Source organism: Ruegeria sp. CDSB113 (assembly GCF_059611045.1).
This window is the reverse complement of the sequence record NZ_JBXWOU010000006.1, coordinates 115,343-173,013: the sequence shown is the minus strand read 5'-3', so window position 1 is coordinate 173,013 and position 57,671 is coordinate 115,343. Positions and strand designations below refer to the sequence as shown.

Below are 57,671 nucleotides of genomic sequence, written 5' to 3'. Positions count from 1 at the left end.
AAGATAAGGAAGTTCCAGAAGCAGTGGGCACGGGTGCTGTCGAGGCCGGTTCGGCGTTTCTTGGCCGGTTTACCGGGGCGGTCCCGGCAGTAGACGTTGTGAACCTGCCCTTCTTTTTCCGTGACGAAGACCATCTGCGGGCGGCCGTAGCCACTGGATCACCAATGCGCAACATACTGGATGCCGCTGTGCTTGAGGAAACGGGGGCCAAGGTTCTGTGGTGGCAGGCGTTTGGGCGTAATGTCTATTTGTCGAACGGGTCTGCCATCCGAACGCCCGCCGACCTCAAGGACCAAAAAGTCCGGACCTACGGCAAGGTGATCGGTTGGACCGTCGAGGCGCTTGGTGGCGCACCCACGCTGATGTCGGGGTCCAAACAGTTTCTGGCCTATCAGCAGGGTGCTGTCGATGTGGGCATGACAGGTGCCTCTGCCGTGAAGTCGCGAAAACTGCACGAAGTGATGGATCACATGACATTGTCATATGACAGCGCCATCGAATTTGTCGCCGTCATGAACAACGACTTTTTCGAAAGCCTTTCGCCTGAGCATCAGCAGATCATTCTGGAAGCCGCCGCTGAGGTCGAACAGCAATTGCGTGACGCGATCTACGCAGAAGAAGATGCAACGATCGACGAAATGCGCGGCCTGATGACCGTGGTCGACCTGACCGATGAAGAGCGTCAGCAATGGATTGAGGCGACCTCGAGCGTTTCTCAGCGTTTTGTTGATGACGCAGGCGATACAGCCGCCGAAGTGATTTCAACCGTGTCCGGAATGTAAACCCTTCTTCATATTGTCAAAGCAAGCGGACACCGCTGGTTCGGTTGCTTCTTCTCTTGGCGAGGCGCCCCGAATGCTGCAAGCCCTGACCAGAACCGTCGATTGGCTGTCTGAATTCTTCGGTATTGTAGCCGGATGGATGTTCTTCGCCATAGGCATATTTGTGGCTTACGAGGTTTTCATGCGCTACGCGCTGACCAGCCCGACGGTCTGGGTGGATGAGGTCGCAAGGATCTTTCAGGTGTGGGCTACCTTTGGCGCGACAGCCTATGTTCTAAAGCACCGCCAGCACATCGTCATTGATTTGGCGTTCCGGGATGCGAACACACTGGGGCGGCGGATTGTCGAGACGTTTTCGTTGCTTGTTATCGTGTTTTTCGGATGTGTCGCCGCACGATATGGCTGGGACATCTGGCTGAAATCCACGCTCGCCGGGCACACGACAGACAGCTACCTTGCTGTACCCAAGGCCTATACTCAATCGGCGATCTGGGTCGGGTTTGGTTTGCTGTCGCTTCAGGCTTTGGTGGAAATCTACCGGGTGTGGACGGGTCAGGCGAACCTGCAAAGCCATGAACTTGGGGGTCACTGACCCTTGGAAACCATTCTGATCATCGGGGCCCTGCTGGGTTTGCTGCTTTTGCGCGTGCCCGTCGCCTTTGCCATGGGCGCCCTTGGGGTTGTGCTGCTATGGCTGAAAGAGCTCCCGCTGATTGCCGTACCTCAGCGCCTGTTCGGGACGATGGACAGTTTTGAACTTTTGGCCGTGCCTTTGTTCCTGCTCATGTCAAACGTGCTGTTGAAAGGCGGCGTCGGACGGGATCTCTTTGCCAGCGTTCAAGCATGGGTCGGGCATTGGCCCGGAGGATTGGGTGTCGCTACGATCAAAAGCTGCACGCTTTTTTCTGCAATTTCGGGATCCTCGGTGGCAACAGCGGCCACAATTGGCACCGTCGCCATCCCCGAGATGGAAAAGCGCGGCTATGACCGCCCGTTCATCTTGGGACAACTCGCCGCCGGAGGAACCCTGGGCATTCTGATCCCCCCATCGATCCCGCTGATCATCTACGGCGTCATTACCGAGACTTCGATTCCAACGCTTTTCCTTGCCGGAATTGGACCGGGTTTGTTCCTTGCCACGCTCTTTATCATCTACGCCATGCTGTATGCGCGCGGCAAAGAGAGCTTAAAAGTCGAGCGCATGCCAATGAAACAACGGTTTCTGGTGACGCTAAGTGCGCTTCCGACTGTCGTCTTGGCCATAGCAATCATTGGATCGATCTATGCAGGAATAGCCACGCCATCAGAAAGCGCGGGCATCGGGTTCGTGATTGCGATGATCATGACGTTCGCGATGGGAAGAATGACCTTCGCAAAACTGCAAGAAGCCGTGCACGATTCACTGATAACCACTGTGATGATTTTCATCATCGTCGCAGGGGCCAAGGTCTTTTCCTATGCCATTACTCTTTATCTGATCCCGCAATCGATCAGCAGCCTTCTCACTGAAAACATCTCAAACCTGACGATATTCATCTTCGCGGTCGGGCTCGTGTTGCTGATTATCGGCTTTTTCCTCGAAGCGCTGTCCATGATGTTGATTATGGTTCCGGTGCTCTTCCCTGCGCTTGAAGTCATGGGAATTGATCCGATCTGGTTCGGCATCTTTTTCGTCGTCCTGATCGAGACAGCGCTAATCACTCCGCCGGTCGGATTGAACCTGTTTGTCCTTCAAGCTGTCGGAAAGGCGCGCCTTGAAGAGGTTATTCAAGGCGCCATCCCTTTTGCGTTCATCATGTTAGCGACGGCCGTGCTGTTGTGGTTCTGGCAGGATTTGGCGCTTTGGATTCCTTACAAGCTGTTCTGACGGAACAAGCGGCGCACTCAATTGGTTCTTCCAAGCAGCCATAGCCGGCAACCTCCAGGTCGAAACGGTGCCATCCTCCGGTGAACGTTCCGTCTGGGGTTTCGTATACGGCCTCGGATCGCCGAAGTTACTCGAACTGAATTATGACGGCTTCAAAATCCTGATCGCTTGTGACCCTGGTGTGGTGACCCTTTCCCACCTTGTCTTCCATATGCCATACGTCGCCGGGGCCGATGTCACGATAGTTTCCATCACTTGCAGTGACGCGGATTGTGCCTGCAAGGCATATCAGCCTTTGCGCCACCGGGGTCGGATGGATCGGCTCGTTCCAACCGGATCGAAGCCGCAGAAACATTGTCTGTTTGACGCGTTCTGGCTCGGATACCTCGATGGCTTGCGCGGGCGGGGCGAAACTCCGTTCCTCGAGGTTGACGTCAATGTCATCCCAATGGCTTTCGCCAGCAGCATCGGCATAAAGCTTGCAATACTTCACGGTGAACGTCCTTTCAGCTTTTTGCAGCGGTAAACCTAAGAGTGATCGGTCGCGTTAGTAGCTACTTGCGGGCCTAAAGCTGTGATCCGATCGGCAAAATACCCAGAAAACCAGAGACGATGTGATCCCAGACCGACCCTGTGGGCTCGGAATCGTATTCCAGTATTTCCCCGTCCGCTCCTCGTGTTCTCCATTTAAGCTGGCCTGCGCGTTCCAACGTCACCTGGTAGGTGTAGGCGGGCAGGGCCGCGTCCAATGCACCCATCGTTTGAACGGCCATCGCGGGAGAGTCGATCAGAATGCCCATTTCGGTATTGATGTTCACAGACCGCGGGTCCCAATTGAATGAGCCAACAAAGAGGTAACGGTCATCGATGGCAAAAGCCTTGGAATGCAGACCGGATCGGGATTGTGCCCAGTTGATACCGCGACGCTGAACCTGATAGGCGTCTGGCCGCAATTCATAAAGCTCAACACCACCGCGCAGCAACGCTCTGCGTTTCTTGGCGTAATGGGCATAGACCGGCACGACGTCGTTCGACCCTAAGGAATTGGTCACGACTTTGACGTCCACACCGCGATTTTCCAACTCGGTCATCCATCGGACGCCATTGTTGCGCGGCACGAAATAGGCAGAGATGATATTTACCTCGCTGCTGGCAATTTCAAAATACGGCAGCAATTGCAATGCAAGAATGGGGTCGGACGTTTCAACGCCCGCAGCTTTTGAAGGCGGGTCCGCATACAAACGCGCGGGGACCCAATTCAGCCGCAGCGCGCCGTCGGCAAAATTCTCTTGCGCAGATTTCCTCAGCGCGGCACCGTATTGGGTCTGTTTTGCCTCCTCCACCAACTCATTCAGCCTTGTGCGCGCATCGTTCAGGTCAAACGATTCCGGTTGTCCAACTACCACGCGGGCGGGAACGGCAAACTCACTGTTCCAATAGGCGTCAAAGCTCTGGGAAACTTCAGTCACGACTGGGCCTGCCGCCAGCACGTCCAGATCGGCATAGTTCATTTCTTCCCACGCCAGGAAATACTCGGCCCCAATGTTGCGCCCACCAACAATCGTGAACATGTTGTCTGCGGTCATGGATTTGTTGTGCATCCGGCGATTGATGCGTTTGAAATCCGTCAGTCCCGCAATCAGCAGGCTTTGATCCCGCCAAAAGGGGTTGAACAGCCGAATCTCGATATTCTCGTGATAGTCCAGCGCTGCGGTCATAGCGTCGTAGCTAGACGTGTCCATGTCATCCAAAAGCAGCCGGACACGAACGCCCCTGTCTGCCGCCTGCAAAAGGCTGGCCGCAAACAGGTGGCCCGTGGGGTCATTGTGCAAAAGGTAGTACTGCGCGTCGATGGTACGCTCAGCTGCAGCGGCCAGCAAAAGCCTTGAAACCAGCGCTTGTTCCCCATCACTAATCAGTTTTACCCCGGACCGCCCGTCCTTGGGATCGCCAAGCCGGTTGGCCGCGCGCACTAGGGCGCTGTTTGCGGGGGCCGCAAAGGACGACGAAACGGTCTTTTCGTAACTTCGCGTTTTGGGGGCGCAAGCGGCAATGGCCAGCGTACCGCACAGACAAACCACGACGGCCCATGGCTTCATCGACATTCTCCCCCCCCCGTTCCATCTCAGGTGACTACGCTTGTGGGGGTGATTGCAAGTTTGTTTCCGGATTCGCCGGGTCGTTTCCTAAGCCTGTGTCGTTTGGGCGAAACCCCAGAAGGCCTGCGCAGGGGTGTTCCCTGATCTCGTCGTTTTCAATTGAAGACGGAGTCTCGGATACCGAAGTTGAAGGGTTGTTGCCGGGTTTTGCAAGTCCGATAGGCCCCAATGTTGATCATAAAGCACCTAACTGTGTCATGGCAACGTCCCACAGATGGGCGACGAACATCAGGTTCGGGGTTTGCGGCTCAGCAACCCGTATTTCATGGCCCAGGATCGGAATGAACGACGTTTGCGTTTTTCTGATTTCACTGCGCGCGTGGACTGTGCGCCGCCTTGTCGGTTGAATTCAAAAACATCAATCACTCTCTCGGCACAGCCGCAGGCTTCACCCATGCCAACTTTGGCAAAGTAGAACTTCTCGAAACTTTCCGGGTTTTTCATGACAAATCTCCTGACACGATTGAACCCGTTTCGGGGGAAAATACCAAATCACATTCGGGATGGTCGCTGAAAACGTCATCGCGACCGAGTGTTTCCAAAATACAAGTCCTCAGAATTCGTGGCCGCGAAATCGTTGTTTTAGTTTTTCGTAAACAAAGACTGGGTTACGATCTGTCAAACGCATTGCGCGTCAATAACGATGCGCTTGGCAGTCGAAAAAACCGACAGGCGAACCCGCGATTGAAAAGACTTGTTGCGTACACATCGTTTTTGATCTGGAGTTTCGCCCAGCCTGCCACCGCGCAAAACCTTGATCCAGACGCCTCTGAAGCCGCCGCCCGCGCCGCGCTTGCGGTGCTGAGCGTCGCGGCCACACCGAACGAAACACTATCGTCCCTGTCCTTTCTGAGCGCATCTGGTGACGCGAGAAATCTGCGGTCCACGCAGCTGCGCGGCGGATTCAAACCGTTGGGCAATGGCCTTTATCTGGAAGGACAGTTTGCCTATCAGAACTATAACCCGCTGGTGATTTTTCCCGAGATTGGGTCTGATACCGAGCTGGATGTTACATGGTCAAGCATCGCCGCGACCCTTGGCGTCGGGTGGGAGCTTCCGCTTACCAATAACTGGTACATCCGGCCAGTTGCGCATCTGTCGCTTGGCCATGTCACCACGGATGCGGTGTTTTCCAATTTTCCGCTGTTTCCGTCCCGTTCGAACGGGGCAGGCGCAGTGGACGGTAACCTTAACGCCTTTGGTGTCGGGGCGTCCCTGAGCGTCTTTCGCGAGGCACAATTCGGCCGTTGGGAGGCCGAGTACAGGTTACGTCAGACGTTTTTAGAGTTCTATCCGATAAACGAACCGCAAGCTGGGGATGCCCGCGCAAATTCGAACCAGACGACGTTGTTTTCGCGCTACCGTTATCCACTTGATAAGGTCAAGCTGCTGGGCCGTCCGTCCAAGTTGGTTTTGGATGGGGGCGTTGTGCTTTACCACGGCGACAGCGCGATGGTGTTGGATACGGATTGGCTGGCGACGGTCGGTGTCGGAATTGAGGTCGATACCACAAAGATTGGGCTGCCCGCCGTCGAGGGCGCGCGCGTCATGCTGAACGGCGTTATCGCCGATTCATTTTCCGGGTTTTCAGTTGGGTTTGGGGTGCGGTTCTGAACCAGCCACCAAAGGAAAAGGGCGCAGGAAACCTGCGCCCTTCATACTGCTCTGGTTTTTTGCCCGGATTATTTCCAGCCGGCTTCGTTAAAGATCTTTTGTGCTGTCGGCAGGTTTTCGGCGACGTCGGACAGGACGACCTCATCCGCTTTGAACTCACCCAGCGATTTCACCGAGTCCGCCAGTGCGACGCCTTCAACCGCGGGGAATTCGTCATTCCCGGCCGAGAAATATTGCTGGGCGCTGTCGCTTGCCAAATATTCGAGGAAGAGAACCGCATTCTCTTTGTTCGGTGCATTTGCGGCAACACCTGCACCGGACAGGTTCATATGCGCGCCATAGCTGTCCTGGTTCGGGAAGACCCAACCGATTGCGTCGATATCGGCCGAAACACCTTTGACATCTTTGCGGATTGCACGGGCAAAGTAATAGGTGTTTGAAACCGCGATGTCGCATTCGCCGGATACGATACCCCGCAGCTGATCGGTGTCACCGCCCTGTGGTTCACGGGCCATATTGGCCACGATGCCTTCGGCCCATGCCTTGGCGGCCTCGGGACCTTCATGGGTGACGATCGAAGCCAACAAGGTCTGGTTATACGTATTGCTGGACGACCGAATGCAGATCTGACCTTTGTATTCGGGCTTGGCAAGATCGGCATATGTCGCCGGCGGGTTGGCGACGTTTTCCTTGTCGAAGAAAATAATGCGGCCACGCTGCGAGAAGCCGAACCATTCATTGTCGCTATCCTGAAGGTTGTTCGGGATGCGCTCTTCCAGAACGGCGCTTTCGATCGGTTGCAAAATGCCTGCATTCTTGGCCCGTGAAAGGCGCGAGGTGTCGACGGTCAGCAGAATATCCGCGGGCGAGTTCGCACCTTCGGCTTCCATCCGCGCGATCAGCTCGTCGGCTTTGCCTTCGATCCGGTTGATGGTGATGCCGGTGGCCTTTTCGAAATCACTGTACAGGTTTTCGTCGGTGTCATAGTGGCGCGAGGAATAAAGGTTCAACTCACCCTCAGCAGCGGCAGAAGTGGCAATCAGGGCCGACAATGCGGCGGCGAAGCAGGTAGAGGATTTGAGCATCATAACTCCCAACATTGAAATGTGCGGCGTAGTAATCCGACTGAAATTGTCAATTAAACGATTCCCAAGAGGATGCAAGGAAATCCGACAAAATTAGTTGGTCAAATGGTCGCTATTGTCCGGTGGAGGAAAAGTGCAGAAAGTACGATGCCGACAATGGCGGTGGGTAGGATTGTTAAGAGCCCAAAGCAGTCGTTACAAAATTGGCTTTGAGCAAAGGACTTCATCTGGAACTCAGTCCAGCGTGTTCTTGTAGACTTTGCCGTCTTTCATGATCAGATCGAAATTCTCATGCGGGTCTGCGATCAGGTCGATATCTTGCAGCGGATTGCCGTCCACCAGGATTAAGTCGGCATAAGCGCCCTTTGCGATCACACCCAAGTCACCTTGTTGATAAGGGTGGCGCGGGCCTGAGAGTTTGAGCAGTTCAGCATTGGTTGAAGTCGCCATTTTCAGCACCTCGTATGGCGTGTACCAGCGCTGCAATTTGGCAAGGAACGCACCCTGACGTTCGGCCAGTTTGGGATCGAACAGGATATCGGTGCCAAATGCGACTTTCACACCAACATCTTTCGCAGTTTTATAGGTGAAATCTGTGCCGTTGGTGACGTCGATCCATTTCTGCTGGCTGACAGGGTCGTCGAAAGAAAAGCCATCCTCGTCATCCAGAAGAGGCTGCACAGACAACCACACGTCGTTGTCGCGCATCAGTTCCATCGTTTCGCGGCTCATCAAAAAACCATGCTCGATGGACTTAACGCCAGCGGCAACGGCAATTTCCACAGCCTCGTCCGTGAAGACATGAGATGCAACATAAGTGTTGTAGGTGTCGGCCACCTCTACAAAAGCCTCGATTTCGGCCTTGGTGTATTGGCGTACATCCAGAGGATCATAGGTGGATGACACGCCGCCACCGGTGGAAATCTTAAGTTGGGTTGCACCCATGCGCATGATCTCACGCGCGCGTTTGACCACTTCCGGAACACCATCAGCTTGCGCCATCAAACCAACGCTGTACCAGTACCATTGCGAATCCGCGCCGTTCGTCGGAACCGCTTGGTAGGGGCGATAGTCAAAGTGGCCGCCGGTTTGTGTCACGGGTGGGCCGGACGGCAGGATACGGGGGCCTTCGATCTCGCCTGCGTCAATCATCCGTTTTATGGCAAATGAATTGCCGCCAACGTCGCGCACCGTTGTAAAGCCGCGCATTAACGTGCCTTCGGACCCGATGGCACCCCGCACCGCGACCTCAAGAATATCGCCGGTCACAACCACACTCTGCGGATTGCAACAGTAAAGCGTGTGCCAGTGTACGTCGATCAGGCCCGGCATCAACGTGCGCCCGCCGCCATCGATGACGATACCATTGGCGACGGCGAGGGGTTCTGAGGACACATCTGTGATCAGATTGTCGGTTACAACAACATAGGCATTTGTAATCATTTCCTCATTCACACCATCAAACACGTTGACGTTTGTGAACAGTATCGGCCCCCCATCCTGGGAGAGCGCTTGCGAACTGGCTATAGTGAGAAAAATCGACGAAACCGCCGCAAGTTTGGGAAAATGCATTCTAAATTCCTCAGAAAATTCTGTCGGAGAAACCATCCCAGCGGAAGCAAGCTTTTTCAAGGATTCCCTCACTTTTCTGCAAGGTCGGCTTTGTCCGCAATGCAGTCGTTCACGTCGAGTGCAGCGAAGGTCTGCTTCAGAGCCCAGAGCCGACATTGACCGATGTTTTTTACTTGGCTCGTGCAGCACGTCGCGAACAACACAAACTGGACATTGGACATATTGAAGAAAAAAGGCGAGTTAGCGGGCGGAGAGGAAATTTGTCGTAGCACCGAGATCTGACGCGCCGAAAGTATGGACACTCCGCGTGTCTGGATGTAGCGCCAGACAAATCTTTGCCCGGAACCAAAATGACGGAAACGACATATCCAAGCCCTGTCCAATCGCATCGCCATGCCGACATTGCCGTCCATGCGATCGGATTGGTAGCGATCCTGACGGCCGGCGGACTACTTCTTTATAAATCAATCCTCGGCCTTGAACCGAAACTGGTTCTCGCGGTCGCGGTTTACGTACTTTGTACGCTGTCCTCCAACCTAGCATCCGTCGCCTATCACTTTTCCACGTGGCACCACGGGCGCAGACTAATGCGACGCATTGATCACGCCGCGATCTACCCCAGCATTTCGGGTACCTTCACACCCTTTTTCGTCTTGGCAGGCACGAAATGGACGATGGCCTTGCTGTGGATTTGTTGGGTGCTGACAGCCGTGGCCGTCTGGAACAAGATCACGAACGAAACGGTCAAGTCACGATGGTCAACTGCATCCTACCTGGGACTGGGCGCAATTGGGTTGAGTGCCCTTCCTGATCTCACGAATGTACCCATCACGACATTGTGGTGCATCTTGGCTGGGTCCGCCGCCTACGTCATTGGAACGGTGTTTTACGCTCAAAAAACTATGCCTTACCGGTATGCTGTTTGGCACACATGGGTGAATATTGGTGGAGCGCTGATGTTTGCGGGGATATGGATAGCCCTATCCACTCAATGGTAGATTTTGTAGAGGCAGGGAATAACTGCTTCGCAATCGGTATGTTGGATACTGCAGTGGAATAATAGGTCTACTTTGGGCTCATAGGACCTATTATGTCTCACCGCTGAGAACGGCTGCATTAGAGCCCCAAGCTGCCGTTGATCCCCTTTCCGCCTTTCGCACATGCAGCGGACCGCAAACGCGCGTCAAAGCGGACGTTCAAAATCAAGTATCTGATGGTTGGTGAGCGGACAGACCAGCCATCTGCTGTCGCAGTGTTTGCTTGCGCAGAAATTCTTCGCTGTTGCAGCGGGAAACTCTCGGCGTACGGCGGAAATCACCGCATCGATCACCCATTATGCCAAACCAGCTGCTTGGTAATATCGATGGATGCAGCGCTGCACGTGATATGCGATCAAAGCTTGAGGATTAGATGAGATCTCACCAAACTCTAAGCCATTCAAATATTGGGATACGACGGTTTCGGACGCCGGTGTATCGTTGAGATTGGCGATTAATCGGTCCAGAGCCAATGACACTTCAAGGTCCGCCCAGTAATATCTGACGCGGTCGCTGTAACTGAACGTACGCAAAAGAGCGATTTCTTCCTCTGTACCGTGATAATAGTCCCGCCAATGTTCGTCGTTTTCAGTCATCCGCTTGGCGATGGTTTCTTTCAAGCAAGAGGGCGTGTCGGGTGCGATGTGTGCTTCGACTCCGGCGAGAGCAAAGACGGCTTCGCGGAAACGGAATGTCAACTCAGGCCCGACTTTCAGGAAGAAGAAGTGGTTTTGCACCAATGCTGCCAATGCATCTGTGGGTTGGTAGTCAGTAGAATGCGCCTCAAAACTCAGGCCCGGTTCTGCATGAATAGCATCTGCAAGCGGTTTGGCCGCCGCTGGATCAAACGTAAAGACCGACGTATGGCTGAAATCGACGCCGGGCTGTGTCACCACAGAGACAATTCGTTCCCAGGCCGCATCTAGTCCGCGTTTGGAAAACGCCGCGCGGTGCGTGGCGATTGTGTCGTTGAACCGTGGTACGGACGTGACATCGAGGGCATCGGGTTCTTCGGTCTCGCCACCTGGGATCGGGACTTCGGTGCCTATGATATAAACCAACTGCTCGGGGTCCGGCGCATGTTTCTCTGCCTCGACACACAGGTCGGCGGCGCGTTCCGCGATCTGCGCAAACGTGGGAGGCGGTTCATCCCCCAACTGCATTGAGGCATCGAGGTGGATCTTGCGAAATCCCGCCGACACATAAAGCCGTACAAGCTCGCGTGCTTTTTCCATCGCCGCTTCTACCGGTTCTTTGCGCCACGGATTTGGGCCAAGATGGTCACTGCCAAGGACTAATTGGTCCATCGGAACGCTGGCCTCTTTCGCCATCTTGGAAATCCACGCCATGTAGTCAGCGGGCGTCATGCCGGTATATCCACCGTCCTGATTGACTTGATTGCACGTGGCCTCAATGACTGCTGGAAGTCCGGTGCGGGCAGCATAGGCAAGCACGGCACGGATAACGTGCTCATTGGCTGTACAGAAACAAGGAAGGCCTTTGGCATCGCCCGACCGATTGGCTGCAATTAAAGATTTGATATCATTCATAATTGATCTCCGGTGGGGCGCTGGTTCTGAGCGGAAAGAAATGCGGTAATCTCGTCTGGTGATGAGTTGCCTTCCATCGGGCCGCGACGGGTCACGGCAATCGCCCCAGCGGCGTTGGCGCGATGTCCAGCCTCTTTCAAACCAACCCCCTGGGTTACGAGGGCAACGAATGTGCCACAAAAGCAATCTCCTGCACCAGTCGGGTCGAGTTCTTCCACAGCATATCCGACAAAGTCGTGATGTTCGTCCTGACTGGCCACGGTCGCACCCTGCGCTCCACGCTTGATGACAACGATGTCTGCCGTAGAGGCCAGTAAGCGTTCTACCGCAGTGTCCTCGCTCAGGTCAGGAAACAATAGATGCAGGTCGCTGATGCTGGGCATGAGGATATGGCTTTGATCGACAACTTCCCAAACCGCCGCCCGCGCGTCAGCATCTTTCATCAGTTCAGGGCGGGCGTTGGGATCGCAGCTGATCTTTCCGCCTGCATCCTTCACCTGACGGACCGCCTGCATGATTTTCTTGCGCATGAGGGCATTGCCAAGAGACGAGGCAGAGACGTGCAGGGTGACCGGGTGGCTCAACACACTATCCGCGCGGATCGTAAAACCATCGGCGGCGGTATCCGTCAGGTGGAAAATGAAGTCCCGTGATCCGTCCTCGTAGTAGGACACAAAGGCAGTGCCTGTGCTGCGATCATCCAAAACTGAAACACCGCTTGTTCCAACGCCATCGTCGTGTAGCCGCTTGAGCACAGACTGTCCAAAACCGTCATTGCCCACGCCGCCGAACATTTCTGTCGTTGCGCCCATGCGGGCTGCCTGGTCCAAAAAAATGGCAGGGGCACCGCTTGGGTAGGGACCGGAGTAGTCGCCGATCCGCCCAAGCGCGCATCCCTTCGTATGGGATACGAATTCGACCAAAATCTCTCCGATTGTCGCAATGATCTGTGACATTATGTTCTTTCCGGTGATCTGAGAGGGGTTGTCGCCGCGGTTGGCCCTCGCGATCAGATGGATTGATCGCGAGGACGGCTTTTTAACCTGCAATCATCAATTCGACGACTTCGGCGTGGGTGGTTTCAGGAATCTTGCGTTCGCCCGCCAGACGTCCACGCCGCATGACGACAATGCGATCCGACACCTCGAAAATATCCTGGAGGTTATGCGAGATGAAGATAATCGAATGGCCCTGGGACTTAAGGTTTTGGATCAGTTCAAGCACTTTCTTTTGCTCTGGGACGCCTAGGGCAGCTGTCGGTTCATCCATAATGAGTACAGATGCATCCCAATAAACGGCCCGACCGATTGCCACTGTTTGCCTCTGACCACCCGAAAAACCTGCAACCGCTGAATCGAGGCGATCTGTATGAAAATCGAGAGTCTTCATCGTTTTTATGGCAGCATCGGCCATCTGTTTGCGATCGAGGATCGGCAGGAACCCCCACTTCTTGGTTTTCGGTTCCCTACCCAGAAAGATATTCTCTCCAATGGTCAGGTTATCTGCGAGGGCTAGATCCTGATAGATTGTCTCAATTCCGGCCTCGCGCGCGTTTTGCGGGGTCTTGAAGGCCGTCGGTTCTCCGCGAAGGAGCACCTCGCCCCCAGTAGCTGCGTGGACACCCGAGATAACCTTGATGAGCGTGGTTTTTCCCGCTCCATTATCCCCAGCTAGCGCAACACATTCACCGGCATTCAGAGTCAATGAGATGCCATTGAGCGCTTTGACTGGCCCAAAGTGCTTGGTGACGTCTTTAATTTCCAGAACTGGCGTTGCCATTAGCTTGCCCCCCACATTTTACTTTGGAACTGATCGACAAAGACCGAAATTATGATGACGACACCGACGGCAATGAACTGCCAGAAAGGTTCGATGTTGACGTAAACCAGACCGTACTGAATGACCGAGATGACCAGAGCGCCAGCGATAGTACCAGAAATAGTGCCGCTGCCACCGAACAGGCTCGCACCACCAATCACGACGATAGCGATAGAGATCAGCAGCAGAGGTTCACCGGCTTGTGGCGCACCCGCGGAAAAACGGGCTGTGTAGAGCGCCCCAGCGATACCGGCGAACAATCCTGCCAGAGCATAGATCTTGATCGTCAGTTTGCGTGTATTGATCCCCGCGCGGTCTGCTGCAGCTTTGTTGGCCCCCATAGCATAGGTGTGCTGGCCAAATTTGGTCTGGCTCAGAACGTAATGCGCGACCAAACACAACCCACCGACAATGAATACCAGTACGGGTATTCCCATTAGAGAGCCGTTGCCCAAGAACTTCATCGTCTCGTTCGAAACAGCGACGGTCATGCCGCCTGCGAATAAGAAGGCGGCACCGCGTGTCACGCCATACATTCCCAAGGTCCCGATAAAGGGCGGAATGCCAAGTGCCGCAACAAGCCAACCGTTTACAATACCCGGTATGACGGCAACCAAACTGGCAAATCCAATGCCTAAAATTGCCGCGAGACCGTGTGGCATTCCGATTTCGCCGAAGTAACCCACTGCATGCGCTGAAACGACTGCCGCGAGTCCCATGATAAAGCCAACCGACAGATCAATTCCCGCTGAAATGATGACGAAGGTTTGACCCAGTGCGAGAAGCAAGGGCACCGCCGCAAAAACTGCTAGAGAACGCAAGTTGTAGGAGTTCGCCATAAAGCTTCGGCCATAGGCAGTCTGAGACCACACTTCAAAAACAATGATGAGAAAGATCAGAAAAACCCAAGCACGTAGCTTGGTCAGTAGTTGCAAGGTTGTGGTGTTGGACATGACTGCACCCTTGAGTCAAAGATTGCGTGATCGATTAAACAAGAATTCATCGATGTGAGATTTGGGTGCCCGGCCTAGGGAGGACACGGGCACCCAGATGACCCGTTATTCGCTATAAAGGTAGCGGTTAACTTCTGGGTCATCGATATTGTCACCGGTCATAACGGTGAAGCCGGTGCCGATAGCAGTTGGTGTGGGATTACCCGTCACGACCGCATAGGCCGCCATCACACCGAAATAGCCTATCTCGGCAGGGTGTTGTGCAATTGTCATTTCCAAAGTGCCGTCCTTCAATTGGTCGACAATGGACTCAGGGGCATCAAAACCTGCGATCTTGACTTCACCTGCAACGCCAGCCTGCTCAGCACCGTTGGCCGCACCTACGGCCGAGAACAGGTTTGCGCCGAACACTCCGGCCAGATCAGGCTGGCGACCAAGGACTGCCTGAAACTGAGCTGCGGCCTTGTTTGGGTCTTGGTCGTTATACTGGGTCTCGAGAACCGTGATGTTTGGATAGTTCGCGATTTCCATGCGGAAACCTTCTTCGCGCTGGTCCAACGTCGATACGCCAGGCTTCAGGCTTGCGACATAGACAGATCCGGTCTCATTAATTGCAGCAGCCAAGGCGCGTGCGGCCATCTGACCACCCAGCAAGTTGTCGGATGCAACATAGGACATTGGGAAATCTGCATCGCCCGCTCCGGTCTGATAGATCCCGTCACCAATGAAAGTGTCGACCGTGATTACCGCAATTCCGGCTTCTTCGGCCCGACGCAGCGGTTCAATCAGCTGATCCTTGTCGTTAGGCGCAATCAGGATAGCATCTGGCTGGCGCGCGATAATGGCATCCAGTACCGGTACCTGCAAGCCGACGTTCCATTCTGCAGCGCCTTGATAGATGAGTTCCGCACCTACGGCTTCTGCTGCAGCTTCGGCACCTTTGCGCATCGTGATGTAGAACGCATCTGCGGTCAGGCCGGGGATAAGTGCAATGGTCACGTCTTCTTGGGCTTGAGCGGCGGACGTCAGTGCGATGAGGCTGATGGCACCAGCACCGAGTGCTGCACGCGCTTTGCGTAGGATATTCATTGGTTTCCTCCCAATTGAATGTTTGAACCGAGGGGATCTCGGGTACGTCAGCCTAACCTTGAAACGATACGCATGTCTAGTTTTAATAAGTCTTAAGTATCCGCACAATATTCCTTTACATGTCGCAGGCGAAATAGCATATTTTTCAGGTACTTGTTGAGTTAACAGGTCAAATCCAGGTCTGCTCTACAATACAGAGCAACCGCTATTTTTCGTGAAGTGTCCCGTTAACTAACGCCTCAAGTCAAACGAGGCCTGGGAAATTCTATTCGCAGAATCGGCAATTTTCTCGCCCGCGCAGCGCATGAGTCAGTGGTTTCACCCGCCGCCCCCTTTACCTTAGGCACCAAGCTGCCGTGGCAATGTGTCAGGCAGAATCCCGCAAGACCAGAAGCGCTTTCAGAAGGGTTGACCCACCGTCTTCAGTAACTGAATCAGGCATGAGAGCACGTTTCATAACCAGCTCAAATGCTGTCTTCCCCATGAGTTCTGCATCCTGTGCAACTGTCGTCAGTGCCGGCCACAGGTATTGGCTCAAAGGGTGATCGTCGTGTCCGGCAATTCGAAACGTTGGCATCTTGTCATATTCGGCAGTGAATAGCCCGGCTTCGTTCGCCGCGCGCATTCCACCCATCGCTAAGCGATCGTTGGCGCATAGGATAGATGCATCACGATATCTGCTTTCCGCAAACTCTTTCTTCATTCTCGCATAGGCATATGCCTCGAAGTCCCATCGGGAAATATCATCTGGCTTGGAAATTATTTTGGGGCAGTGACCCAGTTCAGTCATGCGCTGCGCATAGACTCTCGCACGTTGTGACGCGTTCTGGTTGGAAATAGGCATGTCAAGAAAGACCGGTGGCGTTCCTGTACGACACAAATAGTCCACAAGCAGGCCAATGCTTTGAAAATTGTCTGTGCCGACAAAGGGGATATCTGAGCTTTTTCCAGTCAAGTCTGAGTCCACAAACACAAGGGGAAGCTCTTGATTGACGCGGTTAATCATCTCCACATCGCTATTGGAACCGATGGGGGCAATGATGACCCCCGCAGCATTCATCGATTTCAACGTTTCCAGCGATTTGGTCTCATCGCGACGGCTGCTGTTCGAAATCTGAACAATGACATTGTAGTCTTGTTGTCGCGCGGCATTTTCGATCACTTCGACAAGACTCATGTAATACACATCCGAAAAGTGCGGTATGATGACACCGATCAATTTTGTTCTTTGGCGGTTCAAGTTGCGCGCGAAGAAGTTTGGGACGTAGTCGACCGCTTCAAGCGCGTCCTCAATCCTCTTCTTGGTCGAGTGGCGAACGCTATTCGGATCTTGAAAGTATTTGGACACCGTCGCTCTCGACATGCCAAGTGCCTTTGAAAGATCCGCCATAGTTCTTATTTTCTTGTTCTCTTCCATGGCATTCCGCTTTCATAAAGTGCACGCGACTAGATTGATTAACGCTAATGCAGAGAAGGTACGCTCCGAATGAATAAAAAGACAAGACTTGCGTCTAATTTAGAGATCGCAATATCTTGATAGGCCCCCTAGGAGACGTAAGCTGCAAACAACTCACTGATCCTCCAGTGAGGACTCATAGAACAGCGCAGCTTACGCATCCTGCTTCGGTCCCATCATCGCTCAATCTCCCACTCAATGAGGTAATTGAATCTGGGAATACGCACCCGCTCATGGAAGACTTTCGATACTATCTCCGCGAACAGATGTGAATTCGACACGTGATCCATGCTGCGAGTCGCACGAATAGTCGGTTTTCACGCTGCGCAGCGGCACAGAATTTCTCGCTCGTGCCGCATTTCCCACGCTACGAGTACGCGCAGCAAGATTTGGACACTTCTGCTCTGGGCTCGAACCGAACCACAGCTGCGGGGCGAATGTAGGTCCGGATCGGATTGGCGAACGGCATGTGTCGCTCGCCAACAATGTTCAAATGTCGATTTGCTCAGCGATGCTCAAAGCATCTTCAAGTTCGACGCCGAGGTATCTGACAGTGCTGTCAACCTTGGTATGTCCGAGCAGAAGTTGAACCGCTCTGAGATTTCCGGTTTTGCGGTATATCTCCGCTGCTTTGGTCCGGCGCAGCGAATGGGTGCCGTATCCGCTGGGCTCCAGCCCGATCGCCGCCACCCAATCCCGCACAAGCCGGCCATATTGGCGCGTTGAGATATGCGGGCGGTCGTGAAACCGGCTGGGAAACATGAAGCGGCAGCCGAACATTTCCGGCGATTTGACCCACGCGGCAATGGTGTCCCGTGTGTTTTCAGAGAGTTCAAACTGGACGGGCCGTTGGGTTTTGCTCTGAATCACGGAGACCCTTTCGCGGACGTGATCATCCCTCACCAGATCAGAAACGGCCAGCTTTACCAAATCGCAACCGCGAAGCTTGCTATCAATTGCTACGTTGAACAGCGCAAGATCGCGCAGATTGCGTGCCAGTTCGAGCCGCGCACGGATCGCCCAGACCTGTTTTGGCAACAGAGGCCTTTTCTGGCCAATGATCCGTCCTTTGTTCCAGGCTCTGCGTTTTGGGGTGATGGCGGGTAGTTGGACTCTCGGCATAATATGCCCTCCAATCCTCCCTCCAGGCCCAGACTTCAACACTGCGTTGACGGCTGGTTCTACCATCTTTGTGAACGGCAGGTCGCAGGAAGCCGTCGATCAGCAAATTGCTGCACGGGCAGTCGGCGGCGAAGAGCCCTTTTACCAGATACTGCATCGCACACGAACGTCAGCTGTCGGCTTCTTCGGCCAACCGTCTGACCAACACCAAGGTCAGTATCATTGCAGTGAAAAGAAACACCGCGCCAACAATCCATGCGGCAGGTGTAGAGTAAATTTCAGCGACAGTTCCGGCCAAAACCAGACCCAATGCGGCCCCCAACTGTTGTATCAGTGATCTCAGAGATAACATGGTCGACCGCTGACAATCTTCTACACAGCGATGCAGAATGCTGCTGGCCGGCGTTTCGCTGACACCAAGGATTACTGAATACAGGACGAATACTGTCACAAAGCCGATGATACCGCCCTGCAACGCCAATGCGATTTGAACGCCTGCCAAGCAAGCAAAGGTCGCGGCCAGCGTCATGGCGTGCCGCCGCTTGAAGATCCGGCTGATGTGAGGCGACAGAGATGCGCCGGAAGCGATAGCGAAGAAATAGGTCGCAGTGACGACACCGATGACGGTGTTTGCGTAGCCCTCATCTAACATGGGTTTTGCATGGGTCGGCCAGATCACCTCGACTGGGTTGGTTGCCATCAGAAAGAACGCCAACGCTGCCAGAAGTATCGACAGGGCGGGATGTTTAAGAGCCAAAAGGCCCGCGTCCTTTATCACCGATGGGACATTAGCGAAGCCGTGCATGAGAGCCGTGACGTTCATCGCGCGCGGTTTTTCGACAATGGCTAACATCGTGAAAACAAACACGCCCAACATCACACCGAAGCTTGCCAGGTAGGACACATCATAGATGCTGAACCCAAGGTTTTCTGCGACCTCACCCAAAATATCGGGCAGAAGCCCCCCCAAGACGGCGCCAAAGGCCAACCCTACAGCGTTAGCCCATTGCGCTTTGGCCAGTGCGGGCTGGACATCCACATTAGGCGCGGTGGCCTTGAAAGTTTCGACGAACCACGCATCAAGCGTGCCCGATCGAAGCGCGCGTCCAAAACCGATGAATGCAAATGAAAGCGCCAGAACATAGAAATCACTCGTCGAGAGAAAAAGCACGAGCGAAATCAAACTGGCGACGACGGCCGTCAAAAAGACCGGCTTACGGCCAATGCTGTCTGCGAGGCCACCGAACGGCAGCTCCATCGCCATCGTCGTCAGAGAGTAGACTCCGAAGAGAAGCGAGATCTGAAAGAGGTCCATGCCACGGTCGGTCAATGCAAGTGCAACAACGGCGACTGTCAGTCCCATCGCAAAACGGTCAAGGAACTGCTGTATCTGATACACGCGAATGTGCCGTCGCGCTGACTCATTCAGTGCTGCAAAAGAGAACTCTATTTCGGTCGCCATTTTTGCAGCATCCTCGTTGCTGTCGATATGTACAATACTTCAGGCGAGCCGGAACCTACTTCACACAACAAAGCTGCAGTTCGAACAGGCACAACGAACGGTCGCAATGTCCGCAATCTGTAAATTCGACCACCGATCCTCGCTGCAGCCTGCATGAACGACCGGTTTTCCCGTTGCGCGGCGGCATCGGGTTTTACGCCCACGCAGCATTTCTTGCGCTGCGAGCGCACGCAGCGAGAAATTGACACTTCCGCAATGGGCTCGCAACCGTCGTTCTCTGCGGATTTCATCGATTGGTGATAAGAGCCCGAAGCGGACGTCTTCAGCACGCTTTCTTTGCTAAGATTTGACGTCGAAAACGATGGGTTAGCGCTGTTCGAAACTGGACTCTATCACACCATCATTGCCAATGCAGCTTCTGGTTCATCACTTGACCGCATGGGTAAGAAAGGGTTCGATTCAGAGAACAACCACTTGGGGAATTTTATTAAAAAGCATTTATTTTTGAGTGAACCACGCAGGAAAGTTGACGCTAGGTAAGACTTTGTAATTCTTAAGCAATTCATGCATTTTTAGCTTCAAAAACAAATACTTCAGAAACGAACGGCAAAGGCCTAAGCCAACTAGAGCAGTTTAATTCCGCGCCAAGACGTCCAAATAGCCACCAGCCCTTGAACTTCAACCGTGTCTGCGCGGGCGTGAGTTTCGCCCGTGAGGCCCCTATTCAAACAGGATGGTCCCCATGAATTTTCTTCTGCGTGGTAGCCTGGTTACTCAAATCACCATCGGTCTTGTCGCCGGCGTTCTGCTTGCCACCCTTTGGCCTACTGCCGGGTCAGCGGTCGGCCTGCTTGGCGACTTCTTCGTCGATGCATTGAAAGCTGTTGCACCAGTTCTGGTGCTGATCCTGGTTTGCGCTGCGATCACAAACCACAAAAAAGGCAGCGAGGCGCGTATGGGCCCCGTGGTGCTTTTGTATATAGTCGGAACCTTCGCAGCTGCACTGGTTGCGGTTTCAGCCAGCTACATGTTTCCGGTTACTCTGCATTTGACAGGTACGCCCGAGCTTTTGGATGCTCCGGACGGTTTAGCTGAGGTTGTCAAAAATATCCTGCTGAAAATCGTGGACAATCCGGTGAATGCTTTGGCAACCGCTAACTATATCGGCATTCTAGCTTGGGCCGTAGGTCTGGGACTTGTTTTCCGTCACGCCAGCGACACGACCAAGACCTTGATGTCGGATCTGGACGGCGCGATTACCAAGATCGTCGCAGCGATAATCCGGGTGGCTCCAATCGGCATCTTTGGTATCGTGGCTTCGACGATTGCTGAGACCGGCATTGAAACACTTGCAAGCTATGGCCAACTGCTGGCGTTATTGCTTGGCTGCATGATTTTCATGGCGTTGGTTGTGAATCCGCTGATCGTGTTTCTGCGCATTCGCAAGAATCCATATCCGTTGGTTTTCACGTGCCTGAAAGAGTCCGGTATTACCGCTTTCTTCATGCGCAGCTCGGCCGCCAATATTCCGGTAAACATGGAACTTTGCCGCCGTATGGATTTGGATGAAGAGACTTACTCAGTCACTATCCCAATCGGTGCTACGATCAACATGGCCGGTGCTGCGATAACCATCACAGTCATGACGCTGGCAACCGTTCATACGATGGGAATTCAGGTTGATTTCGTCTCGGCTGTTTTCCTGAGCATCATTGCTTCGATCGCTGCCACTGGCGCTTCGGGCGTAGCAGGTGGTTCACTGTTGCTGATCCCAATGGCCGCCAGCTTGTTTGGCATCGACAATGCAACGGCTATGCAAGTGGTGAGCATCGGCTTCATAATCGGCGTGCTGCAAGATTCTGCAGAAACCGGTTTGAACTCATCGACTGACGTTTTGTTCACCGCGGCGGGATCGTTTCAACAAGGTGACCCTTACCCACGCAAATTGCCTGTGGCACAGCCCGCCGCTTAGCCACTACGTAAATCACTTCAACCGCTGGCACTAGTCATCGGTTGAAGGACAGATTGGTTCCGCGATCTGTGAGTTCGTAACCATGTTAATTTGCAGTAACAGCGAAGGTCCGCAAAGTGGGCTGCGACCGCAGCATGGAGGTTGGCTGCTGGATGTCGGCTATGGGCCGGGAATACGGGGCAGGGGCTTATGCTGGACTGCTCCGAAGTCGGTTTGAGCCCCTAGGCTGCCGTTACCCCCTTCCGCCTTTCGCACATGCAGAGAACCGCAAACGCGCGAAAGCGGACGTTCAAAATCAAGTATCTGAAGGTTGGTGAGCGGACTTTGCAGCCGATGTCGCCAGACCGGTCATTGAAGGCCAGCGTGAGAGTTTGAATTCAGACCGACCTTTCGCTGCAACAAGGACCGACCGTCAAGGAGCGGAAATAGCCGTCATTGCTCTCTTGCGCTGCGGCCAAAAGTGTCTCACTATCTCGATTATGTTGATCGAACGCGCGAACCCTACGAGCTATTACCTCCGTTATTGAACGGAGCGGTCAGTTTATTCAGACAGATGATGCCGCCACAGAGCGGCATTTTTCATTTTGCCTCTGTGGTAATAACGGGAGACTAAAATGGAAAAATCAACCCCCAACCATACCGTAAGGATACGTGATGCAAACCAGGCCAACTTGCCCAATCTCAAGAGAATGGTGGAAGCATTGGCCAAACATCATGATGATGTTCCTCAGATCACTATTGAAACTTTAGAAAGGGACATTTTCGACGTTTTTCCCTGGATTTACGTTATTGTTGCAGAGGTCAATGGGAGGGCCGTTGGATATGCAGCACTTTGTCCACTCATAAAGCTGCAAGTGGGTGTCAGGGGCATTGATATGCACCATCTATTTGTTGAGGCTGATTTTCGTGGATGCGGTATTGGAAAACAACTCATTGAAGGCGCAATGCAAAAGGCGCGAGAGCTTTCCTGCGCGCAAATGTCTATTGGCACCCATCCGGACAATTTGAATGCCCAAGCCGCCTACTTAGCTTGTGGGTTTGAGCGGCGAGACAGCTCAAATCCAAAGTTTTACATCGCGCTATGAGCCTGAATGCTGCGCCGCAGTAGCTGTCAATAATGGCACTGTCCGTCGTCGGAGTTTTTGGAACCAAGAGCGGCGTAAACTAAGAGAGTGTTCGGCTCATCTGGTTTGTGTGATTATGCTGCGCGCTGGCTGTGATGCAAGCGTCGCGCTTCGAACGTCTTCTGTTTGATCCTTTCTCGTTGTTCCAGAATGGCTTGGTCACGCCCGAAGTAGACATCGGCGGGTGTGACGTTATTTAGGCTCTCGTGATATCGCTGATGGTTGTAGTGATCGACGAAGGCTTCGATCTGGGCCTCGAGATCACCTGGCAGGAAGTAGTTTTCCAATAAGATGCGGTTCTTCAAGGTTTGATGCCATCGTTCGATTTTACCTTGGGTCTGCGGATGATACGGCGCACCACGACTGTGTTTCATGCCTTTGTCCTTCAACCATTCAGCCAAATCGCCAGAGACATAACTTGAGCCGTTGTCACTGAGCAGTCTTGGTTTGTGGACGACATGGACCTGATCACAGCCGGAGGCCTGCAAGGCTAAATCGAGGGTGTCTGTCACATCCTCAGCCCGCATGTTCGTGCAGAGTTTCCATGAGATGATGTAGCGGCTGTAATCGTCCAGAATTGTGCTGAGATAAAACCAGCCCCAACCCAGAACCTTGAGATAGGTAAAGTCGGTCTGCCCGCTGCCCGGCAGTCGCCGCTTGCGGCGATGAGAGGGGGAGCTGGTTGATGGCTGTTGTCTTATGCTCAAACTCATTCGCGGCTTTCAGCACGATGAAGGCAGGGCTGGTGATCAGGTCATGCGCCTTGAGCGTGCGATACACCGTAGATTCCGACACAAAGTAGCGCTCTTGATCGGTGAACGTGACGGCCAGCTCGCGCGGCGACAGCTCCGTCTCTTTCAGAGCGAGATCCACAACCTTGCGCTTCACTTCGGTGGGCACCCGGTTCCAGACATGAATTGGCTTTGGTGATTGATCATGCAAACCAGCCTCACCGCGCTGCAGATACCGATCATACCAGCGGTAGAATGTGGTACGGGGGATACCCAGCTTGGCCAATGTCCGGCGTGCCGAAAGATGGCTCTCTTCGACCAACCGAATGATCTCTAGCTTCTCAGATGCGGGGTATCTCATTTGTCGTCGCCCCCATCCCCGACCATGCTATTTTTGAGCAGCCGAAGTTCAAGCGTTTGCTCTGCCACAACCTCCTTCAGGTCACGAGCCTCGCGGCGTAGGTCTTTGACTTCGTCAGTCGTCGCAGCACGGGCCGTGTCACCCGCCAGGCGCCGTTTGCCAGCTTCCATGAAGTCCTTGGACCACTTGTAGTAGACGCCTTGCGAAATCCCTTCACGGCGGCATAGCTCAGCAATGCTGTACTCGCCACGCAGCCCGTCCAGCACGATCCTGATCTTCTCTTCGGACGAATACTGTTTGCGCGTGGCACGCTTGATGTCTTTGACGACCTTCTCGCCAGGGCTCTTCGTTTTCTTCCTCATGTCCCACTCCTCAGTGGTTACGATGAGCCAGAAACTCTCCCATATCAAATGCAGCTATTTGGACCCATAGGTGCTGACGTCAGACAATGCCTTTACGCCTGAACAATCTGACTTGCCAAGACAAAGGTAGACCAGATGGATACATTTGAATTTTTTGCATTTCTGATCGCGGCCATTGCGCTTTTGGGTTCACCCGGCCCTGCCATTGCGGCTCTTCTTGCAGTGGGTCGAGCGCATGGATGGCGCAAAAGCCTTGGGTTCTTTTGGGGGCTGCAATTTGGTTTGGCCAGCGCGGCTGGCCTGACCATCCTGGGTCTCTTTACATTGATCAGCGCATTTCCGTGGGCATTGACTGCGATGTCAGTCGCAGCAACAACTTATCTACTCTACTTGGCTTTCAAAATCGCAACTTCTCCGGTTGGCGACGCAGGGCATGAAATCAAACTATCACCTACACCTTTCGCTGGCGGCTTGCTTGGAGTGTCAAGCCCCAAAGCATATGCAGCTTTCGCATCCTTGTTCGCGTCTTTTCAGATCTTTGAGAGCAATCAGAATTGGGATGGCATGGTCAAATGGCTGGGCGTGTTTGCGGTAATGGGCGTCATGGACGCTATATGGCTACTTGCCGGGCATAAAATAGGACAACTGAACCTGTCAGTCAGGTCAGAAAAAGTGATGAACTACGTCCTCGCTGGAGCCATTGTGCTGACTGCTATTCTCGCTCTCATCTAGCGATCGCAGTCATGGCGTCTGACGCGCATCTTCTGCGGATCGCGCCCGCTTGCACCGGGAAACCATGATGGTTGATCGCTGGCTTCAGAATTTCATCACGCAGGACTCAGAGCTGTTTGTTAAGGACCACCTGGGCGAACCTGCGTTTTCGGTCGTCGATTGGCGCTTGGAAATCTCCGGGCTAGTTACAACGGCGCACAGCTTTTCGCTGCTTGGCCTGAGGGGCCTTCCCCAAACAGAGTTAGTCGGATTTCACAAATGCGCAGGCAGCCCCATCAACCCAGATAGGCCGACACCGCATGAAATTGGCAATGTCGTCGGGAAAGGTGTCACTTTGAGGCATCTGATTGATCTATGCCAAATGGAACAAGGGGCTTCGCATGTCTGGATGACTGGCGCCGATCATGGGTCATACCGCGGCTCATCTCCTCAATATTATTCGAAAGACTTACCCCTATCCAAAGCGGTGTCTGATGGAGTCATCATCGCCACCGAGATGAACCACGAACCTCTGACGAAGACGCGTGGCGGACCAGCTCGGTTGGTTGTTCCTGGATACTACGCGACCAATTCCGTCAAATGGCTCACATCAATCCAGCTTCAAGTCGAGCGATCCACCGGCGTCTTCGCCACCAAATACTACAACGACAAATTGCCAACGGAGAACGGACAAAGACGAATTGTGCCGGTGTGGGGTGTGAAACCCGACTCTGTGATTGTGGATGTCTCAGACACGGGTGTTTGATCCGTGTCAGGCCTTAACGTCCCTCGAAATGGACCCACCCACCTCTGGGCATGCCAACACTTTGGATCGGGCCCCGCATACTGGACAAGTCCGCTTGAAGGGCGCGCCCTTCCTGCGTCCTTGACTACTCTGCAGCACCCATCCGCCACGGACAGAGATTGTTCGCCCCGTCGCCACTCGGCGGTTATGGGCCGACCACGTCTCAGTAGCTAGCGGGGCAAGGGGCTTTGTTGCAACGGCACCGAGGTCAGCTCCGAGCCCAAGTTACCAGTTGGCCTCGTGTCGCAGATTGAACTGTAGAATGCCGACGACGCCGTCCAATTCGGCGCAAATCGAGCTCAAGAAAGTCAACCAGTTTCACCCTTTTTCATTCCTTCAATAGTTTGCTATTTTGCTCTGAAGAGAGGAAGATATGGCGAAATCCGTTGGTGATTGGCTGAAGGAACTCGAACTTGGCGCGTACGAACAGGCGTTCGAGGAAAACCAGCTATTAATGGAACATCTGCCGGACCTGTCTGAACATGACCTAAAAGAACTGGGTGTCTCTGCCATGGGGCATCGCAAGACACTGATGCGAGCCATCGCGGCCCTGTCCAACGAAAACGCTGAGGCAGCAAGCGTAAATCCGTCCATGACAGCATCATCCGACGATTCAAAGTATGCAGAACGCCGCCAACTGACGGTGATGTTCGTTGATCTAGTGGGCTCGACGGCGCTGTCAGGTGAACTCGATCCCGAAGAAATGCGCGAAGCGATAACCATCTTTCAAAACACAGTTGCCGGGGTGGTGACGCGTTACGATGGCCACATCGCCAAATATATGGGGGATGGCGTACTATGTTATTTTGGTTGGCCTCGTGCCCACGAAGATGACGCCGAACGTGCTGTTCGAGCAGGGCTAGCAATCATGCTGGCTCTCAAAGGGCTAACAGCAGCAAATGGTCAGGCACTAGTGGCGCGTTCGGGCGTGGCTACTGGCTTGGTGGTAGTCGGCGATCTGGTAGGGGAAGGTGCGGCTCAAGAAGAAGCCGTGGTAGGAGAAACGCCTAACCTTGCCTCAAGATTGCAGTCTTTGGCTGAACCAGGTCAGGTAATTTTGGCGGACTCCACACGTCAGCTGGTCGGGAGCGTCTTTAATTTCATCGACTTAGGCGAGCATGAACTGAGAGGCATTGCCGGCCTTACAAAGGCATTTACGGCGCTCGGTGAGCACGTTGCGGAAACTCGTTTTGCTGCCCGGCAATCAAAACAACAGTATTCGCTTGTTGGCCGCAAACAAGAACTAGCCCTACTTCAGGACCGATGGCTTCAGGCAAAGGCCGGCGAAGGTCAAATGGTTCTTCTTTCTGGTGAAGCAGGAATCGGAAAATCCCGCATTGTGAGTGACCTGATTGATGCTTTGTCACAGGAAGATTACGTGCGTATCATTTATCAATGTTCGCCTTATCACAGCGACTCTGCACTCTATCCAGCGGTACAGCAACTGACCCATGGGGCAGGTATAGCCAACAGTGATGGCCCCGACACGAAATTGAACAAACTGGAGGCGTTGCTTGCAAAATCTTCGAGTGATGTTTCCGATGCTGCCCCGATAATTGCCAATTTGCTGGGTATCGAAGCTGATGGCCGCTATGGACCAGTGGCTCTTTCACCTCCACAACTTCGGGCAAAGACATTTGAGGTCCTGATCAATCAGCTCTTTGGATTGAGCCGAACTGCACCCGTGTTGTTTCTGCTGGAGGACGCCCACTGGATTGATCCGACAACCCTGGAACTGGTTGAACAAACGGTATCCCGAATTGAACACTTACCGGTGTTAATTCTGATAACTGCGCGCCCGACATTTTCCCATCCGATTACGGGGCACCCCATCGCGACACGCCTGACCTTGAACCGTGTGGGCCGCGAGCAGACCCTGGCCATAGTCAACAACATAACCGGTGGTAAAATTTTGCCCCCGACCGTGCTTAAAGAAATCGTGGCTGGAACTGATGGCGTTCCGCTGTTTGTCGAAGAGTTGTGTAAGACATTGCTTGAATCAGGAATGCTCCGCGAAACCGAAACCGCCTTCGAGCTGACAGGTTCTCTCGAGAATTTAGAAATCCCCAGTTCACTGCACGATTCACTCATGGCCCGGCTGGATCGCCTCCAACCGGTCAAGGAAGTGGCCCAGATGGCCTCGTGCATTGGTCGCGAGTTTTCGTTTGAGTTGCTTGCTTCGCTTTCGCCGTTGTCCCAAGACAAACTGAGGGACGCTCTCGAAAAACTCATCTCGGCTGAATTGCTTTTCCGCCGCGGTACGCCACCGTCGGAAAGCTACATATTTAAGCATGCACTGGTCCGGGATGCAGCCTATGAAAGCCTGTTAAAGTCGAAGCGCAAAAACTATCACGCCGATCTTGTCAATGTGTTGCATGAAGAAGCGGGACCTGCACCCGAGATCATTGCTCATCACGCTACACAGGCAGGATTGATAGATCAGGCCGCGGCCAGTTGGCTGATGGCCGGACGACTGGCTATCAGTTCTTGCGCTTTTAGCGAAGCAATCGCGAATCTGGAAAACGGCCTGGAGGTTTTGGCCGGCCAAACCGACTCTCCTGAACGCCTGAACTTCCTGATTGAATTTCATTCAGCTTTGGGGGTGGCGACAATTTCATCGCTTGGTTATGGCTCTCCTGAGGTTCAGCAGCATTTCGAACGCGTATTGGACCTCAGTCAGAAAACAGGGGATTCTTCAAAGCAATTCATCGCCCTACACGGTTTATGGTGGTATTCTTTTACAGCCCAATCTGTCGAAAGAGCCCGAGAATTGGGTTTTGAACTGCTTTCCCTCGCCAAGCAATCTCAAAGGAATGACTGGGAAATCATGGCTTACCGTGCGTGTGGCTACGGGAGCTGGCTATCCGGTGACTTTGCGTCGGGATTGGAGACTTATAGGCATGGGGCATCACTGTCAGATTCCTCCGCTCAGGAAGAATTGGCATCGCGCTTTGGTGGAGCAGCGCCGGGAATTGCTCTCAACGCAGTGGGAGCCCATTGCCTTTGGAGCCTTGGCTGGCCCGATCAAGCGTTGGAAGTTGCGCAACGCAATTTGGCATTGCTACAAACATTAAATCATGAAGTCAGCGAGTGCTTTGCCTACATTGTTCTAGGCCAGATCAATCAACAACGCGGTTCAGTTCTGGAAGTGAACCGGTATGCGGAACAAGTATTAAATGTTGCCGAAAGCCTTTCGTTTCCACTCTATGCGGGCTGGGGGAAACCTCTGTTAGGATGGGCCAAATTTAAAGAAGATGCCAATGCAGATAGTATATCAATGATCCAGGAAGGTATTCAGCTCTCAGACAATACGGGCACCATTGTTCTGGGAAGTAACTGGCGGGGTTTACTGGCTGAAACCTGTCTTGAATTTGGAGAGTTCGATTTATGTGGGAAAGCGCTGGATGAAGCCGAAGCCCTTCAGTTAAAATTGGGTGAAGGGTTATGGGCCGCCGAAATTTCACGGCTGCGGGGAAGTTTATATCTGGCCAACAGCGACACTCAGCTTGGTGAGCGGTGTTACCAAAAGGCAATAGCAATAGCGCAGGAGCAAAAGGCAAAGTCCTGGGAACTGCGTGCCTCGACCTCCTTGTCACGTCTGTGGGCAGAGGCCGGAGACCGCCAGAAGGCCAGGGATTTGCTGGAGCCTTTGTATAACTGGTTCAGTGAAGGATTCGACACAGTCGATTTGAGAGAAGCTCGTCAGCTTCTTCATGAACTTGGATAGGCAAATTTGTCCCGCTTGATGCCACGCGACTAGTTTACAAAATTGAGGGCTCTTACTGGCTAACAGTGTCGGTAATACTTCGACATGATCCGTTGCCGGCATTGCGCAGAAAGTGGGCTCCGCAATTTCGCCGTGGATTGCACAGCCTACCACAACGATTGCGCGGTGGCGGGCTTTGCAAGCATCAATAAATACAAATTTCAAAAGAGCGGCAGGTGGGAAACAAATTGTGATTAGAAATTAAACAATTACGGACTAATTTTGTGGTAGACTAGAATGAATTTAGCGCGCTGGGACGAAGGAGTACGAAACCAAGAGGAACTTTGTAGATGGAGATTTTCGAGCAGTTTGCGGAAGAGTATGGGCGGACCAAGCTCATCGAAATGACATTGCAGGATTATTTGCTGGAATGTCGTGAAGACCCGACAATGCGGGCTACCGCCGCTGAGCGGATGGTCGCCGCGATTGGCGAGCCAGAGCTTATCGATACCAGTCAGGACGCTCGGCTCAGTCGCATATTTCTTAACCGGACAATCAAGCAATACAAACCTTTCCAGGACATATATGGCGTCGAGGAAACCATTGAGCGCATCGTTGGCTTTTTCCGCCATGCCAGCCAGGGTCTCGAGGAGCGCAAGCAAATCCTCTATCTTCTGGGACCCGTCGGCGGGGGCAAGTCAACGCTTGCCGAGATTCTCAAAAACCTGATGGAGCGGCAGCCGATCTATGTGCTGCGGGCAGGTGACGAGATCAGCCCAATCTTTGAATCTCCTCTTGGCCTATTCGACCGCGTGCGGATGGGGGATCTGCTGGAGAATAAATACAACATCCCCAAACGGCTGTTGAACGGATTGATTTCGCCTTGGGCGGTCAAGCGCCTGCAGGAGTACGAGGGCGATATCTCCAGATTTTCAGTTGTAAAACTCTACCCGTCGAAACTGCGCCAGATTTGTGTCGCGAAGACTGAACCGGGTGATGAAAACAACCAAGACATTTCTTCGCTTGTCGGGAAGCTCGACATACGCAAGTTGGAAGAATTCAGCCAAAACGATCCAGACGCTTATTCCTATTCCGGTGCTCTAAACCGCACCACGCAGGGTTTGATGGAATTCGTGGAGATGTTCAAGGCGCCGATCAAGGTGTTGCATCCCCTGCTGACCGCCACGCAGGAGGGGTCGTATGCGGGGACAGAGAACATCGGTGCCTTCCCCTTCCAGGGTGTGATTGTTGCGCATTCGAACGAAGCAGAGTGGCAGCAGTTCAAAAACAACAAGAACAACGAGGCCTTTTTGGACCGGATCAGCTTGGTCAAGGTTCCCTATTGCCTGCGTGCCTCGGATGAAACCCGCATTTACGAGAAGCTGCTTGAGGAAAGCAGCCTGGGTGAATCTCCCTGCGCACCGGAAACGTTGTCCATCCTGAGCCAGTTCAGTGTTTTGACACGCCTGAAAGAGCATGAAAATTCGCCGGCTTTTTCCAAGCTCCGCGTTTATGACGGTGAAACACTGAAGGATACCGATCCCAAAGCGCGGTCAGTGCAAGAATATCGGGATGCGGCCGGGGTGGACGAGGGGATGACCGGCACATCCACCCGCTTTGCGTTCAAGGTGCTGTCCGAGAGCTTCAATCACGACACCGAGGAAGTGGGTGCCGATCCGGTTCATCTGCTCTATGTTCTTGAACAGGCGGTGAAACGGGAGCAATTCCCCGACGAGGTGGAAAGCCGGTACCTGTCTTTCATGAAGGACGACTTGGCACCGCGCTACGCGGAATTCATCGGCAATGAGATCCAAAAAGCTTACTTGGAATCCTATTCTGACTTTGGTCAAAACCTTTTCGACAGATACATCGCCTTTGCCGATGCCTGGATCGAAGATCAGGACTTCAAGGATCCGGATACCGGCCAGATCCTCAATCGCGGCGTTCTGGAGCAGGAACTTGAAAAGATTGAAAAACCGGCTGGAATTGCAAACCCTAAGGATTTCCGAAACGAAGTTGTTAAATTCGTGCTGCGTGCACGGGCCAACAATCGCGGTCGAAACCCTGATTGGCGTAAATATGAAAAGCTGAGAAGGGTCATCGAAAAACGGATGTTCGGCCAGATTCAGGACCTTCTGCCTGTCATCAGCTTCGGCGCTAAGCGCGACAAGGAGACCGAAGCAAAGCACAACGAGTTTATTGATCGAATGATAGGTCGCGGTTACACGCGCCGACAGGTCAGACGCTTGGTTGAATGGTACATGCGGGTCAACAAGGCAGGATGAGGAGTCTATGCTCAAATGGCCCATTTCATCGACCGAAGACTGAACCCCAAGGATAAGAATCTTGGGAACCGCAGGCGGTTTCTGCGTCGGGTTCGCTCAGCCGTTAAAGAGGCGGTTGAAGAAAGTGTCCGGCGCCGGAAAATCGCTGATGTCGGCCGGCAGGAAAACATCTCTGTACCGGCAGAAGGGATTGGTGAACCGCATTTTCAGCATGACAGCAAAGGTGGTTCCAGACACAGGGTTCTGACAGGAAACAAGAAATTCAAGGCAGGTGACCGTCTCAAGAAACCTCCATCGGGTCAAGGCGGGCAGGGTGGACGTGAGGGTGCGCCCGATGGGGAGGGCGAGGACGAGTTCATGTTCGTTCTGTCGCGGGAGGAGTTTCTTTCCCTGTTCTTCGAGGATCTCGAACTGCCCGACATGGTCAAACGCAGTCTGAAAGAGGTCACCGTCTCCAAGCCGCATCGCATGGGCTATACTGCTGCCGGAACGCCCGCCAACCTCAGTGTTTCGCGAACGATGCGCAATGCTTTTGGCCGACGTCTTGCGATGCGACGACCGACAAACGCCGAGATACAGGCTCTTACGCAACAGGTTGAAGAACTGGAAGCGTTGGAAAAGCCAGATGCAGCGCGAAAGGCGGAAAGGCAACTGCTGAGTGAGCAACTCGACAAGATGCTACGGCGACGCCGGATTGTTCCCTATATTGACCCGCTGGACGTGCGTTACAAGTATTTCGAAATGCGCCCCGAACCGGCGGCGAACGCGGTAATGTTCTGCCTGATGGACGTTTCAGCCTCGATGGGGGAGCGTGAAAAGAACCTTGCCAAGCAGTTCTTCGTCCTGCTGCATCTTTTCCTCAAGCAACGCTACGATAAGATCGAGCTTGTATTCATCCGCCACACCCAGGTCGCAGCGGAGGTTGATGAAGACACTTTTTTTCACTCGCGCCAAACTGGCGGTACGGTCGTGAGCAGCGCGCTCACCGAAATGAAAAAGATAATCGAAGCCCGTTATCCGCCTTCGCTATGGAATATTTATGCCGCGCAAGCATCAGATGGTGAGAATTTCAGCGGAGATTCACAACTATGCGCTGACCTGTTGACCAGCGATCTGATGAAGCGCTGCCAATACTTTGCCTATACGGAAATTGTCGACGAGACCGAAGCCAATCTGATGAACAGCGAAGATAGCGGCATGGAACTATGGCGTTCGTACCGACAAGTTGCAGAGGCTTGGCCAAACTTCGCCATGAAACGGATCGCACGAGCCAGTGACATCTACCCGGTTCTGCACGAGCTGTTTGCGCGCAAGACGAACGGAGTTTCCAATGGTTGATCGGGCCGAATCTGGTGCGCCGCTGTTTGACGGCGCGGATTGGGATTTTCAGACCATCCAGCGCAGCTATGATGCAATCGAGCGTGTGGCGATTGATGACCTCGAACTTGACGTCTATCCGAACCAGATCGAAATCATCTCGTATCAGCAAATGCTGGATGCCTATTCGTCGACAGGGATGCCGCTCATGTATCGGCATTGGTCCTTTGGGAAGCGTTTTGTTCACGAAGAAAAAGCCTATAGCAAAGGCGCAAATGGTCTTGCCTATGAAATCGTGATCAATTCCGATCCATGTATTTCCTACTGCCTTGAAGACAACACGATGGCACTTCAGGTCCTTGTGATTGCTCATGCGGCCTTCGGGCACAATCACTTCTTCAAGAACAATCACCTGTTTCGTCAATGGAGCGATGCGCAAGGTATACTCGACTATCTCGACTATGCGCGTGGATTTATCGCCCAATGTGAAGAACAGCACGGGGAACGCGAGGTCGAGCGTTTGCTCGACGCGGCGCATGCGCTTATGCCGTCCAGCGTTTTCCGGCACAGGCGCCCAACCCACTTATCGCTCGCAGAAGAGAGAACCCGGCAGCGTGAGCGGCAAATCGAAGAAGAGCGGGCGGTACATTACCTGTGGGATGCATTCGATCATCCCACACAGTCTTCGAAAACCGATGAAGAAGCGCAGAAGCGCAAGCGCGAAATGGGGCTGCCGGAAGAAAACCTGCTCTATTTCATCGAACGTCACAGCCCGGTTCTGAAGCCATGGCAACGCGAAATTCTACGCATCGTTCGCAACATAGCACAGTATTTCTACCCGCAACGTCAGACCAAGGTTATGAATGAAGGATGCGCCTGCTTCGTCCACTATTATATTACCAACGAGTTGCACCGCGCTGGTTTGCTGACGGATGGCGCGATGCTCGAAATATTGCACAGCCATACCAATGTGCTGTCGCAGCCCGACTTTGACGCCCCGAACGCGATCGGGATCAACCCTTATGCGTTGGGTTTCGCGATGATGCAGGATATCAAGCGCATCTGCACCGACCCAACCGAGGAGGACCGGGAATGGTTTCCGGACATAGCGGGCAGCCGTGCGTGGCGCGATTTATTAAAGGATGCCTGGGCCAACTATCGCGACGAGAGTTTCGTTCAGCAGTTCCTCAGCCCCAATGTCATGCGCCGGTTCCGCATGTTTTCGCTGACCGATGACGAGGGGAAGCCCTTCTACACAGTCGACGCGATTCACAACGAACGCGGTTATCATCAGGTGCGCAACACCCTGGCGCGCAGTTTCGACGTTTCGGAACACGATCCCGATATTCAGATCGTCGATGTGGACTTAATGGGGGATCGCCACCTGAGGCTGCATCACTCTGTGCGTGATGGCGTGCCGCTGGACAAAAAGGCCAGCGAATTGACTTTGGGTCATCTGCGGCGAATCTGGGGTTTCGACGCGGCATTTGAAAGCTAGCAGTGATTGGGTCGCGAACTCTGAGCTTGGATTGACATAAGTGCCTTTGTTGTGTCCCTAACTTTTGGCTTTGATTGTCACGCTGTTCCCCGACACGGTCTGGGCTACTGGATGTACGGCAGCCAGGGAAAGAGCATACAGAAGGCCGGCCTGATCACCGGACTCGCGCCCTTTCAGTGACAAGCCTGTCCATGCGATCTGAAAGCCTGGTGGCCGCTCTTGCGCCAAGACCTCAATTTCAGCCAACGCTTCGCCGGTTGTGAACCCCTCGGCAGGGCTACCCTGCATCTGAATGGCTGAGGCACCGTCGTAGCGATACACGAAGCCCAAGTCCTGATCGAAGAATGGGGGAAGCGCTACAACACCAAACGACCGTGCAGCGCTCCGGGCTACCGCCGTCCGGCTCCGGAAACCATCGTCCAGATAAACCAGAGGCCAATCATTCACCAACAATCAAACTGGGCCACTCAAGGGGGGCGGATCAATATCCATTGTACCCATCCTTTAAAGCTCGGGCTGCGCTAACGTCTCATCGTCGGCTGGTGTTTGCTGATGTGACACGAGCTTCCAAACACCGGCATCGTTTAAATATGTCGACGCACATACAGCGTGATAAATCGGAGCGTTAGGACGCTCGGCTGAAACCCGATATGCGAGAACAGCAATATCACCTTTAAGATTGAAATGTCGGTCGCTCATTCGAACCGTCCGCCATCCTGCCGTGCCTTGCGCACCAGTCGTGCCGCGTTGTATTTTTGCCGGGTACGGGAAGATCATCACGGCATCTTCAGATATTTCTGAATGTGCGGAATCGAAACCGTTTAACCATAGCCGCTCTTCTGTCGCCCAAAGTTGGTCCTCAGTTGTCATTTCCCTCTCCTTCTATTGCGTACGCCTCAATGGAATATGGCGCTTCTTGAAATCTGCTTCTGAATCGACCCCATGAAATTGGGAACAAGAACAATTTCTCTCATAGGTTAGGTGTTCTGCACCAAGCCGTCACCTCAATTGGTGTTCAGGGTGCAAAAGGCTCATATTTCTAGGGCCTGCGAACCGTCATCGCTTCAAAGCGATGAGCCAAATTCGGCTTCGTTTAGACATAACTGAGTGTTGAAGGCATTCGGTTCCTATTCCTTGGCGAAATCCTGTTCAACCGGCTGGAACCCCGAATACGAAAACCGCTCCGGAAATAACACTTAGCGCCAAAAAGGCGGCTGCTTTTTTCTCGTCACCCTTACGCTTACGTGCAGCTTCAAATGCGACCAGGCATTGAAGGGCGTAAAACAAGGCAAAGGCACGGCTTGCCAAGGCTATCACTTGGTCAACATCAGTCGACCACAGAATGCCAATTCCAACCAGCGCAATTAGACCATAGGCGTGGCTGGGGTTTACGCGATCATGAGTGATCTCGCCGATCAAGCCAGCATCCCCAATACTGTCTGCAACAGATGCACTAAATTGGCTAGCTGTCGCAGCTATTGTCAAAGAAATCGGCAGTATGCCCGCGACCAAGGCCGAGACAGATATAACAGCAGCAACTCCCTCTCCCTGAGACAGATCTATAAGCAGCGGCGAAAGAAGTATGAAGAAGACAATGTAAATAACCCCAGAGAGCAACTGGGCATTCCACATCGCCTTAATTCTGGTCTGCGCGTCAAATTCCTCTCCCATGAACCTTGTCGTTTCAAATCCCTGTACAACAATCAGCAACCCGAGAAGAACGGGAAGTGACTTAAGTTCGAATTTGCCAGCAGCTGACAGAAAGTCGCCCGGTCCGACGATCCTCCCGAATGCAAAAACCGCAAGAGCCGCAAGAAATCCAGCTATCACTGATAGATTTAAAGCTGTCGCATAGCGTTCAACGCGGGCAACTTTTTGCGCTCCACCGCTCCAACCTAATAGCCCAATCACCACCAAAAGACTTATCGCGATGGGTTTTGCCAACTCTGGCCGGTCAATATTTGCGCCCTGAAGGACAAAGTGCCCGAGAAGGGCAAGGTAATAGGAAACGGAAATGAAGTAGGCAAATGCAAGAACAATATGACTGAGTTGCTCAATCGAATGCAGGACATGATCCTTGTCGGCCGCCAACTGTGGTTCGACAACTCTGATGTTGTATCGGATTGTCCATCCAATCAGCATTGCCACCAGAATTAACAGCGCCATCGCAAGCGCAGCAAAGCCCCCAAACTCCCGGGCAAGCAGAGGGGCTGAGACAAGAAACCCACTCCCGATTATTGAGGCGAGCGGGGTAACTGTGGCGCGCCAAATCGCGGTTCGTGAAAACGGAGCGAACAGCAATCCCACAAGAATGACTGCTCCAATAGCCACAAAGGTAATTGTCGGTATCAAATCAACAGACCTTTCCGCTTCGGGCGTGTTCTTCGCCTCTTGAGGAATTCTATCTAAGTTAACTACTTCTAACTGTGTTTTGGCCTTTTCCCTATGATTAATCCAAGCATTGATTTTTTGGCTGTTGTTGAGAAAAGTCCCGGACAGGCTCAGTTGCGCGCCGCTGCAATCCATAGGGATGCCACACTCGGGCGTGCAGCGAATGACCGGATTGGCGATGCTGCATCGCAGCACTAGCGATCACTATGAGGGTCCGCATTGGGCCGTCTTCGCTTGGGAAAGCAGCTGCGAGACAGAATGAACGATGCGCCTTTGGTGGATACTCGACAGTCATCGAATTTCTTCCTAAGCCGAGTCCTATGGCGCAATAGTCTGTACTACCTCCTCTACGAACCAGCGAATGGCCGGATTGAATTGCCCCCGCTCATGCCAGAGCAGGTAATAGGGAAATTCCGCACCTGACCTGAAGGGCACCGACACGATGCTGGAGAATGAGGAGAGCTGAACCCCCAAACGTGACGGCGCGGCTGCAACGACGTCGCTGTTTGCGACGTGGAAAGACATAGAGGTGAAGAAAGGTACAGACAACGTTGCCGGATCACCATTGCTGGTCGCACGCATGACGGTATCCGCTCGCAACCGATCAACTGTCGGATAGCTGAATTCAATCTGTCGGTACGGTGTGATATCTGGTGGCTCCAGAAAGCCCTTCTGCGCAGCAAGCTCGTGCAACGGATGACCCTCGCGCATGAGAAGGACGTAGCTGTCGGTAAAGAGTTTTTTGACGATAAGATCACCCTTCACTTTGAGCCCGGCGTAAAAGACAAAATCAATTTCACCGTCCTGAATTGCCGAAAAACTGTCTGGTACCAATGGTGTTACATCCACTCTAACATGTGGTGCGACCGTCGCCAGCCGATCGACAAGCGGCCCAATGATGCAAGCCGCAGCATAGTCGGTACCAGCGATCCAAAAACGCCGGCTTGAATGTGCGGGATCAAACCGAGGCGGCAGAAAAACCGCTTCGGTCGCGTGGATCGCCTCTAGCACCGGTTCCTGAAGCGACAGTGCGTGATCCGTCAACTGATACCCTGCCTGAGTTCGGATTAATAATGGGTCGCCAGTCAGATCCCGAATGCGTGCAAGAATGCGACTTGCCGCAGGTTGACTGATCTCAAGCAGTTCAGCAGTTCGGGTCACGCTGCCAGTCTGCAACAAGATCCGCAAAAATCGCAAAACCCGAAAGTCCATCGAAGCCAATTCATCATTCTGTTTTTGCATGACCAGTATGTTATTTGCGTCATTTTGATTATGTCAAGATAAGCGCATTTAAACCACATCGAAATTAAACACGATGAGGAACCCCCATGAGATTGGTCCAATTGGCTTTCACAGCCAGCAGCGTAGTTTTTGCAGCCGCCATGGCACATGCCGATGTATCGACCGAAACGCACGACCTGAACCAAGACGGAGTCGTGACGTTTGAAGAAATGCTTGAGTATCACCCTGCGGGAATTGAGCGGACCCAAGCATTTATTGATCGTCACAGAGCTATTTTCGATGGTGCAGACACGAACGGTGACGGCGTCGTAGACGCGAGCGAAAACCAGGGTGGCGGCGCTGGAAAAACGAAGATCAAGGGCGCCAAGAAGTCTTGAAGTACCAAGTCTTCAGCACCGAGGCTGATAGAACAAACGATAAATTCCAACCTCACAATGCACGTAAAGCCCTGAGATTGAGGGAGAAGTAAATATGCACATAACCCGCAGAACTCTTGCCGGGCAGATGGCACTCTGGGGTGCCGCGGCAGCGATACCAGCAACCATACCTAAGCACGCCACAGCACAACCCAGGGCTTCTGGCATGTACGACGTACGCGATGTGTCATTCCCCAGTGGCCTAGAAACGCTTGCAGGCAAATTCTTCCTGCCTGCAGGAGAGGGTTCGCATCCTGCAGTGGCGATCATGGGCCCCGTGGCGTTTGTAAAAGAGCAATCACCAGTACAATACGCCACAAGGCTGGCACAACAGGGCCTTGCGGTTTTGATCTTTGATCCGCGCAATCACGGCGCTAGTTCAGGTGAGCCGCGCCGGTTTGAATCCGGTGAGGCCAAGATCGAAGATCTTCGCGCTGCTGTCGATTTCCTTACTGAAAAGGATGGGATTGACCAAAGCCAACTCCATCTCCTTAGAATTTGTCAGGGCGTGAATTGGGCGATTGAAGCTGCGGCTCAGGACGAGCGGATCGCATCGCTTGGAATTGTTGCCGGTCACTACCTGACCCCCGATACGGCAATCATGTATCTCGGCGATGCTGTGTCAGTCGAGGCACGCATGAACCGGTCAGCAGCGGCGTCCGCGAAGTTTTCCGAAACCGGTACGGTGGACTATATTCCAATAGTCGGTTCCCCCGAAGCCCTGTTGACAGCCACGGCCGTCGCCGAGTGGTATCTGCCATGGGACAACGAAGCGCCGTGGTTTCTCCATCGCGGTGGTTGGAAAAACCGGATTACAGCAATGAGCGAAGCGGGAATTTGGGGCTGGCAGATCAGCGACGCGGCATCGCGCCTCTCATTGCCGGTTCTCATGGTCCACGGTGACAAAGCCGCCAGCGGCCCGGATATTCCGAAGAGAATCTATCAACAGATCCCTTCGGCCCATAAAGCACTTCACTGGATCGATAGTGCCAATCAGCTTCAATTCTATGAGGACCCGCTGACCATCGACCGTGTCGTTGCGGCTCTTGGCCCGTATTTCCGGGGTGAGCAGATCAGTCTTTAACGCTGCTCCGATACGCGGTGATCACGAGCCATCCACAAGTTCTGGGTCGTGATCATCCGTTGTGGAGCAATGTAGCATGGCCTCGACGGCAGGCCGTTTCAAAGAGAGTTTTGACAATGACAAAATGCTTGAGCGCCTTGTTAACTTTGACGATTGTTCAACCTGTTGCTGCAGAGGAAATCCAAGTCAGTGGCCTGCCACCCTTCACCGAAGCAATCCTGCCTTTGGGGGCAGACGTCTATGCGATTTCTATTGGCCCTGGCGGACCTGGTGAGGAATTTGGGTCCCAAGCCACCAATGGTGGACTGTACAAACTCGGACTGAGTGGCGCACATGAAAGCATCACTCTTTCCGACGGCGAAGGCCTCCGCAACCCGACCGGGTTGGTTGAACTTGGCAAACAAATTGTCCTTGTGGATGGCAATCAAGTCATCTCGCTTTCCCATGAAGGCGAGGTCAACTGGCGGAAGAGTTACAACGAAGAAGGTGTTTTCTTCTACGATGTTGAGGTGCTGAACGATGCCACTTTGCTTGTCAGCGATTTTGGGCGTGGGGGTTTTGTCACTGTGTCGGCAAACACCGGAGAAATTCGACCGACTCTGAAAGATGTTCAGATCAATGGTCTTGCCAGATTCGAGATTACTGACGGCCAGATCTATGCGGTATCATGGGGTGCTGATGACGCTTGGGATAGCGCTGTTTATCTTATCTCAGAATTGGATGAGGCCGGCCTGTCAGAAAAACTGGCGGGTGGATTTGGAAATCTTGAATCCATTGAGGTTGTAGATGGAACAGTGGTTGTCGGCGGTTACCGCGGGCATCAGGAACACCAGGCGTTCAAGCTGATGCAGTTGGATGCGGAAGGCGGTGTACATTCGCTCGGCGCAGGATCAAATACCCGCGGCGTTTCAGATATCTACTCCGATGGTCATTCCGTTTGGTTGAACTTTTTCTATGATGGGGCTTACGCCAAAATACCTGCAAAACACTTTTTGGCAGGTAGCTAAACGCGGTTTGAACGAGAAAAGGTGGCGACTCCCAATAGACTGTTCGCAGCCCCAAGCGGGCGTCATTCCTAATCGGTACAACATGAATGGTAACAATTGATTAAATGACAATGTATTTGCGGAGCTCCTCAAGATAGCGCAAAAAACCGCAAAAGGAGTGATCAATTGACTGACGTACTTGTTTCTGGTGCTGGGCCCAGCGGGTTGGTGCTAGCGATTGAACTGGCGCGCCGCGGCATTGATCTGCGCATAATCGACCGCGATACATCCGCACCAACTACACCGCGCGCATTTGTAGTAAAGCCGTCAACGTTTTATGCAGCAGAGCAGTTGGGTGTCCTTGATCAGATATTCGAGCAAGGTGTTCCGGTTCAGTCTATGGAGCAATCCTTTGAAGGCAGAACTGCAGCGCTTGCTATATCATCTGATGAGCGTTGGCCATGGCACCTCAATCTCGGCGAAGATGATCTGATCCCTATTCTGATCGCGCGGCTGGAGAGCCTGGGCGTGCTTATCGAGCGCGGGTTAGAGCTTGTACGTTATGAACAGAGTGCGAAAGGAGTCATCTCTGTCTTGAAAAACCGAGCCGGTGAGGAAGAGAGGGTCGAAACCTCTTGGCTGATTGGTTGTGATGGCGTGCACAGTACAATACGGCAAGCTGCTGGTATTGGGTTTGAAGGCCATGATAGTGACCTTCACTGGCATGTGTTGGATGCGCAAATCGAAGGTTGGCCATACAAAGCAAACCACGGGATGTTGTATCTGGATCATCTTGTGGTCGCAATTTATCAGACAAGATCGGCGTTCAGAATATATTCTCTTTCGTTGAACCACTGTGACGACAGTTGGACTTCGTTAAATAATATTCTGCGCGATGTCGCGCCAGGCGTGCGCCTCGGCCCACCGATTTCAGATGTCAGCTTTCAATGTTCGGCTCGATTAGCTTCTGATTACCGAGTTGGAAGGGTGCTAATCTGCGGGGATGCGTGTCATGCCATGTCAGCAGGAAGTGCTGCGGGAATGAATACCGGTATACAGGACGCAATGAATTTGGGGTGGAAATTAGCCTCAGTTGTTTCTGGGTACGCCGATGATGCTCTTTTAGACACCTATGAAAGTGAACGCTGCCCCGCAGGTCGCGCTATGATTGATGTTGGTCAAAAAAACGACGACCTCTGGTCCATCAGCGATCCGGTTGAAAGAAGCCGCGCAATTCGACGGTTTTCAGTGAATTTTTGGGCTTATCTGAAAAACGGTGGAAATGGGTATGAACCAGTGATGGGGAACTATGCAGACAGCAGCATTTCTGTTGGAGAGCAGCCTTCGATTGGGCCCGGCCCCGGAACTCCTGTACCGGGTGACATACGCCTATATAAAGCAAACGGCTCTGCAGTTTTTCTCTCAGGTGCGTTGTCGTCACCGTACAACACAGTTCTTCTTCTGATCAGTGATGGTGGATTGGAGGCCGAGCAACTTGTAAAAGCAGCAATTGACCTTGTCAAAGTGAGCTATAAGGCGCTTGATCTGGTCGTAGTCGCTCATAGCACAGAAGGGGCAGCCGCGCGCAGAGTGCTTGATTTCGATGAGAATTCGCTACTGATCGACCCAGAGCTGAATTGTCACAATCGGTTGGGTATTGCTGTGCGCTCGGCTTTATGGATCAGGCCGGATGGTCGCATTGGCAGTCGAAACGATGATGTAGACGATATCACGCTGCTAATAAACCAATTGGATGCTGCATTTCCTGGCTTGCTACAATCACCAGCTCTCTCATGAGAACTTGAACAGGTTAACGTCCGCTTTCGGGAACAGGAGGTCTCCGGTCTCTTCGATCGCGAGCTCCAGAAGGCGGAGTTAGTTGCGAACATCAACAAAATTCGGAGGGGTTTCATGTAAATCAAAGGGTAGGTTGGTCGATCTCAGAAGCGCTGCAATACCGTGAACCACGGTGGTCCAGCAGCTTAGCTTTGTAATGCGCGCCGAAGCCTGGAATACTCCAAGTTTGGCTATCAGAACTAGTTTGGTTTTCATTCATGTTGATACGCGGTCCGACATTTTACCCCCCCTAAACCCGGGGCGTCTTGGGTTCTGTGCGGAAATAGACAGGGTGCAAAAGCGACGCCAAGCAATCGTTTGCTCGCTGCCACAAGGGCGGCCGGGTGGCATTGCGGCGATTTGACGGGAATCAGCAAAATACTGAGCTCCCCTCTCAATACCCAAAGCCGTCGCGTGCCTAGGTTGGAGATGTGACCGCAAGATAAGGAGATCAAAAAAATGGAACGCTTCAGCACAATCAAAAAACTCATTGTTTCACCGGCTCTGGTGATCACACTGACCACAGGATCCGCCATGGCAAGTCCGGGTCAACACTTTGCCGGCGCTGCCCATCATAGTGCACAAATTGGCCATTCTGAAAAATCCCGTGACGCGGCACGCCAAGGCGAGGACACCACAACAACCGTCGTCGGAAAAGTTGTCAACCTCATTGCTAACCTCTCACCATTGGACGCGACGCAATATGGGGGGAGCCCCAAGAAATTGCCGACCGTCAGTGGTGAAGCTGTCAATCATACCACAAATTCTTCTCCGCTTGAGACCATGCAGAATCCGGGCACCGGGGCTGGCGACATGAGTGGGAAACTTCTTCAGTCACAAAAAGCCAGCGGTGATTTCTACTTAGATGGCGAGGCGCATTTCCAGCCTGCCCGCGCGGCTCAAAACAACGGCTTTATCGATACGAACACGCTCATTGACGTCATTGATGAAACTATCAAACAGGACGCAGAATAGAAAGTTCAAGACATGTTTGCAGGTCAGTACCTCGATGCCTTTGCGGAAGCCACCAGAGGAGCCTTGGAGTTCAAAGAATGGAAAGATAACCCCAACAAACCGCCAATCGGACGCCCTTAGATAGCAGTGCAACGGAACTAGGTTTCTGAATCCAAGGTGGCTAGGTAAATTCATTGACCCGGCCACCTGAAAGCCATTCTGGATGTGTAATCGACTCTTTGCTTTGTTTCGAGCTGTTCAATTTTCAACAAACGCCTTTCAATGTCCACTTTTGGGGAGCTGCGAGACAGCAACCAACATTCCGCGCGAAGGTCCGCAATGGGCGTTTACTACTTTGGGTCGTCAGGACGGAAGCAGCCGTTCTCTGCGGTAGCGAGCCCGTCAGTACCAACAGTTGGAAGCAGACATTCAGGATACCTATGAACTGGGGTTCTATCTGAGCTGTTGCATTGCGTCTGATGGCCAATAAAACTGGCGCGCTCGGAAGCGTCCGGATTTCGGTCAAATGTCGAATACCCTGTTTTTAAGGCCGCCTTGAACCAATACTCTTTCTGGGAGTTTCGTTGGTGCCGGCCAATATGCGTGAACGAATGCCGCTAACGTTCACCGCGCCGATATGGTGCCATCAACGCCGCAGGTATTTCAGCTCTGCGGGCGACAAGGACGAGCGCGACGATGGAAAGTACGTAAGGCGCCATCAGGAAGAGCTGGTAGGGTACGCCTTCAATCGCAGTCTGCAACCGCAGCTGGTATGCATCAAAGAATGCGAATAATACGGCGCCAACCAGCGCCTTGCCGGGCCGCCAGCTGGCGAAGACGACCAGCGCAATGCAAATCCAGCCACGCCCCTGAACCATACCCGGGAAAAAGCTGTTAAACGCCGTTGTCGTCAGGAAAGCCCCGCCCACCGCCATCAAAGCCGATCCGACAACAACTGCGCCGATGCGGATGCGGATGGGGTTCAACCCCTGTGCCTCAACCGCATGCGGGTTTTCACCAGTCATACGAATGGCCAGCCCCAGCGGTGTACGGGCAAGAACATAAGCCATCGCTGCCACAGCAAAGAGCGCCAAGTAAGTCGGAAGGGCTTGGGAAAACAGGATCGGGCCGAGAATAGGTATGTCGGATAGCCCTGGAACGTTTAGCGGTTGAAAAGCCTCGATCGTTGGGGGAAGGTCACCCACTTCGACAAGTAGCCTATAAAGGTAATAGGCCAAAGCGGATGCAAACAGCGTAATACCAAGCCCCGATACATGTTGCGAAAGCCCAAGCGGAACCGTCAGCATGGCGTGCAGCAAGCCCATCACCGCGCCGCAAAGGGCCGCAATCATCAGGCCCACGAGCAAAGGAGCGCCCATGTAGACGGCAAGCCAACCGCTCATCGCGCCCATGGTCATGATCCCTTCGATCCCCAGATTGAGCACACCCGAACGTTCGCAGAGCAATGCGCCAAGGACACCGAATATGAGTGGCGTGGCAATACGCAACACGGAAGCCCACAGGCTGGTATTCAGCAGCAGATCAATTGCATCACTCATCGGCGCACCCGGTAGGTTGTGAAAAGAAGGGCCACGATCATGGTGAGCAGGCAGAGCGCTACAATCACATCAGCGATGAAACTGGGAACACCGGTCGCGCGGCTCATGGCGTCGGCCCCGACGAAGACTGTAGCAACGAAAACAGCGGCAGCAACGACCCCGGCCGGATGCAAGGCGGCGAGCATTGCGACTACGATGCCTGCATAGCCAAAACCGGGGCTCATGGTGGTGGTGACCCCTGCTGTAACACCCATGACCTCGACAGACCCGGCGAGCCCTGCCAAGGCGCCCGAAAGCAGAGCTACGCCCATGATCGTTCGGGGTAGGGATATTCCGGCAAAGGCGGCGGCACTGGCGTTCAAACCTGCGGCGCGCGTTTCAGCACCAAAAACGCTGCGCGCCAGGATCAGCCAAACGGCACCTGCTGCTGCGATGGCAAAAAGCAGCCCGATATGCAGACGCGTGCGCGGGATCAGATCCGGCAGACGAAAATCCCCGTCTACGGGCACAGAAGAGGGCCACCCAAAAGCCAACGGATCGCGCATCGGACCTTCAATCATGAGGCCTACGAACAGGATAACAATGAAGTTTAGCAGAAGGGTCGTCACCACCTCATCTACCCCAAAACGCAGGCGTAAATAGGCAGGTCCCGCCAAAAGAGCCGCGCCCGCAGCCATGCCTGCCAGCATCAAAAGTGAAATACCAATCCATCCCGGAACCCCGAGCGAATGCCCGATCCAAGCGGTGACCAGCGCACCAACAAAGAACTGTCCCTCACCTCCGATGTTCCAAAGCCTTGCACGGAAGGCGACTGCCGCAGCAAGCCCTGTGAAAATGAGCGGTGTGGCGCGGGTCAGCATCTCGGTGATCGAAAGGCGTGAGCCAAGCGCACCGGTCAGCATTTCGCCATACGCCGTGAGCGGGTTTACCCCAGCAGCGGCGATGAGACCCGCAGCCAGAAGCAATGCGGTAAAGATCGCGGCCAGCGGCGCAATGACCACAAGGTACAGCGGTACATGTGTGCGTCGTTCAAGCCGCATCATCATCTTCCTTCCAGACACCCGCCATCATCAGGCCAAGGCGTTGCGGGTCAGCCTCGTCGGCGGATATGGGCTTTGACAAGCGCCCTTTGACGATGGCCTGGATCCGGTCTGACAGGGCCACGGCTTCTTCCAGTTCTTCCGAGATAAGTAGGATCGCAGCACCTTCGGCTCGTGCCGCCAAAAGCTCGGCATGAACGGCGGCAATTGCCCCTTCATCAAGGCCGCGCGTCGGCTGGTTGGCGAGCACAAAACGCGGTCCGTTGGTCAGGACCCGACCGAGGATCAGCTTTTGCATATTGCCGCCAGACAACAGCCTTGTTCGCGTGTCGGGACTGGCACCACGGATATCAAAACGTTCGATCAGCCCTGAGGTGTACGCGCGCGCGGCGCCTTGCCGGACAAAGCCGCGGCGCGAAAACTCTGGTGTGCGCAGCCGTTCGAGCACTGCATTTTCCCACAGGCTCAACTCGCCTACTACGCCTTCCGCGTGTCGGTCTTCCGGCACTCTACCAGCCCCCGCACGGATCATGCCGCGCGGCCCCAGATGGCCGATATCTTCGTCCAGAAGTGTCAGCTGCCCGGCGCTTGGGTGAACCAATCCAGATAGCAGCCCGCCGAGCGATGCCTGACCATTGCCTGAAACGCCGACGATACCAAGGATTTCACCAGCATGGACGGTGAATGACACGTCATCCAGCCGCATTTCATCGTCCTCTTCCACGAGTACATTATTTGCAATCAGGACCGGCGCTCCAATCTCATGGTCATGGCGCACGGGCCGTTCCACTTTGCGGCCAACCATCAGTTCCGCCAGCTCACCGGGGTTGGTTTCAGAGGTTTTGCGTTCTGCAACCATCTTGCCGCCACGAAGCACTACCACACGGTCTGAGGCAGCCATGACCTCATGCAGTTTGTGGCTGATGAAGATAAGTGAGAGACCCTCTTTCGTCATGTCGCGCAGGGTCTCGAACAGGCGCATCGCCTCGGGCCGGGCCAGAACGGCGGTAGGTTCATCCAGGATCAATATGCGCGCGTCACGATAGAGCGCTTTCAGAATTTCGACCCGTTGGCGCTCGCCCACGGAAAGCGAGCGAACCTTGGCCTCGGGGTTCACGGGCAGGCCAAACCGCTCTGCGATCTGCAACAACTTTTTGCGCGCCTCGCCACGAGCGGAACGCGCACGCGTCAAGGGTTCGGAGCCAAGCATGACGTTTTCAAGAACGGTGAGGTTGCCCGCAAGCGTGAAGTGCTGGTGAACCATTCCCACACCCACCTCGATCGCTGCGCGCGGCAGTCCCGGAGGCAGTTCCTCGCCGAACACCCTGACAGTGCCTGCGTCGGCTGCGTAATGGCCGAACAGTATATTCATCAGCGTCGTCTTGCCTGCGCCGTTTTCACCCAGAAGCGCAAGGATTTCCCCCTCCGCCAGTGTCAGGGTCACATCATCATTTGCGGTAAGCGTTCCAAAACGCTTAGTGATGCCGTGAAGCTCCAGAACCTTGGTCATGCGGGTAGGCCTGCGATTGGGGACGGAAAGGAAAGTGCGGGCGCACGGGTCTCGATAAGTGCACCGAGTTTTAGTAGTGCGAAATCGGCGCCGGTGGGACCAATCAGTTGCACACCGAGAGGAAGGTCATTTGCCATGCCAAAAGGCAGCGCCAAGGCTGGCAAGCCCGCAACATTGGCAAGCGCGGCGTTTGGGGCAAAAGCCTCCAGCCGCGCCATGTGTTCATCGGGGGAAGTGCCAGACAGATCCAAAGTGCCGACAACGGGCGGAGCAGAGGAGAGGACCGGCATCAGGATGGCATCGGCGGATTTAAAAAGCTTGCGGGAGCGATTTGTCAGGCGTGCCAGCTGTCGCGAGGCCGCAAAAATCGCGGTAGCAGGTGTCGCACGACCCTCAGTAGCCATGGCGGCCGCGAGCGGTGGAACCTGGTCGTCAGAGATCTTGAGTGCGGTCAGCCACTCAGCCAACGAAACAGCCAGTATGGTTCGGGCGATTTCATGAGCCTCAGCCCCAATCCGGTCTGGGGCACGAACATCATGCACTTCACAGCCTGCGTCGCGCAGCGCGTCGGCAGCACCTTCCGCAGCCTTGCGCTGATCAGGTTCACAACGATCCGGCGATGCCACCGCGACACGGGGACGTTTTGGGAAGTGCACCGGGGCCATAGGTTGGACAACAGCATCAAGGGCGGTCTTCACGTCACGGACCGATCGCGCCAGGATCAACTCAGACGCTATGCCCATCAGGTGATTGGCAAAATCAGGGCCTCCGGGCACCGCACCACGCGATGGCTTGAGCCCGGTCAAACCACAACACGCTGCAGGTACTCTGATAGATCCGGCTGCATCCGTGGCATGAGCAATGGCAACGATACCACCTGCAACCGCAGCCGCAGCGCCGCCAGATGAACCACCGGGTGTCAACGTGGGATTCCATGGATTTCGGGTCGCAGCCATGCCATCTGGTTCGCATGTCAGGGAAAGGCCGAATGGGGGTGTTGTAGTTAAGCCAAAAGGGATCAAGCCGGTTTGGTGCAAATCTTGCAACAGGTGGCTGTCACCTTCGGGTTTACGCGCTTGTGCGCGGATTGTTGCGGATCCTGCCGCAGCGGGTAGCCCTTTTGCGAAACCACCGAGGTCTTTGACCAAAAACGGAACCCCATGAAATGGACCGCGCTGGTCAGATGGCAATGCGTCTGCTGCCCTTGCCCCGACGCGCGCCATGTCTTCGTCCAGAAATGCCACGGCCCCCAAATCCGCCTGCGCGTGGCAGGCAGAAAGGCTTGCCTCCATCACGTCGACGGCAGTGATCTGCCCTGCCGTAATGGCGGCCGCAAGAGCCGTGGCATCGGTCACGTCAAAGCCCGCGGGATCAGGAGGGCTCGCTTTCGTCGATCGGAACATCCCATTCGCCGGATTGGATCGCGGCCTGTTTGGCCTCCATCGCGGGGATGGCGTCAGCAGGCACTTCATCGGCGACATAGATCAACTCATTGCCGCCATGGGCCATGAAGGAATATTCCGTGTAGTTGCGCCCCGTTGGATTACCGGCTTGAACGTCCGCTACGATGGCCTCAATAGTAGGACCGTAATTCCAGATCGCGTTGGCAAAGACTGTGCCTGGATAGCGAGGCGTATAGTCAATAAGCGAACCGATAGCCTTCACGCCCCGCGCTTGGGCGGCATCCGCAGTGCCAATGCGCTCACCAAACAGGACATCCGCGCCCGCATCGATCTGGGCAATCGCAGCTTCTTGCGCGCGAGCCGGATCAAACCATGCTCCGATAAAGCCGTTGACGAAGGTGGCATCCGGGTTCGCCTCGGTCACCCCCATTCGGAAGGCATTGATCAACAGATTCACTTCGGGGATTGGATAACCGCCGACCGAACCAAAGACATTGCTTTCTGACATTTGGCCTGCAAGCATCCCGGCCAAATAGGCCGCCTCGTGGTTGCGGGTGCCGAAGACGCCGAAATTGTCCCCTTCCGGCCCACCGGAAGAGCCCATGAGGAAAGCGGTATCCGGGTAATCGCCCGCCACTTCGCGTGCTTCGCGTTCCACGGCGTAGGATTCGCCCCAAATGATTTGCGCACCACCTTCGGCATACTCGCGCATCGCGCGGGGATAGTCAGTCGGAGCCACACCCTCTGAGAACTCATACTCGATCAGACCAGCGTCGGCGGCCTCCTGCATCGCAACGTGGATACGACTGTTCCACGCGTTTTCGACCGGGGACATATGCACGCCAGCGACTCGGGTCGCAGATTGTGCGTTCACGCGACGGACATAAGCCGGCAGGGCCATTGTGGCCGCAGCGCCGACCATCAGTTGACGGCGGGTTGTGGTGAGTTTCATTGGTAGATCCTCTTCTGTTGGTGGCAATTGTTTTTGTTCTTAAGCTTCCTGAGTATTGGGCCTGGGCGCGTAATCTGCGGGATCCAGGGTCGTGGGGCGGCCGGGCAACGAAAGCGCGGCCATTCGGGGTTCTGTACGGGCCAACACCTTCCCGTTTTTGATCACGGCAAGGCGGGTGGCTTTCATGCGAACAGCTTCAATGGGATCACGCGCCTGCAGCACAACCATATTGGCAGGGCCGCCCTCGCGGATTGTCGGGTCGGGCAGGCCCATGGCTTTGGCGCCATTTTGGGTTACCGATGTGAATGCCCATTCCATCGCTTCTCGGGATGTCATCGGTACCGCGTGCACACCCATATGAGCCACTTCCAGCATGTCGGCGGACCCGAGCGAATACCACGGGTCCATTGTGCAATCTTGCCCGAAGGCAACGTTTACACCGGCCGAGCGCAACTCTGGCACACGGGTCAGGCCTCGGCGGCGCGGATAGGTGTCCGAACGCCCTTGCAGCGTGATATTGATCAGTGGATTGGGTACCACGTTCATACCGCTTTCTGCGATGAGCGGGATTAGCTTCGATGCATAGTAATTGTCATAAGAATGCATCGCAGTGACGTGGCTTGCAGTTACACGGCCCCCAAGCCCAAGGCGCGTGGTCTCAAAGGCCAACGTTTCTACGTGGCGAGACATCGGATCGTCGCTTTCGTCGCAATGCAGGTCCAGCATCAGGCCCCGGTCCGCCGCTATCTCGGCCAGTCTTGTAACCGATCGAGCCCCTTCCGACATCGTGCGTTCAAAATGCGGGATCCCGCCCACGACATCGACACCTATATCGAGCGCCTGGATCAGGTTTCTCTCTGCGTTTTCTGATCGGTAAAGGCCATCTTGCGGGAATGCCACCAGTTGCAGGTCGATATAGGGGGCAACCTGTTTACGTACCTCCAAGAGCGCTTCAACGCCCACCAATGGAGTGGATGAAACATCCACATGCGAACGGATGGCTAGCAGCCCCTGCGACACGGCAAGGTCGCAATAGCGCATGGCCCGCTCAATCACGGCTTCGGGTGTCAGCAGGGGCTTCAACTCACCCCAAAGTGCGATGCCTTCCAAAAGCGTGCCCGAGACATTCATACGCGGCAACCCGAGGCTTAGGGTCGCGTCCATATGGAAGTGCGGGTCCGTAAAAGGAGGGGAAACCAATCGCCCAGCCGCCTGAATCTCTTCATGCGCCTCAGCCTTGATATCAGGCGCAATTTCCGCAACTCGGTCTGCCTTGATCGCGATATCCACCGGCCCGCTGCCATCCGGCAGGCTGGCCTGTCTGATGATTATATCGAGCATCCACCTCCCCCCAAATTTGACCGCATGGTAAAAAGTATTCTGCAAGAATGCTAATAGTTTTTGCGGCACTTCCGGATCCAGTGTTTCAGCTAGTCTCGGTGCGTGCCTATAACCAAGGCTTGTGTTGACCATTCTTGGCAGCTGAAGCTGACATAACGATCAACTTTCGCTTTTGGGATTTTGCGTTGCAGAACTGCTAATTTTTGCAAAGGTCGGTTCACGCTGGGAATCTGTCCGACTCAGCAGATTGCCGATCCGGACCCTTGATCCAGCGGATCCGCAGTTTTCTTGCAAGCAGAAAATACTTCGCAACAGAATCAAAACACTGGGAACCGCGATTTCGTCAACTTCGGCTTGTAGTGTGCAAAACAACCAGCGTTAAGATGGCGAAGATCAGTGCAGGAAAATTCGTTGCATGTGAAACAAAGCGGACATATAGTTTCGTATGCAACTAGATTCCTTCTTTCCCTATCGCCTCGCCGTGGCGTCCGAAGCGTTCTCACGAAAACTCACGGAAGTATACCAGCGCGAATTCGGGCTATCACGGGAGGAATGGCGCCTGCTTTTTCTACTTGCCAATGCCAAAAGCCTGACCTCTCTTGAACTCTCGCAACGCACCACTCTGGACAAGGTTCAAGTCAGCCGGGCCGCGCAGAGGCTTGACGATAAAGGTTTGATAACCAGAGCAATTTCCGAAGAAGATCGCCGGATAAGGGTTTATTATTGTACGCCGGAAGGCCATCGGCGTTTCGAACAGTTGCTGCCACAAGTCGATGCTTGCGCGCAAGGGATGCTGAATTCCATGTCGGCCGAGGACCGTGCAGCACTGGACCGAGGCGTGACTGCGCTGCTTAAGGCCGCGTCGGTGACATAGGTACATAAGCCAATCTGCGCAACTCAAGCCATATGGAGCGCTGGCTGTCGACCGGTGTAGAAATCCGTGTAATCGGTGACGCGGAAGGGCATTGCCATCTCGGCCGAGTTGACACCGTCGACCTAGAAGAGAATGAGGTCTGCCAGTGTATTTCTCTCAGGAGGCGTCGGGCTGATTTTCAGGTCGGGCGGCGTCGAAAGCGGGCAGGGTGAATGCGCGTTTTTCGATCTCAAGCAGACGGTCGAATGGAGCCATATCGACGCCCCAGCGATGTGCATTGTAAAGCTGTGCGACAAGGCAGATATCGGCAAGGTCCGGCTTGTCACCAAAACTGAAGGTGGTGCTAGCTGGCAAAAGCGCTTGGTAGGCATGGAAACCTTCGGTCATCCAATGCCGGAACCACTCGATCCCATCCTCAGCCGTAAGCCCGTACCGGGACTTCAGATGCGCGGTGACTCTAAGGTTGTTAACCGGATGTATGTCCATTGCGATGGTATGGGCCGCAGCCTGTACCCGCGCACGCTCGAACGGGTCCTCCGGCAGGAACGGAGGTTCGGGTATGGTGGCGTCGAGATAATCGATGATCGCAAGTGATTGGGTGAGTACACGACCGTCCTCAAGGATCAGCGTAGGGACGCCCTTCCCGGGGTTCAGCGCGACATAGTCCGGCGCGCGTTGCTCTCCGGCAACAAGGTTGACCGGAACCGTTTCATAGGAAACACCCTTGAGATTCAGTGCGATCCGGACCCGGAAAGAGGTCGTCGAGCGCCAATAGCCGTATAGTTTCATGACTTCCTTGTTTTGTGGTAAACCGTCTCGGATTTTGCCAAAGATAGGTTCCCGCGCCGGAAACCCATCCGGCACGGGACGCCCGTCAGGCAGACTTGTTGAGTTCCTTGGCATGCAGCCAATCGGCATGTTTCGGAGCTTTCTTGGTCTTCGACCACTCGTCCAACATAAGCCATTTCACTTCGTCCATGCGCTTCAGCAGCGCTTCTTCTTCCGGGTCCGGGCAGGCCAGTTCGATACGATGGCCGGAAGGATCAAAGAAGTAGATAGAGTGGAAAATCGAATGGTCGGTCACGCCGAGCACTTCGACGCCATTGGCTTCCAGATGATCCTTGAACTGAAGCAGCGTTTCGCGATCCTTCACCTTGAAGGCGATATGCTGCACCCAGATCGGGGTATTGGGATCCCGGCCCATTTCCGGCTTCGTGGGCAGCTCGAAGAAGGCCAGAACATTCCCATTCCCGGCGTCCAAAAACAGATGCATGTAGGGGTCCGGCTCATGCGTAGATGGGACATGATCCTCGGCGATGGCCAGGATGAAGTCCATGTTCAGCATTTTTCCATACCATTCGACCGTCTCTTTTGCGTCTTTGCAGCGGTAAGCGACGTGATGGATCTTCTCGATTTTCATCGATTTCTCCTTTCCGAGAGTGCAGTTTTCAAGGCCAAGGCAACGTACGGTCGCCTCAGGCGTTCACATCAACCCCACCAGCCAGAGTGACAGGGAGGGTACAAGGATGAGCAGGGTCAGCCGCAGGATGTCCGCGATCCAGAATGGCAGCACGCCGCGAAAGATCGTTCCGAGTGAGACATCTTGCAACACGCCCTTCAGCACGAAGACATTCATACCGACGGGGGGTGTGATCAGGCTGATTTCAGTGGCCACAACAACGACAATGGCGAACCAGATCAGGGCGTTTTCGGGATCGAGCAGGAGTTCATTGGCAAACTCAAGCTCAAACATCAGTGGGTAAAAGACCGGCACTGTCAGCAGGATCATCGACAGGCTTTCAAGCACACAACCAAGCACCATGTAGGTCAGCATGATGAACACAATGACTGCCCAGACCGGCAATTCATTGTCGACAACAAAGCCTGATAGGGCATCCGGCAGTCCGGCGTAGTTTATGAAGTTGGTGAACAGCTCGGCACCGATGATCACAGCAAAGATCATGGCAGTAGCCCGGATCGAATCCAGCGTTGCTGCGAAAAAGCTGCGCCAGGTCATCGTCCTGAGAGCAATGGCGATCAGGATCGAAGCACCTGCACCCATTCCGGCCGCCTCAGTTGGTGTGAAGAACCCACCATAAATGCCAACCATGATGAAGAGAAAAAGGCCCAGCACACAGATGACGCCTATGACGTCAGCCCGGCTCATCGGTTCGGTGTTTTCCTCCTCCGGAGCCAGAGAGGGGTTTAACCGTACCGCAACCATGACCGCGCCAAGATAAAACAGCACACCAATGATACCTGGCAGAATTCCCGCGATAAAAAGCTTGGCAATATTGGTTTCGGTCAACAGGCCGTAGATGATCAGGATCACCGAAGGCGGGATCAAAATGCCCAGTGTCCCACCCGCGGCGATAGAGCCTGTCGCCAGCCGGTCATCATAGCCAAAACGACGCATTGAAGGCATGGCGACTTTTGACATCGTGGCAGCAGTGGCCAGGGACGAGCCGCACACCGCGGAGAAACCGCCGCAAGAAAAGACCGAAGCCATGGCAAGTCCGCCGCGCAGCCTGCCAAAAAGCCGATCGGCACCGGCGAACAGCCCGTGTGCCACGCCTGAGCCGGCCAACACATTGCCCATGAAGATGAACAGAGGGATGACCGAAAGGGAGTAAGACAAAGAAGTGTCAAAGGCCACTTGCCCTGTCATAGCCCAGGCAGGCTCCCAACCACGCATATAGGCAAACCCAAAGCCGCCTACGGCCGCCATTGCGAAGGCGATGGGCACGCGCAGTAGTATAAGTCCCAGTAGGATCGCAAAGCCGATCAGAGATTCAATCATGGGGCGCCCTCTAGGTGATCTTGATCGGTGTCGTGTTCGATGGGCGGTTGTAATCCGCGTAGGAATGCGATGAACGCCGAAACCATGCAGGAGACCCCAGCTAGATAGCCGAATGGTGCCAGTGGAATCTCAAGCGCGTTGGTCACCGCGCCGTCATGTGCGGCCTTGGCCGCATGGGTGAAAAGCCGCCAAGAAAAGGTGGCTAACAGGGCAGCAGAGAACAGGCCTGCAAACGCAGACAAAAGACGTTGCGTCTTGCGTCCAAGCGCCAGATTCAGCAGGTCGACCTCGACATGTTCACGGCGCTCTGTCGTCAGTGGCAAGGCAAGGAAAACGAGCGCTGCCAGCAGTATTTCAGTGAGTTCGAAGGCGCCGGAAAGTGGTGCGTTGAACAGGTATCGCCCAACCACATCCACACAGGTGATGAGGACGAGGCTGAACAGGATCAGTGCGGCCCCGACACCCAGAGATCTGTCGAGCAGCAGCCCGATGTCCAGCCCCTCATCAGGGGGCTGGTCGGGGAAACGATGGCGAAGCCGCTCCATGGATCAGAAGTCCACGCCAGCTTGTTTGCGCATTTCTTCCAGTGCCGCAGCGCCGTCATAGCCGTCCGCCGAGATGGCTTCGGACCACGCTGTTTCGGCATCTGCTGCTTGTGATTTGATCGCATCAACGACTTCGGCTGGCGCTTCGTAGATTTCGATCCCGGCCTTTTCGGCCGCGGCGCTGCCTTTCTCGTCTGCGCCGACCCAAGCTTCGCCAACCAGTGCGGCAAAGGCTTCACCGGAAATCGCCTCGATGGCTGCCTGATCCTCTTCAGAGATCTCGTTCCATTTGTCTTCGTTCATGACCATGAACCAAGTGGTGTTGTAGATGCCGCCGGGGACTTGCATCGTGTACTTGACGTCTTCGGTTAGCTTGAACGCAGCCAGCGCATCGTAGGGGAACGTCACGCCATCGATTACTCCGCGCGAGAGCTTTTCATACACCTCACCCGAAGACATGAAGAGCGTTGTGGAGCCGAGACCGGACATCAGATCCGAGATATAGCCGCCGGGCACGCGGATCTTCAGGCCTGCGAAATCGTCCGTTGTCTCAATCTTGCGGACGTTGTTGTGCAACATACCGGGGCCGTGCACGAATAGCCCCAGAAGCTTGGTGCCCTCATGTTCTTTCTGCGCCTCCAGCGGGCCGGAATAGACATTCCAGAATGCTTTGGAACCTGCAACGGCATCGTCACCAATGAACGAGAACTGACCGATCCGAGAGCGGGTGAAACGATCATCTGTGGTAAAGGAATGCAAGCCATAGGTGATGTCAGCGATACCTTCGGCAGCCATGTCGTAATGTGCCGGGGGCGGGCCCATGGGCTTTGCAAGCACACGTACGGTCACGCGGCCATCGGTGACTTCCTCCACTTGCTTGGCCCAGGGTTTGATTGCCTCAACGACGATTGGATGGCGCGGCGGCAGCCAGCTCGAAAGCGCAAGCTTGGTCTCTGCCACGGTAGTCGTTGCGATAGACATTGCAGCGGTTGCAATGCCGGCGAGCAGCAGGGTGTTGCCCTTCAGTTTGATATTCATGGTATCCTCCCTTGGATTATGTGATGTCGGCGGCATTGAGCGCCTGCCTCAGGACGCCCCGGTCGCCGATGTGGTTGGCCAGGATCAGAATTAACCTCGCGTTGATTATATCGCTCTCGGCCTTGGTCTTGCCCTCATGCGTTGCCAGCAGGTCGGCGTAGAAATCGTCGGTTCCGTCGATATTCGGTGTCAGGGTCAGATCGCTCATTGACTTACTTCCTTACCGGCCGCACGGCGCAAGGCAGTGCGCATCAGGGTTTCGTTGTATTCCGCTCGGCGGGCGGCGACATGCTGATCTGGGCGGATCAGGTAGACCGCCGAACTGGCTTCGCCGAGATAGCGTTTCCTGAGCTGACCAGTCGGGTCGTCGCGGGTTGAAAGAGCCAGGCGGCGTGCCGTGATGCCGTCCTCTTCAAGAATTCCAGGTGCTTCTGCATCGATTGTCAAAAGGATGAACTCATCACCCAGCTTCGACAACAGGTATTCATCGCCCAACGGGGCATCAGGGCAGGGGGCGCCGGGCTGCGTCCGTTCGGGACCGCCTGCCAGTGCGTCAGCGGAATTGAGTCCCGATTCACTGTACACGCATGGAACCGAGAGCCGACCCGAGTTGACCATCGGTCGTGCGAATTCGTACGTTCCGCTCAGGCTGAGCACGGCATCGCGGAAGATCTGGCTGGTTTCTGATTTCGGCGTGATGAAATCGGTGGACCGTGTAGAATTCAGGATGTTTTCGTCCGCGCCGTGAACCCGTTCGGTATCGTAGGTGTCAAGCAGGCTCTCCGGCGCTTTGCCTTGAATAACCAACCCTAGTTTCCAGCCAAGATTGTCCACGTCCTGCATGCCGGAATTGGCACCACGCGCACCAAAGGGCGAGACTTGGTGCGCCGCATCACCAGCAAAAAACACCCGCCCCGAGCGGAAACTGTCCATCCGCTTGCACTGGAAGGTGTAGATAGAGGACCAGACCATTTCATAATCCACATCCCCCAGCATCGCATCCAATCGGCGACGGATATTCTCTTCTTTAAGTTCTTCTTTGCGGTCAACATCCCAGCCGATCTGGAAGTCGATCCGCCAGACATCATCAGGTTGCTTGTGCAACAACGCTGAGGCGCCAGAGCCGTGGGTCGGTTCAAACCAGAACCAGCGTTCGGTGGGGAAATTCAGATCGCCTTTCAGTTTGATATCGGCAATCAGGAAGCTGTCCTGAAAGACGCGACCGCTGAAATCGAGACCAAGCATCCCGCGCAACGGTGAGT

48 protein-coding genes and 3 pseudogenes (2 of these 51 running past the window's edge) are annotated in these 57,671 nt (G+C 54.2%); 20 read left to right on the top strand and 31 right to left on the bottom strand.

What is annotated here, in order from left to right:
• From AC2FIS_RS13020 to AC2FIS_RS13010, 3 genes are all read left to right on the top strand, one after another.
• Nucleotides 1-782: the 3' portion of a TRAP transporter substrate-binding protein gene (locus AC2FIS_RS13020; RefSeq protein WP_496773757.1), read on the top strand. Its footprint begins 208 nt before the window's first position; 782 of the gene's 990 nt are visible here — the last part of the coding sequence; its start codon lies beyond the left edge, outside the window; it ends in the stop codon at nt 780-782.
• 73 nt (nt 783-855) lie between these two features.
• Nucleotides 856-1,374 carry a TRAP transporter small permease gene (locus AC2FIS_RS13015; RefSeq protein ID WP_496773755.1) on the top strand — a complete coding sequence of 173 codons (519 nt, stop codon included), beginning with the start codon at nt 856-858 and terminating at the stop codon, nt 1,372-1,374.
• Nucleotides 1,375-1,377: 3 nt separating this feature from the next.
• On the top strand, nt 1,378-2,649 hold the full coding sequence (locus tag AC2FIS_RS13010) for a TRAP transporter large permease (RefSeq protein WP_496773754.1): 1,272 nt from the start codon (nt 1,378-1,380) through the stop codon (nt 2,647-2,649).
• 127 nt (nt 2,650-2,776) lie between these two features.
• Here the strand turns inward: AC2FIS_RS13010 and AC2FIS_RS13005 are convergent, their stop codons facing one another.
• From AC2FIS_RS13005 to AC2FIS_RS12995, 3 genes are all read right to left on the bottom strand, one after another.
• Nucleotides 2,777-3,142 (bottom strand): cupin domain-containing protein, encoded by a 366-nt coding sequence (locus AC2FIS_RS13005; RefSeq protein ID WP_496769932.1) that lies wholly within the window; start codon nt 3,140-3,142, stop codon nt 2,777-2,779.
• Between the two features lie 73 nt (nt 3,143-3,215).
• On the bottom strand, nt 3,216-4,754 hold the full coding sequence (locus AC2FIS_RS13000) for a phospholipase D family protein (RefSeq protein WP_496773753.1): 1,539 nt from the start codon (nt 4,752-4,754) through the stop codon (nt 3,216-3,218).
• A 282-nt stretch (nt 4,755-5,036) separates the two neighbouring features.
• Nucleotides 5,037-5,252 (bottom strand): hypothetical protein, encoded by a 216-nt coding sequence (locus tag AC2FIS_RS12995; RefSeq protein ID WP_108861834.1) that lies wholly within the window; start codon nt 5,250-5,252, stop codon nt 5,037-5,039.
• A gap of 240 nt (nt 5,253-5,492) precedes the next feature.
• On the opposite strand from AC2FIS_RS12995, the gene AC2FIS_RS12990 reads away from it, so the two are divergent.
• Nucleotides 5,493-6,422, top strand: coding sequence for an autotransporter domain-containing protein (locus AC2FIS_RS12990; RefSeq protein ID WP_222424386.1), 930 nt, complete (start codon nt 5,493-5,495; stop codon nt 6,420-6,422).
• 68 nt (nt 6,423-6,490) lie between these two features.
• Here the strand turns inward: AC2FIS_RS12990 and AC2FIS_RS12985 are convergent, their stop codons facing one another.
• Nucleotides 6,491-7,507, bottom strand: coding sequence for a Fe(3+) ABC transporter substrate-binding protein (locus AC2FIS_RS12985; RefSeq protein ID WP_113790469.1), 1,017 nt, complete (start codon nt 7,505-7,507; stop codon nt 6,491-6,493).
• A 234-nt stretch (nt 7,508-7,741) separates the two neighbouring features.
• Nucleotides 7,742-9,079, bottom strand: a complete 1,338-nt coding sequence (locus AC2FIS_RS12980; RefSeq protein WP_496726669.1) for a metal-dependent hydrolase family protein — start codon at nt 9,077-9,079, stop codon at nt 7,742-7,744.
• 350 nt (nt 9,080-9,429) lie between these two features.
• On the opposite strand from AC2FIS_RS12980, the gene trhA reads away from it, so the two are divergent.
• The gene (trhA, locus tag AC2FIS_RS12975; RefSeq protein ID WP_496773751.1) at nt 9,430-10,077 is read left to right on the top strand and encodes a PAQR family membrane homeostasis protein TrhA; all 648 of its coding nucleotides are present in this window, start codon (nt 9,430-9,432) and stop codon (nt 10,075-10,077) included.
• Between the two features lie 335 nt (nt 10,078-10,412).
• Here trhA and AC2FIS_RS12970 read toward each other — a convergent pair whose 3' ends face one another.
• The 8 genes from AC2FIS_RS12970 to AC2FIS_RS12935 form a co-directional block, all read right to left on the bottom strand.
• Nucleotides 10,413-11,666, bottom strand: a complete 1,254-nt coding sequence (locus tag AC2FIS_RS12970) for a class II D-tagatose-bisphosphate aldolase non-catalytic subunit (RefSeq protein ID WP_496773749.1) — start codon at nt 11,664-11,666, stop codon at nt 10,413-10,415.
• Entirely contained in the window at nt 11,663-12,622 is a 960-nt protein-coding gene (locus AC2FIS_RS12965; RefSeq protein WP_496773748.1) for a sugar kinase, read from the bottom strand. Before AC2FIS_RS12965 ends, AC2FIS_RS12970 begins: the two co-directional genes overlap by 4 nt.
• Before the next feature lie 82 nt (nt 12,623-12,704).
• Complete coding sequence (locus AC2FIS_RS12960; protein ID WP_496773747.1) at nt 12,705-13,445, bottom strand: ATP-binding cassette domain-containing protein; 741 nt, start codon at nt 13,443-13,445, stop codon at nt 12,705-12,707.
• Nucleotides 13,445-14,437 carry an ABC transporter permease subunit gene (locus tag AC2FIS_RS12955; protein ID WP_496773746.1) on the bottom strand — a complete coding sequence of 331 codons (993 nt, stop codon included), beginning with the start codon at nt 14,435-14,437 and terminating at the stop codon, nt 13,445-13,447. The genes AC2FIS_RS12960 and AC2FIS_RS12955 overlap by 1 nt, the downstream gene beginning before the upstream one ends.
• Before the next feature lie 105 nt (nt 14,438-14,542).
• Nucleotides 14,543-15,526, bottom strand: a complete 984-nt coding sequence (locus AC2FIS_RS12950; protein WP_496773745.1) for an ABC transporter substrate-binding protein — start codon at nt 15,524-15,526, stop codon at nt 14,543-14,545.
• A gap of 367 nt (nt 15,527-15,893) precedes the next feature.
• Complete coding sequence (locus tag AC2FIS_RS12945) at nt 15,894-16,943, bottom strand: LacI family DNA-binding transcriptional regulator (RefSeq protein ID WP_496773744.1); 1,050 nt, start codon at nt 16,941-16,943, stop codon at nt 15,894-15,896.
• 528 nt (nt 16,944-17,471) lie between these two features.
• Entirely contained in the window at nt 17,472-18,104 is a 633-nt protein-coding gene (locus AC2FIS_RS12940) for a tyrosine-type recombinase/integrase (protein ID WP_496773742.1), read from the bottom strand.
• A 169-nt stretch (nt 18,105-18,273) separates the two neighbouring features.
• Nucleotides 18,274-19,566, bottom strand: a complete 1,293-nt coding sequence (locus AC2FIS_RS12935) for an MFS transporter (protein WP_496773740.1) — start codon at nt 19,564-19,566, stop codon at nt 18,274-18,276.
• A gap of 742 nt (nt 19,567-20,308) precedes the next feature.
• On the opposite strand from AC2FIS_RS12935, the gene sstT reads away from it, so the two are divergent.
• Nucleotides 20,309-21,538 (top strand): serine/threonine transporter SstT, encoded by a 1,230-nt coding sequence (gene sstT / locus AC2FIS_RS12930; RefSeq protein WP_496773739.1) that lies wholly within the window; start codon nt 20,309-20,311, stop codon nt 21,536-21,538.
• 614 nt (nt 21,539-22,152) lie between these two features.
• Nucleotides 22,153-22,623 (top strand): GNAT family N-acetyltransferase, encoded by a 471-nt coding sequence (locus tag AC2FIS_RS12925; RefSeq protein ID WP_496773738.1) that lies wholly within the window; start codon nt 22,153-22,155, stop codon nt 22,621-22,623.
• Between the two features lie 113 nt (nt 22,624-22,736).
• Here the strand turns inward: AC2FIS_RS12925 and AC2FIS_RS12920 are convergent.
• A pseudogene (locus AC2FIS_RS12920) lies at nt 22,737-24,116 on the bottom strand (IS3 family transposase).
• 135 nt (nt 24,117-24,251) lie between these two features.
• Between AC2FIS_RS12920 and AC2FIS_RS12915 the strand changes: the two are divergent.
• The 6 genes from AC2FIS_RS12915 (at nt 24,252) to AC2FIS_RS12890 (ending at nt 34,438) form a co-directional block, all read left to right on the top strand.
• Nucleotides 24,252-24,848: a LysE family translocator gene (locus AC2FIS_RS12915; RefSeq protein WP_496773736.1), complete on the top strand. Its 597-nt coding sequence runs from the start codon at nt 24,252-24,254 to the stop codon at nt 24,846-24,848.
• A gap of 67 nt (nt 24,849-24,915) precedes the next feature.
• Nucleotides 24,916-25,593: a molybdopterin-dependent oxidoreductase gene (locus AC2FIS_RS12910; RefSeq protein WP_496773735.1), complete on the top strand. Its 678-nt coding sequence runs from the start codon at nt 24,916-24,918 to the stop codon at nt 25,591-25,593.
• A gap of 412 nt (nt 25,594-26,005) precedes the next feature.
• A complete protein-coding gene (locus AC2FIS_RS12905; protein WP_496773734.1) occupies nt 26,006-29,359 on the top strand; it encodes an AAA family ATPase in 3,354 nt (1,117 codons plus the stop codon).
• A gap of 329 nt (nt 29,360-29,688) precedes the next feature.
• Nucleotides 29,689-31,623, top strand: coding sequence for a PrkA family serine protein kinase (locus AC2FIS_RS12900; RefSeq protein ID WP_496773733.1), 1,935 nt, complete (start codon nt 29,689-29,691; stop codon nt 31,621-31,623).
• A 15-nt stretch (nt 31,624-31,638) separates the two neighbouring features.
• A complete protein-coding gene (locus tag AC2FIS_RS12895) occupies nt 31,639-32,961 on the top strand; it encodes a YeaH/YhbH family protein (protein ID WP_496773732.1) in 1,323 nt (440 codons plus the stop codon).
• Nucleotides 32,954-34,438, top strand: a complete 1,485-nt coding sequence (locus AC2FIS_RS12890) for a SpoVR family protein (protein ID WP_496773731.1) — start codon at nt 32,954-32,956, stop codon at nt 34,436-34,438. The genes AC2FIS_RS12895 and AC2FIS_RS12890 overlap by 8 nt, the downstream gene beginning before the upstream one ends.
• Before the next feature lie 114 nt (nt 34,439-34,552).
• Here the strand turns inward: AC2FIS_RS12890 and AC2FIS_RS12885 are convergent.
• Nucleotides 34,553-34,759: pseudogene (locus tag AC2FIS_RS12885) on the bottom strand (efflux RND transporter permease subunit); the annotation flags it as partial.
• Between AC2FIS_RS12885 and AC2FIS_RS12880 the strand changes: the two are divergent.
• Nucleotides 34,751-34,885, top strand: a pseudogene (locus tag AC2FIS_RS12880) (integrase core domain-containing protein); the annotation flags it as partial. The pseudogenes AC2FIS_RS12885 and AC2FIS_RS12880 sit on opposite strands and share 9 nt — an antisense overlap.
• 57 nt (nt 34,886-34,942) lie before the next feature.
• Here AC2FIS_RS12880 and AC2FIS_RS12875 read toward each other — a convergent pair.
• The 3 genes from AC2FIS_RS12875 to AC2FIS_RS12865 form a co-directional block, all read right to left on the bottom strand.
• Nucleotides 34,943-35,308 (bottom strand): hypothetical protein, encoded by a 366-nt coding sequence (locus tag AC2FIS_RS12875; protein WP_496773730.1) that lies wholly within the window; start codon nt 35,306-35,308, stop codon nt 34,943-34,945.
• A 279-nt stretch (nt 35,309-35,587) separates the two neighbouring features.
• Nucleotides 35,588-36,964: an Aq_097 family APC-type transporter gene (locus AC2FIS_RS12870; protein ID WP_496773729.1), complete on the bottom strand. Its 1,377-nt coding sequence runs from the start codon at nt 36,962-36,964 to the stop codon at nt 35,588-35,590.
• A gap of 183 nt (nt 36,965-37,147) precedes the next feature.
• The gene (locus AC2FIS_RS12865; protein WP_496773728.1) at nt 37,148-38,071 is read right to left on the bottom strand and encodes a LysR family transcriptional regulator; all 924 of its coding nucleotides are present in this window, start codon (nt 38,069-38,071) and stop codon (nt 37,148-37,150) included.
• Nucleotides 38,072-38,157: 86 nt separating this feature from the next.
• Here AC2FIS_RS12865 and AC2FIS_RS12860 point away from each other — a divergent pair, with 86 nt between their 5' ends.
• The 5 genes from AC2FIS_RS12860 to AC2FIS_RS12840 all read left to right on the top strand — a co-directional run bounded on the left by AC2FIS_RS12860 (nt 38,158) and on the right by AC2FIS_RS12840 (nt 43,368).
• Nucleotides 38,158-38,448: an EF-hand domain-containing protein gene (locus tag AC2FIS_RS12860; RefSeq protein ID WP_496773727.1), complete on the top strand. Its 291-nt coding sequence runs from the start codon at nt 38,158-38,160 to the stop codon at nt 38,446-38,448.
• Nucleotides 38,449-38,542: 94 nt separating this feature from the next.
• A complete protein-coding gene (locus AC2FIS_RS12855) occupies nt 38,543-39,571 on the top strand; it encodes an alpha/beta hydrolase (protein ID WP_496773726.1) in 1,029 nt (342 codons plus the stop codon).
• A 383-nt stretch (nt 39,572-39,954) separates the two neighbouring features.
• Entirely contained in the window at nt 39,955-40,578 is a 624-nt protein-coding gene (locus AC2FIS_RS12850; protein ID WP_496773725.1) for a hypothetical protein, read from the top strand.
• Between the two features lie 165 nt (nt 40,579-40,743).
• Nucleotides 40,744-42,354, top strand: a complete 1,611-nt coding sequence (locus AC2FIS_RS12845) for an FAD-dependent monooxygenase (protein ID WP_496773723.1) — start codon at nt 40,744-40,746, stop codon at nt 42,352-42,354.
• Nucleotides 42,355-42,852: 498 nt separating this feature from the next.
• The gene (locus tag AC2FIS_RS12840; protein ID WP_496773722.1) at nt 42,853-43,368 is read left to right on the top strand and encodes a hypothetical protein; all 516 of its coding nucleotides are present in this window, start codon (nt 42,853-42,855) and stop codon (nt 43,366-43,368) included.
• 596 nt (nt 43,369-43,964) lie between these two features.
• Here AC2FIS_RS12840 and AC2FIS_RS12835 read toward each other — a convergent pair.
• The 6 genes from AC2FIS_RS12835 to AC2FIS_RS12810 are packed head-to-tail and all read right to left on the bottom strand — an operon-like array spanning nt 43,965 to nt 51,152.
• Nucleotides 43,965-44,906, bottom strand: coding sequence for an ABC transporter permease (locus tag AC2FIS_RS12835; RefSeq protein WP_496773720.1), 942 nt, complete (start codon nt 44,904-44,906; stop codon nt 43,965-43,967).
• Nucleotides 44,903-45,946 (bottom strand): ABC transporter permease, encoded by a 1,044-nt coding sequence (locus AC2FIS_RS12830; RefSeq protein WP_496773719.1) that lies wholly within the window; start codon nt 45,944-45,946, stop codon nt 44,903-44,905. The genes AC2FIS_RS12835 and AC2FIS_RS12830 overlap by 4 nt, the downstream gene beginning before the upstream one ends.
• A complete protein-coding gene (locus AC2FIS_RS12825) occupies nt 45,936-47,456 on the bottom strand; it encodes an ABC transporter ATP-binding protein (protein ID WP_496773718.1) in 1,521 nt (506 codons plus the stop codon). Before AC2FIS_RS12825 ends, AC2FIS_RS12830 begins: the two co-directional genes overlap by 11 nt.
• Entirely contained in the window at nt 47,453-48,859 is a 1,407-nt protein-coding gene (locus AC2FIS_RS12820; protein ID WP_496773717.1) for an amidase, read from the bottom strand. The genes AC2FIS_RS12825 and AC2FIS_RS12820 overlap by 4 nt, the downstream gene beginning before the upstream one ends.
• Nucleotides 48,828-49,811, bottom strand: a complete 984-nt coding sequence (locus AC2FIS_RS12815) for a BMP family protein (protein ID WP_496773716.1) — start codon at nt 49,809-49,811, stop codon at nt 48,828-48,830. The genes AC2FIS_RS12820 and AC2FIS_RS12815 overlap by 32 nt, the downstream gene beginning before the upstream one ends.
• 39 nt (nt 49,812-49,850) lie before the next feature.
• On the bottom strand, nt 49,851-51,152 hold the full coding sequence (locus AC2FIS_RS12810; RefSeq protein ID WP_496773715.1) for an amidohydrolase family protein: 1,302 nt from the start codon (nt 51,150-51,152) through the stop codon (nt 49,851-49,853).
• 445 nt (nt 51,153-51,597) lie between these two features.
• Between AC2FIS_RS12810 and AC2FIS_RS12805 the strand changes: the two genes are divergently transcribed.
• Nucleotides 51,598-52,026, top strand: coding sequence for a MarR family winged helix-turn-helix transcriptional regulator (locus AC2FIS_RS12805; RefSeq protein ID WP_496773714.1), 429 nt, complete (start codon nt 51,598-51,600; stop codon nt 52,024-52,026).
• A 156-nt stretch (nt 52,027-52,182) separates the two neighbouring features.
• Here AC2FIS_RS12805 and maiA read toward each other — a convergent pair whose 3' ends face one another.
• The 7 genes from maiA to AC2FIS_RS12770 all read right to left on the bottom strand — a co-directional run.
• A complete protein-coding gene (maiA, locus tag AC2FIS_RS12800) occupies nt 52,183-52,815 on the bottom strand; it encodes a maleylacetoacetate isomerase (protein ID WP_496773816.1) in 633 nt (210 codons plus the stop codon).
• Between the two features lie 85 nt (nt 52,816-52,900).
• Entirely contained in the window at nt 52,901-53,446 is a 546-nt protein-coding gene (locus AC2FIS_RS12795) for a VOC family protein (protein WP_496773713.1), read from the bottom strand.
• Between the two features lie 63 nt (nt 53,447-53,509).
• A complete protein-coding gene (locus AC2FIS_RS12790) occupies nt 53,510-54,826 on the bottom strand; it encodes a TRAP transporter large permease (RefSeq protein ID WP_496773712.1) in 1,317 nt (438 codons plus the stop codon).
• The gene (locus AC2FIS_RS12785; protein ID WP_082637164.1) at nt 54,823-55,371 is read right to left on the bottom strand and encodes a TRAP transporter small permease; all 549 of its coding nucleotides are present in this window, start codon (nt 55,369-55,371) and stop codon (nt 54,823-54,825) included. Before AC2FIS_RS12785 ends, AC2FIS_RS12790 begins: the two co-directional genes overlap by 4 nt.
• A gap of 3 nt (nt 55,372-55,374) precedes the next feature.
• The gene (locus AC2FIS_RS12780) at nt 55,375-56,409 is read right to left on the bottom strand and encodes a TRAP transporter substrate-binding protein (RefSeq protein WP_282121001.1); all 1,035 of its coding nucleotides are present in this window, start codon (nt 56,407-56,409) and stop codon (nt 55,375-55,377) included.
• Nucleotides 56,410-56,425: 16 nt separating this feature from the next.
• Nucleotides 56,426-56,617 carry a DUF2783 domain-containing protein gene (locus AC2FIS_RS12775; RefSeq protein WP_058274303.1) on the bottom strand — a complete coding sequence of 64 codons (192 nt, stop codon included), beginning with the start codon at nt 56,615-56,617 and terminating at the stop codon, nt 56,426-56,428.
• A protein-coding gene (locus AC2FIS_RS12770; RefSeq protein ID WP_496773711.1) for an FAD-dependent oxidoreductase crosses the window boundary here: on the bottom strand, nt 56,614-57,671 show its 3' portion. It continues 577 nt past the right edge of the window; the window shows 1,058 of its 1,635 coding nt (coding positions 578-1,635); the start codon falls outside the window, past its right edge; its stop codon occupies nt 56,614-56,616. The genes AC2FIS_RS12775 and AC2FIS_RS12770 overlap by 4 nt, the downstream gene beginning before the upstream one ends.

Coding starts and splice junctions, on each gene's coding strand:
- sstT (WP_496773739.1), top strand. CDS start 20,309: ATGAATTTTCTTCTGCGTGGTAGCCTGGTTACTCAAATCACCATCGGT.
- AC2FIS_RS12835 (WP_496773720.1), bottom strand. CDS start 44,906: ATGAGTGATGCAATTGATCTGCTGCTGAATACCAGCCTGTGGGCTTCC.
- AC2FIS_RS12840 (WP_496773722.1), top strand. CDS start 42,853: ATGGAACGCTTCAGCACAATCAAAAAACTCATTGTTTCACCGGCTCTG.
- AC2FIS_RS12815 (WP_496773716.1), bottom strand. CDS start 49,811: ATGAAACTCACCACAACCCGCCGTCAACTGATGGTCGGCGCTGCGGCC.
- AC2FIS_RS12970 (WP_496773749.1), bottom strand. CDS start 11,666: ATGAATGATATCAAATCTTTAATTGCAGCCAATCGGTCGGGCGATGCC.
- AC2FIS_RS12935 (WP_496773740.1), bottom strand. CDS start 19,566: ATGGCGACCGAAATAGAGTTCTCTTTTGCAGCACTGAATGAGTCAGCG.
- AC2FIS_RS12865 (WP_496773728.1), bottom strand. CDS start 38,071: ATGCAAAAACAGAATGATGAATTGGCTTCGATGGACTTTCGGGTTTTG.
- AC2FIS_RS12905 (WP_496773734.1), top strand. CDS start 26,006: ATGGCGAAATCCGTTGGTGATTGGCTGAAGGAACTCGAACTTGGCGCG.
- AC2FIS_RS12995 (WP_108861834.1), bottom strand. CDS start 5,252: ATGAAAAACCCGGAAAGTTTCGAGAAGTTCTACTTTGCCAAAGTTGGC.
- AC2FIS_RS12960 (WP_496773747.1), bottom strand. CDS start 13,445: ATGGCAACGCCAGTTCTGGAAATTAAAGACGTCACCAAGCACTTTGGG.
- AC2FIS_RS12870 (WP_496773729.1), bottom strand. CDS start 36,964: ATGGATTGCAGCGGCGCGCAACTGAGCCTGTCCGGGACTTTTCTCAAC.
- AC2FIS_RS12955 (WP_496773746.1), bottom strand. CDS start 14,437: ATGTCCAACACCACAACCTTGCAACTACTGACCAAGCTACGTGCTTGG.
- AC2FIS_RS12890 (WP_496773731.1), top strand. CDS start 32,954: ATGGTTGATCGGGCCGAATCTGGTGCGCCGCTGTTTGACGGCGCGGAT.
- AC2FIS_RS12895 (WP_496773732.1), top strand. CDS start 31,639: ATGGCCCATTTCATCGACCGAAGACTGAACCCCAAGGATAAGAATCTT.
- AC2FIS_RS12805 (WP_496773714.1), top strand. CDS start 51,598: ATGCAACTAGATTCCTTCTTTCCCTATCGCCTCGCCGTGGCGTCCGAA.
- AC2FIS_RS13000 (WP_496773753.1), bottom strand. CDS start 4,754: ATGTCGATGAAGCCATGGGCCGTCGTGGTTTGTCTGTGCGGTACGCTG.
- AC2FIS_RS13015 (WP_496773755.1), top strand. CDS start 856: ATGCTGCAAGCCCTGACCAGAACCGTCGATTGGCTGTCTGAATTCTTC.
- maiA (WP_496773816.1), bottom strand. CDS start 52,815: ATGAAACTATACGGCTATTGGCGCTCGACGACCTCTTTCCGGGTCCGG.
- AC2FIS_RS12910 (WP_496773735.1), top strand. CDS start 24,916: ATGGTTGATCGCTGGCTTCAGAATTTCATCACGCAGGACTCAGAGCTG.
- AC2FIS_RS12795 (WP_496773713.1), bottom strand. CDS start 53,446: ATGAAAATCGAGAAGATCCATCACGTCGCTTACCGCTGCAAAGACGCA.
- AC2FIS_RS12780 (WP_282121001.1), bottom strand. CDS start 56,409: ATGAATATCAAACTGAAGGGCAACACCCTGCTGCTCGCCGGCATTGCA.
- AC2FIS_RS12830 (WP_496773719.1), bottom strand. CDS start 45,946: ATGCGGCTTGAACGACGCACACATGTACCGCTGTACCTTGTGGTCATT.
- trhA (WP_496773751.1), top strand. CDS start 9,430: ATGACGGAAACGACATATCCAAGCCCTGTCCAATCGCATCGCCATGCC.
- AC2FIS_RS12945 (WP_496773744.1), bottom strand. CDS start 16,943: ATGGAAGAGAACAAGAAAATAAGAACTATGGCGGATCTTTCAAAGGCA.
- AC2FIS_RS12855 (WP_496773726.1), top strand. CDS start 38,543: ATGCACATAACCCGCAGAACTCTTGCCGGGCAGATGGCACTCTGGGGT.
- AC2FIS_RS12875 (WP_496773730.1), bottom strand. CDS start 35,308: ATGACAACTGAGGACCAACTTTGGGCGACAGAAGAGCGGCTATGGTTA.
- AC2FIS_RS12775 (WP_058274303.1), bottom strand. CDS start 56,617: ATGAGCGATCTGACCCTGACACCGAATATCGACGGAACCGACGATTTC.
- AC2FIS_RS12965 (WP_496773748.1), bottom strand. CDS start 12,622: ATGTCACAGATCATTGCGACAATCGGAGAGATTTTGGTCGAATTCGTA.
- AC2FIS_RS12900 (WP_496773733.1), top strand. CDS start 29,689: ATGGAGATTTTCGAGCAGTTTGCGGAAGAGTATGGGCGGACCAAGCTC.
- AC2FIS_RS12925 (WP_496773738.1), top strand. CDS start 22,153: ATGGAAAAATCAACCCCCAACCATACCGTAAGGATACGTGATGCAAAC.
- AC2FIS_RS12950 (WP_496773745.1), bottom strand. CDS start 15,526: ATGAATATCCTACGCAAAGCGCGTGCAGCACTCGGTGCTGGTGCCATC.
- AC2FIS_RS12985 (WP_113790469.1), bottom strand. CDS start 7,507: ATGCTCAAATCCTCTACCTGCTTCGCCGCCGCATTGTCGGCCCTGATT.
- AC2FIS_RS12825 (WP_496773718.1), bottom strand. CDS start 47,456: ATGACCAAGGTTCTGGAGCTTCACGGCATCACTAAGCGTTTTGGAACG.
- AC2FIS_RS12860 (WP_496773727.1), top strand. CDS start 38,158: ATGAGATTGGTCCAATTGGCTTTCACAGCCAGCAGCGTAGTTTTTGCA.
- AC2FIS_RS12810 (WP_496773715.1), bottom strand. CDS start 51,152: ATGCTCGATATAATCATCAGACAGGCCAGCCTGCCGGATGGCAGCGGG.
- AC2FIS_RS12790 (WP_496773712.1), bottom strand. CDS start 54,826: ATGATTGAATCTCTGATCGGCTTTGCGATCCTACTGGGACTTATACTA.
- AC2FIS_RS12820 (WP_496773717.1), bottom strand. CDS start 48,859: ATGTTCCGATCGACGAAAGCGAGCCCTCCTGATCCCGCGGGCTTTGAC.
- AC2FIS_RS12785 (WP_082637164.1), bottom strand. CDS start 55,371: ATGGAGCGGCTTCGCCATCGTTTCCCCGACCAGCCCCCTGATGAGGGG.
- AC2FIS_RS12980 (WP_496726669.1), bottom strand. CDS start 9,079: ATGCATTTTCCCAAACTTGCGGCGGTTTCGTCGATTTTTCTCACTATA.
- AC2FIS_RS12940 (WP_496773742.1), bottom strand. CDS start 18,104: ATGCCGAGAGTCCAACTACCCGCCATCACCCCAAAACGCAGAGCCTGG.
- AC2FIS_RS12915 (WP_496773736.1), top strand. CDS start 24,252: ATGGATACATTTGAATTTTTTGCATTTCTGATCGCGGCCATTGCGCTT.